Below are 57,671 nucleotides of genomic sequence, written 5' to 3' on the forward strand. Positions count from 1 at the left end.
ACGCTTGACTCCACAAGACTTTGCAGTTTCTTTGCCATAGCTTCATTGCTTATATTCTCACTTCCGGCTGCAATCCTGTATTCTCTGGGCATTACACTGTCCCCAAGCTTTATATAGTTTGAGTATATCGCTATCGTAGTAGACAGACTGATAATAACTCCGGCACTTAGAATAGAGATACTTGCAAGAGATATTGCATTCCCTTTCATTCTGTATAAAAGACCGCTTACACTCAAAAACCTCTTCGGTGTATAAAAGCTCTTATTATTTCTTTGCGCTTTCAATATAAATACCGTAAAAGTCGCATATAAAAGGTAAGTTGCCAATATGGTGGCAAGCACTGCTACAAAGAAATAGTTAATAGATGAAAGCAATCCGCCTACAAACAGTGCAATACCATAACCAACTACCAGCAGCAAAAACCCTACAACCATTATTATAATTCTTGACTTCGGTTCACCCTCACCTTTGTGAGTTCTTTGTAAAAGCTCCATGGGTGTGGACATATATATTCTAAGTCCGCTTCCGATAATAATAATCAGATAGAGGATTACCACCAAAACTGTAGTATCTATAAGTGCCGAAATACTGAAATGATAGTCCATCAGTCTTCCCGATACATCCTTCATCAAAAAGTTTAGGAATAAAAAGCAAAGCTGCCCGAATATATATCCTCCTACTATACCGACAAACCATATGATTGCAAACAGTATAAGAAATTCAATACTGATAATCTTACCTACATGTTTCTTCTCAAGACCTAAGATGCCGTACAGTGCAAACTCCTTACTTCTCCTTTTTAACCAAAAGGCGGCGGCGTACTGTACAAATATAAATGTAAATATCGCCAGAATAACTATTCCGAACTTTATAAGCGTCGGCAAAGCCTGATGCCTTGTTCTGACATAATTGTTGTTTACCAAACTTGCTGTTATATTAAAAAGTATCAGCATTACACCTGATGACAGTACAAACGGAATCTCAAGTAATCTATTTGCTTTAAGGTTTTGAAGAGCAAATTTTTTTGCCATTGAAAAACTCATAACTTCTTACCTCTGCTTAACATAAACTCCGCCTGACTTATTCTTTCCATAAAATTATTTCGACTCTCATCCTCCCCTCTGTAAATTTCATGGAAAACAACTCCGTCACGAATAAATAATACTCTCTTTGCACAGGCTGCCGCACGGAGAGAATGTGTTACAAGTAAAACAGTCTGTCCTTCTTCATTTATTTTTTGAAATAAATTCAAAATCATCTCTGAAGATGTTGAATCGAGTGCCCCTGTCGGTTCATCTGCCAAAAGCAGTGTAGGTCTTGTAATAATCGCTCTGGCAATGGCCACTCTCTGTTTTTGTCCACCCGATATTTCATAAGGGTATTTATCCAAAATTTCCCTTATACCGAGTCTATCCTGTATCTCATCCAGTCTCTCTTTCATCAAATCTCTGTTTTCATCAGACAATACCAATGGCAGGTAAATATTTTCTCTGTTATTAAACTGATCCAAAAGATTAAAGTCCTGAAATACAAAACCCAATTCCTTTCTTCTAAACATCGATATATCACTTGTCTTTAATTTTCCGATATCATTACCGTTCAGCATTAAAGTACCTGAAGTCGCTTTATCCAATGTTGCAATAATATTCAAAAGCGTAGTTTTGCCTGCCCCCGACTCACCCATTATAGAAATAAATTCGCCCTCTTCCACAGAGAAGTTAACCCCCTTTAATGCCTCAGTCGTGACATTCTTTGTCTTGTACAGCTTTTTTATATTCTTACATTCTAATATTGTCATTTCTTTCCTCCTTTATATTGCCCATTCTACATCAGCAAAAAATTTTCTGCATTTATCTAATATGACAATATAGGCTGTAATCTTACATATTTGTAAGATTGGATTTTGACTTGAATATAAAAGAGAACTCACTACCTACATTAAGCTCGGATTTTACTTCTATTTCAATATTCAAAATTTCAGCTGCCTTTCCTACCATATACAGTCCAAGACCGCTTGATTTTTCATTCATTCTACCGTTAAATCCCGAATACCCTCTGTCAAAGATTTTTCTGATATCCTTTGAAGGAATTCCTATTCCGGTATCTTTTATACTTAACTTTGCAAGTTCCTTATCATAGACTATACTTATACTGCCATGCTTTGTGTATTTAAGTGCATTAGATATAATCTGCTCCAATATTATGGAAAGCCATTTTGCATCACTTACTACTCTTTCACCTGTTTTTATATATTCAAGTTTTATTTTCTTTTCAATAAAGATAAGTGAATACTTCTTTATAACACTGTTTAATACCTCATCCAGATCCACTTCATATATATCCATATCCGTGCTTCTGTCTTTCAGTTTTAAATAGTTCATAGCCATATTTGTGTATTCCTCGATATAAAACATCTGCTCTTTAAGCCTTTTGTCGGCTACAGCTTTATCCAAAATAAGATTGCAGACTGTAATAGGCGTTTTGATTTGATGTATCCATAGTAAAAAATACTCTTCCAAATCCTTTCTTTCATCAATTATCTTATTTCTGAGAGTATTATTTTCAATTTTAAGCCTTTCAATTTCCTCAGACATTTTTTCTCTCTTTACATAAGATATCCACTCTATGATAAGAAAAACCAACATGCAAAATAATATAAGCTCAAGACTTAAGATAAAATATTGCATATCAAAATTTGCAAATAAAAATACCCCTCCAAATATTAAACATACATATAGAAGGGTAATAAAAATACGATATTCACTTTTTAAAAAAGACCATAATCTGTTCATATCTACCTCACAAGATAATATCCCATACCTTTTTTAGTCTGTATAAATTCTTTATATCCGACATTATCAAGCTTCTTTCTAAGCCTTGTAATATTCACCGCCAAAGTATTGTCATCTATAAAATCATCGCCCTGCCAGCAGTGATTCATAATATCCTCTCTTCTCACTATCTGTCCTTTTGCATTAAACAGTGCCTCAAGTATAAGAAGCTCAGTCTTTGTAAGGTCTATATCAAAATTTTCACACAAGAGCTTTGCTCTTGAAGTATCCAGACTTATTCCTTCAAATGTCAATTTATCGACCTGCATTGTATATTCATAAGTCCGTCTTAAGATTGCCTGTATTTTTACTCTGGTCAAATTGATATCAATAGGCTTTGTAATATAGTCATCGGCTCCAAATTGCATTGCGGATACCATATCCATCGAATTATTGTGAGAAGAGATGAAAATTATAGGTACATTTGAACTTTCTCTGATTTTCTGAGTCCAGTAAAATCCGTTGTAGTATGGCAGAGTGATATCCATAAGTACAAGATCCGACTTAAACTCTTCAACCTCTTTTGCCACATTATTAAAGTCTTTTACAGACATTGTTTCATATCCCCACGCTCTGAGTTCATCTCCCAAAAGCTCCACTATATTTTCATCATCTTCCACAATAAATATCTTCATTAAATTAAACCGATTCTTCCTCTGCCAAAAGATTTTCTATAAATTCATACACTTCTTCTCTGCCCTGCTTAGTCTGTGATGAAAAAGGTATAAGCACGCTGTTCTTAGGTAATCCAAGTCCTTCTCTCACCGTCTTAACGCATTTAGCCACCTGACTTCTTTTTAACTTATCAAGCTTCGTAGCTATAATTACAGGCTGATATCCGTTATATACAATCCAGTCATACATCTGCTTATCATTTTTACCCGGCTCATGCCTTATATCGATCAGCAAAAATATACATCTGATTTGCTTTGAAGTATGTAGGTACTTTTCTATCATCTTGCCCCATTTTTCCTTTGTGGCAAGATTTGCATTGGCATAACCGTACCCCGGCAGGTCAACAAAATATAAATCATCATTTACTTTATAATAATTTATGGTCTGTGTCTTTCCGGGCTGACTTGATGTCCTTGCCAAAGATTTCCTGTTCATAAGAGAATTTATCAATGATGATTTTCCTACATTTGACTTGCCTGCAAAGACTATTTCCGGATCTGTATTTTCAGGAAATGTACTGGTAATACCGCATACCGTCTCCAGCTCCGCTTTTTTTATTATCATAAGTACCTCATTTATATTCTTTTATTATTACATCAAAATTTTAATCTGTCAGCGCCACCTTTAGGACTTCTTTTATATCCTTGACATATACGATTTCCAAACCTTCTGTGATTTCTGCCGACAATTCTGATACATCCACTTCGTTTTCCTTTGGAACACATACTGTCTTTACTCCCGCAAGCTTGGCAGCCAGGAGCTTTTCTTTTAAACCGCCTATAGGAAGCACCTTGCCCCTTAGAGTTATCTCTCCTGTCATTGCCACATCGGCTCTCACTCTTTTTCCTGTGATGGCTGAAATGATTGCGGTGGTCATTGTCACACCTGCACTTGGACCGTCCTTAGGTACGGCACCCTCAGGTATATGTAAATGTATATCGTTCCTTTCAAAGAATCCGTCTTCTATATCATATTCCTTCGCCATGCTTCTTACAAGGCTCTTTGAGATTCCGGCACTCTCCTTCATTACATCGCCCATATTTCCTGTAAGTGTAAGTACTCCTTTTCCGGGCATTATATTTACCTCAATACTTAAAGTATCTCCGCCTACACTTGTCCACGCAAGTCCTGTAACCATTCCGACCTGTGGCTCTTTTTCAACCTCATCATGTCTTACCTTTTCTTTTCCGAGGTATTTACCGATGTTTTTTTCTGTTATCTTAAAACTCTTTTTACCCTCAAGTGATTCTCTGGCACATTTTCTGCAGATATCCCCAATCCTTCTTGAAAGGTTTCTGACTCCGGCCTCTCTGGTATAGTTGTGGATTATCTTCTTTATAGCCTTATCACTGAAATGAATTCCCTTATCCTTCATACCGTTTGCTTCCACTTCCTTCGGAACAAGGTAACTTTTGGCAATATGATATTTTTCATTTTCAGTATATGAGCTGATCTCAATTATATCCATTCTATCAAGAAGCGGTCTCGGAATTGTATCCAGAGTATTTGCCGTAGCTATAAACAAAACCTTAGACAAATCCAGAGGTATTTCAAGATACCTGTCTCTAAAGGTCTTATTTTGTTCTCCGTCAAGCACCTCCAAAAGTGCTGCAGAGACATCGCCCTTATAATCTCTTGAGCTCTTATCTATCTCATCCAACAAAAGCAATGGATTTGCAACTTTGGCATGCTTTATAGCTTCTACAATTCTTCCCGGCATAGCACCTACATAGGTTCTTCTATGTCCTCTGATCTCGGCCTCATCTCCAACTCCGCCAAGACTTATTCTTACATATTTTCTTCCAAGTGCCTTTGCAACACTCTTTGCAATTGAAGTTTTACCTGTTCCCGGTGGGCCTACAAGACAGAGTATTGGTGAATTTCCTGTAGGATTTAATATTCTTACAGAGAGATATTCAAGTATTCTGTCCTTTACTTTTTCAAGTCCGTAGTGATCCTCATCCAGAATCTTTTTTGCACGTATTATGTCATTGAAATCTTCACTGTATACACCGAAAGGCATTTCAAAAACAGTGTCCAGATATGTCCTGATTACATTTCCCTCGGCACCATTACCGCCGGCCGTATTCAGTCTGAAAATATCCTTTTTTATCTTCTCTTTATATTCATCAGCAAGCGCCAAGTTTTTAAGTTTCTCTTCGTACTCGTCAGAAACAGTCTCATAGCCGCTGTTTTTGGCCATTTCATTTTGTATAACCTTCAAATGTTCTCTGAGAATATAGTCTCTTTGATTCTTTGAAATGTCCTTATCTACTTCCGATTTTATTTTTTCCGCAATTTCTTTCCTGTCTATAGCTTCACTCATAATCTCCATAAGCAACATAGACTCTTCAACCGGTGTCTTTGCGGCATTTATAATCTTTTTCTTCTCATAATCAAGGTTTAGAGCAAGCCTCAATCTGTCCAAAAGTTCAGGAAGGTTATCTATGGCAAGTAATTCATTTAAGATATGTTTTTTAAATCTCTCATTTACATCGCTATAGCCTCTCATTGTAAGCTGCAGACTGTTTAACATTCTGTCAAAGCCTTCATCGGACTGTATGTACTCTTCTACTTCCGCCTCATATTCATTTTCGGCATAATTATTTAGAGAAATCAGCTTACCTCGTCTTAAAGCTCTTACTACAACTTCTATTACACCGTTATCTTTATTTTTTACACTCTCAACCTTGGCAATTACACCGTTAGTCTCGGTATATGCACTGTCTTTTCTCTCCTCTTCATTGTCCGCTTTGTATCTTAAAATGAAAAGTTCTTCATCATTCTCATAAGCATCCAGCTGTGCCTTTATTATATTGCTGTCTGCAGATGAAAACCCTATCACCTCTCCCGGAAAGATGATTTGATTCCTTATCAATATTGTTTTTAATTTATTCATTTACTCCCTAATATAATACCCCCGGTTGTTATCCGAGGGTAAAATTAAATTTAAGCACTTTCGCTGTTTTCATTTGTTTCTTTTCTCTTTTTTGCTCTTACAGATTTATCTCTGTACACAATATCAGGTTCTCCACCGTCAATTGTTTCTTTTGTAATAGTACAAATACCTATATTCGGATCTGAAGGTATTTCATACATCATATCCGTCATCACACCCTCAAGTATGGATCTTAGACCTCTGGCACCGATTTTTCTCTCAAGTGCAAGATTAGCCACTTCTTCAACCGCAGATTGATCAAACTCAAGCTTAACGTCATCAAGCTCAAAAAGTTTTTGATACTGCTTAGTAATAGCGTTCTTAGGCTTTGTCATTATCTGTACAAGAGCATCCTTATCAAGCATATCAAGTGATACCGTTACAGGTACACGACCTATAAACTCAGGTATAAGACCGAATTTGGTCAAGTCTCCCGGAAGTACCATCTTGAAAAGCTCGTCTATAGACTTTGAGTTCTTTTCCACAACATCTGAATTAAATCCTATGCTGCCCTTTGAAAGTCTGTTCTCAACTATTTTCTCAAGTCCGTCAAATGCACCGCCACATATAAACAGTATATTTGTGGTATCTATCTGGATAAGTTCCTGTTGAGGATGCTTTCTTCCTCCCTGTGGCGGTACCGAAGCCACACTGCCTTCCAGAATTTTCAGTAAAGCCTGCTGCACACCCTCACCCGATACATCTCTGGTGATAGACACATTCTCAGACTTCTTTGTTATTTTATCTATCTCATCTATATAAATGATTCCATATTCAGCTCTCTTGACATCACCGTCAGCCGCCTGAATAAGTTTAAGAAGAATATTCTCAACGTCTTCTCCGACATATCCCGCTTCTGTAAGTGTAGTAGCGTCTGCTATAGCAAAAGGTACATTTAAAATCTTTGCAAGAGTCTGTGCCAAATATGTTTTACCTGAACCTGTAGGTCCAAGCATAAGTATATTACTCTTTTGAATCTCAACTTCCGAGCTTTTCTTTGATTTAATTCTCTTATAATGATTGTATACCGCTACAGACAATACCTTCTTTGCATCATCCTGTCCGATCACATAATCATCAAGGAAATTTTTGATTTCCTTAGGTTTTAAAAGATTTATTTCATTTGAAGCATCATAGTAGTCAGATACTCCGTCAAGCTCCTCTTCAAGTATTTCAGAACATAATTCTATACATTCATCACAAATATATACTCCGTTCGGACCTGAAAGAAGCCTTCTAACCTGATCGGATGTTTTTCCACAAAATGAGCAACATATTTTGTCCTTATTGGCCATGATACCTCCTTAGTGGTGTTCTATAACCTTATCTATGATTCCATAAGAAAGGGATTCCTCGGCAGACATATAATTGTCTCTTTCGGTGTCTCTTTCTATGACCTCTATCGGCTGATTTGTATTCTCCGCCAATATTTTATTTAATTTCTGTTTTGTCTTTAATATCTGTTCTGCAACAATCTTTATATCGCTGGCCTGTCCCTGTGCACCGCCTGAAGGCTGATGAATCATTATCTCGGCATTAGGAAGCGCATATCTTTTACCTTTTGTACCGCCTGCCAAAAGGAATGCACCCATACTTGCAGCCATACCCATACATATGGTTGATACATCACATTTTACATATTGCATTGTATCATATATAGCCATACCTGCCACAACACTTCCGCCCGGGCTGTTTATATAAAGATTGATATCCTTTGTAGGATCTTCCGACTCAAGGAAAAGTATCTGTGCAACTACAAGACTTGCAGTAACATCATTCACCTCTTCTCCCAAGAAAATTATTCTATCCTTTAAAAGTCTTGAGTATATATCAAAGGCTCTCTCGCCCCTGCTTGTAGACTCAATGACTGTAGGTACTAAACTCATAACTCTCCTATCTTTAAGAATTTTTTAAATCCTTTAATACTCCAATAAGCCAGCCTTATGGCTGACTTATTTTTAAACTGATTTATACTAATTTAGCATTTTCTACTAAAAAGTCAATAGCTTTTTGAACTGCAAGATCATCAGTCATCTGCTTTCTCTCATTCTCGCCAAAGAATCCCTTAATCTTTTCCAAGTCCATCTTGTAAGAATCTGCTATCTTCTGAAGCTCTTCATCTATCTCAGCCTCGCTTACAGTAATCTTCTCAGCCTTAGCTACTTCCTCAAGTACAAGTCTTGTCTTGATCTGCTTTAATGCCTGAGGCTTGAACTGATTGTTTAAATCAGCCTTTGTCATACCTGTAATCTGAAGGTACTGGTCAAGTGTAATACCCTGGCTCTCCATTCTTCTGCCATAGTCTGCCACAAGTCCTTCAACCTGTGCCTCAACCATAGGCTCAGGAATATCCATAGTAGAAGTCTCAATCAACTTATCCACAACAGCATTCTCGTTCTCTGTAGCCGCTCTCTTTGCCTTAGCCTCTGAAAGCTGCTTCTTTAAATCTTCCTTATACTCGGCCATTGTGTCAAACTCACTGATCTCGCTTGCGAAATCATCATCAAGCTCAGGAAGCTCTTTCTTCTTTATTTCCTTTACTGTACAAGCAAATACGGCAGCCTTGCCTGCAAGGTCCTTCATCTGATAGTTCTCAGGGAAAGTGATATTTACATCAAAAGCCTCTCCTACATTGTGACCGATAATCTGATCTTCAAATCCCGGAATAAATGCACCTGAACCGATAACAAGAGGATAATCCTCACCCTTACCGCCGTCAAAAGGAACTCCGTCAATGCTTCCCTCAAAATCAAGTGAAATATTGTCTCCGCTTTCTACAGCTCTTCCCTCAACAGTGATAAGTCTTGCGTTCTTCTCCTGCTCGCTCTTTAATGCACTTGCTATATCATCATCATTAACAACTTCGTCAGCCTTCTTTACTTCGATGCCCTTGTACTCACCGAGAGTTACTGCAGGCTTAACTGCAACCAATGCTTCGTATACGAAATCCTCGCCTTTTTTAGCATTCTTAATCTCTATCTGTGGTCTTGAAACAATTTCAAGCTCGCTGTCTCTTACTGCACTTGGATATGTTGCATCAAGCATAAAGTCTATAGCATCAGGAATCAGATTGTCTGAACCATACATCTTCTCAAAAACTTCCTGTGTAACATGTCCTTTTCTAAATCCCGGAACATTGAATTTATTTTTATTTTTCTTAAAGGAATCAGCTATAGCCTTATCAAATTCTTTAGCTTCTACTGTGACTGTAAGCTTTGCCATATTTTTTTCTAATTTTTGTACTTCTACGCTCATTAAAGTTTCTCCTTGTTTCATAAATGCCTCAAGAGGCATATCTAATTAACCATTATAGCATAAAGATAAATCTCATACAACAGTGATTAAAAAGTTTCAAATTTATTTCATGATAATTTAAATCTAAAATTACTTATTGCGACTGACTACCAGACAGCAACTTGCATGTTCACTCTCTTTGCAAAGGCTTAGAGGCATTACCAAAATATCCTCTCCCATATTGCCATATTCTTTTATATAGCGCTCTCTATCCTCAGGTGAATAATCATATATTCCTACCACATAGCTATTTCCGCTTTGTAACTCAACTTCAAACTGCAATTTTTCTGTCTTTATACTTATATTTTTTCCTGTAGCACCTAATGTTGTAGTCTCAAAAACACCCTCAATGCTATGCTTTCCACCTTCAACAGCCACAACTTTTTCAAGATTTTCACCTATGATTACATTAAACTGTGAAATATCATTTCCATCAATTTTTAAATTATTTCCATATAGATGGACAATAGCTTTATTGACATTTTCATTCTTAAATTCATTGGCTTTAACCTGTCTTTTCTTATTCATTGTCATCATAACTGCAAAAAGTACTGCCCAAACTACCACTACAACTGCAACAATTAAAAATGTGTTATTCATAATCCCTCCAAAAACCTTTTTTACACTTTATATATTAAAGGCACGAATATTATAACAAATATAGCTTAAGTCTACAATGTTTCTATGTCGGTTATATTTAAATATTTTCTTTAATTAGTGCAAAAAACCATGTATACTAATTATGAACCGGAACAGGCTTATACTTTAGTCATAAGATATTTTTCAAAACAGAATCAGTTTTTGATATAAAGGAGTAGTGTGGAAAATATAGAAATAGAGAGAAAGTTTCTTGTCAAAGAAATACCGAGCAATCTTGATAAATATGAGAGAATAGATATGACTCAAGGGTATTTAAATACAAATCCCGTAGTTAGAATAAGAAAAGAAAATGATGATTATGTTCTTACTTATAAAGGAAGCGGATTGCTGTCACGAAGCGAATATAATCTTCCGCTTAATGAAGAATCTTTTAATCATCTGCTTAAAAAATGCGACGGAATCATTATCTCAAAAAGCAGATATAAAATTCCGCTTGAAAACGGCTTGGTTGCAGAACTTGATGTTTTCAAGGGTAATCTTCATAGCTTGTTTCTTGTTGAAGTTGAATTTAAATCAGTTGAAGACGCAAACGCCTTCATCCCTCCTGTATGGTTTGGAGCAGATGTTACAACAGACAGCAGATACCACAACTCATATATATCCAAGTACGGATTACTTAAGTGGAGATACTGAAAATGAAAAGAAGGCTTTATACAACTCCTAAAGCCTTCTTTTTACATTATCTTGCCGCCATATAGATATTGTACATATCATTATAGTCAAGTGATTTAAAACTTCCTATACTTCTTGTTTTATTGTATGAACAGTTTATTGCCAAGTCCTCACAGTCTTTTTCGCTTACCTCTCTGTTAAGAAGCTCGTGTAAACTTCCAGGCATACCTACAGATTTGAAAAATTCTACAGTTCTTTCAATTCCTATATCAGCAGCCTTTTTATCATCAGCCTCAACTACTCCATATACCTTTCTTGCAAAATTTGCAAATCTCTCTATGTTTTCTTCCTTTACATAGTTTGCCCAAGAAGCCCAAATCGCACTGAGGGTTGCACCATGTGTAGAGTTAAAAAGCGATGAAAGAGCCATTCCAAGCTGATGGCATGACCAGTCACCATCTCTTGGAGTATCACCTTTTGATCCAAGACCTGTAAGTCCTATATGTGATACGCTTCCGCACCACATAACTTCACTCATAGCTTCATAGTCTGTCGGATTTTTGACAGCCTTCGGTCCAAATTTGATAATATCTCTAAAGAGTCCCTCAGCCATCTCATCAGTCAAATGATTCCCAAGAATATTTGTAAAATATCTCTCAGATGTATGCATAAAGATATCTGCCGCACCGGCACCTATCTGATACTTAGGTAAAGAATATGTAAGCTCCGGATCCATTATCGCAAACCTGCATCTGTTAAAGTCTGTGTTAATCCCTTTCTTTATATGGCTTCCGGTTACATCATCTGTAAGAACTGCAGAGTCGCTTGTTTCAGATCCTGCCGCAGCAATAGTCAAAATCGAACCTATAGGAATAGAGCTTTCCACCTTCTTTCTTTGAAAGAAAAACTCTTCTATATCGGTATCCGGATTTGCCACACCTATTGCCACAAACTTTGCGGTATCTATTACACTTCCTCCGCCTACAGCCAGAATAAAGTCTGCTCCGAATTCATGAGCTTTTTTAACCATTTCCTTTGCCTTACTTAAAAGCGGATTTGGCACCACTCCTCCAAGTAATAATACCTCTATGTTCTCTGCCTGCAATCTTTCTTCTACCAGGTCAAGCAGACCGCTTTTCTTTGCACTGCTTCCACCAAAGATAACTGCAACCTTCTTTACTCCGAACTCTTTAATTAAACTTCCTGTATCATTACTTGTTCCTGCTCCGAAAACAATTCTTGTAGGTGAATAATAATTAAACTTTTGCATACACTACCTCACTTTTCATTTATTTTATTTATTAAATCCATATAGCCCTTGCAATATTTTTCATAAAGGGGCTCCAATATTTTCTTGAAATTTGCTCTCTCCTCAATTGATAGAGTATTTATCTCTATACCTTTATCGACAAGCTCCTTCTCATATATCTTTTCCTGTTTTGCCCAGATTTCTCTCTCATAAATGCTGCTCTCTACTGCAGCCTCTTTTATAATTGCTCTGTCTTTTTCTGAAAGTTTATTCCATGTCACATCAGAGCAAAGTTGCATTTCAGGAACTCGGGTATGCTCATCCTTTGTGTAATATTTTGCATATTGATAGTGCATAGCTGATATATAAGACGGAATATTATTCTCCGCACCGTCTATCACACCCCTTTCAAGAGATCCGTAAACCAGACTGTACTCTTGAGCTACAGGTTCAGCTCCCAAAGTTCTTATCATATCCTTCATAAGGTCCGATTGCTGTACTCTGATTTTTAATCCCGAAAGATCCGATATATCTTCTATAGGTCTTACATTGTTATAAAAGTTTCTTGCACCTGCAGTATAAAATGACAGCGGCTCAATACCTGAACCGTCAAACTGTGCAAGGATCTCATCGCCTATCTCGCTGTAAAGTACATTCCACATATGCTCCTCATCCCTGTATAAATAAGGCATCTGCAAAACATTCAAAATCGCAATATCATTTGAAAGCGGTGAAATAGAGGCCCTGGTAAAATCAATTCCTCCGAATTTCAGCTGTTTTATAACACTTAGCTCATCTCCCAGTTTACCGTCATATACTACCTCTATTACTATTCTCCCCTTGCTCTTTTCCTCTACAAGTCTTGCAAACTCAAATGCTCCGAGAGTAGTAGGATAATCTTTCGGGTGATTTTCCGCATATGTAAAAACATACTCGGTAACCGGCTTTTTTCTCACACATGAAGTAGCAATAATCATAACGGAAATGATTAAAAGCCATATCAGTTTTCTCTTCATCCTTTTATTTTTCCCAAAATATCATCAAATATCTTTTTGTAGTCTTTACCTACAATTCTCTTTGTCAAAATATATCCGTTTGTATTGTCGGTAAAAATTATAAGCATTCCCGAAAATCTCTTTCCGGCTTTGACTCTTCTCCAGTCAATATAATCGTGCTTTCCTTCCGCCTCTACCGTTATTCCTTTTTCACCAAGTTCAAGTGTCAATTCCTTAAGAGTATTCACATTCCCTCTTGCTCTGTTATACATCATAAAAGGTTGAAAGAGCACAAAGAACAGTACGGCAAATACAAGTATTGCTCTAAGAAAATTGTTTACTTCATGCCACCTTGAACTTATAAGTGCAAGCATTGCAAAAGTAAAAATAATATTCACAATTCCCGCAAGTGAAGAATATAAAAAGAAGAAAGACAGCTTAAACAACTCAAAAGCTGTATTCTTATATTTGAATCTGTAATTCATAGAGCCTCCATGTTCCAATGTTGTAGGATTATTTTATATCAAAACGTCCGGGTTGGCAAACAGCATTTCCTACGTAAAAAAGACGGGTTGATTTCAACCCGTCCCTGATGTCAAAGCCTTTTCCATTACTTTTTTATTACTTAGCAGCCTTATTCTGGTTTACCAAGATATTTGTTGTTCCTGCATCCTTGCCTGCGTTGAACTGATCCCAAAGAAGATCCATTGAAAGCTGAACTCCCTTACCCTGGCTTAACTTATCATCTTTATCTGTTCTGTTCTCTGTTGTACCTGTTGTGTAAACGCCCTTTGCATCAGGGTCCATAGCTACACCTACAAAGATATCAAGTCTTTGATCTGTAGCAGGTGCACACTTAATAATATTGTTCTGTAAAGCCTGCTTTAAGTCTACATCATCAAGTGCCGACAATCTAACGAAGTCAACACCGCCAACTGTGAAGAATCTGTCATCACTCGGTACTTCGCTTGCTACTGCCTTAGCAAGTTTGAATGTATCTTCATTTCCTGTATTCTTAGGATTGTACTGCTCTCTGTGAATATATACGGCAACACCGATCATATCCTCAAGATTTCCCATGTCCTTCTTATCAAGTGCCTTTGCCTCAAACTTAATGTTGCTAAGCTTTGCTGCGATATCACCTACGTTTACGATATCTGAACGGAATACCTGTGCATATCCCGGATACATATTGTCAACTGTTATCTGAATCTTACCGCTTGCATCTGTAACAGCCTTATTGTATGGCCCAACTTTCTTTGATAATCCCTCTTTGTCTACAAGCTCTGCATTGAAATCAACACTGTTGTATCCCTTTGCTCTATCTTTGTAAGCATCAACTGTTCCAGGTGCCGCAATGCTGTTATAATCCTTAGGACCTCTTAAGAAGAACTGATCTCCAACAAATCCTGACTCATCTATACCGTCTACGATTGACCATCCTGCACCCTTCATTGTCTCATCTGAGTACTGTCCGTATAATCCGAGGTCAACAAATCTTACACCAAAATCTCCGGTTGTTGCCTTAGTTGTTACGTTTAATGAATCTGTCCAATAAGCATAACCTGTTCCTGCCAATACCAATCCTAATGCTACTATTCCACCAACTAATGTGTTTCTTCTTGATTTTCTCATCTTTCCCTCCTAAAAATTGGATATTAAATTGTGAATCATGATCCTCAACTTTTGAAAAACTGATATTCTCTCGTTTTTCATTTATGTTCTAATTGTATAGCATTTATTATATTTGTAAAATGTACTCAAGTCATAATTTGGACTACCACTAAAGTAGTATATGAATAATCAAATCTAAACATTACTCTCAAAGAAGTATATATAATCCTTTGAAAGGATATATATCTTACCGTCCTTAGGCAGCTCTTTTTCACCTTCAATATAAAGTACAGGCTCTCTGATTTCATCTGCAAGCTCTATTAAATCTATAATACTTTTTACTCTTATTTCAGACTTTTGCGAAATATCGGGTAGATTTTCAATACAAACCATTCTGCTGCCGTACTTTCTCATTAACTCCGAAAGTTTCTTTTGTTCAAGTTCCTTTCCCTCCATATTTGAAGTAAAGAATCTTACAAATACAAGAATACCTGCAGATACAAAAATTAATAATATAAATATCGCATAAGAACTGAAAGTCGGTATAACATTAACAAGATTTGACTCTTTAATATCACCGCTGTCCGTACCGGGCTCAGCCTTTCTTATTTCATAGAACTTATCATTGTTTATAGGTATATCAATTCTGTATGAAAACGTCTTTTCCTCTCCGTCCACAATATATTTTCCGCTAAGCTCAACGTAGAAATCCTTTCCGGTTTCTCCGCCAAGTGCATTTTCTATCTCCTGTGCATAATTTCTGTATTCCGCTCTGTCTATACTGAGACTTTCATTTATTGAAGCGCTGCTTGTAACACTCTCCATCACCCTACCCTCAACAATAGGATATATTTTTTCATACACAGGGACTTTTTCTTCATCTTTCCCTGTTTGATACCCTTCAAGTACAGCCTGTATAATGTAATCTCCGGATATGCTTAGAGCATTTGTCACAGCAAGTTCCGATTTGAAATCAATATTTATAAAATCCGTAATTGCACTTGGATATACTCTTCCTTCTTCCAGAAACTCTTCTTCAAAAACATTGTTTTCTTTCAGATGTACCCTATAAGAAGCACCTGTTGTTATATTATAGGAGTTTACCACCACTTCCTCTGTCTCGGTATGCGGTCTTATATTTATAAATAAAAGTATCAAACTTATCAGACACAATATAACGCCTAAAGTATAAAGAAAAATTCTTGTATTTTTTGTCAGTTTAATATCTTCTTTTGTCTTTTTACTGTTCTCTTTTATGATTTTCTTCATCAGTTGTCTATAACTCCCTCCGGAATTTTATCCTGCCCTTTCAGTATCAATGTCAGTAACCCGATCTTAGGTACAACTTTTATCACTGTACCTCTTATATCATTTGGTTGTACCTTATCTTCATCAACCGCATTATTGTTATCGCCCTTAGTCTCAAAACTTACATTCCCCGCTTCATCTTTAAATACTTCTTTAATTCTATGAGTTATTATTATATTCCCGCGCTTAAAGTTTATAATATCACCTTTCGAAAGTTCATATATTTCATCTTCATTTGATATTTTATGTACCAGTACCACATCTCCCGGCATTATTAGAGGCTCCATGCTTCCTGTAAGTATTACCGAAGGATATACCGGAAAAACTCCCACACAAAACCAGGCAAAGGCTGTTGCAACTAAAAGTGAAATCAGATACATCACATCGCTTTTTTTATCTTCACTTCTCTTTCTTGCAGTTGCAAAAACATGATCCGATATAAACATGGCATAGACTATCGGAAAAACAATTCCTATGGCACCATCAAGAAGCCACGATAATTCAGGCAATACCGGAAAGCATTTTTCAAAAAGCTGTATTATCCCGATATACACTACGCTTGGCAGCACACCTCCATAAAATACAAATACCGACATAAGTATATTCTTTGCCGCTATCGGCAATAAAATCTGTGTACTGTATATAAACAACTCTTTAAACTCTTTTATTGACAAAAGATTTCCAAAATTGATTTCAACAAGACACATTATTATTGTTATTAAAAATATAGCTGTTCTCTTATGTTTTAAGGTTTTACATGCCGATGCAAAAGAGTAATACCTTATCATTTCCTTTGCTGTTATTGCCGGTATTATCGTCAATGCATTTACAAGTATTCCTGAAATTGATGTATCATAGGGACTGGCTCCCAGTTTTTTCATAAAGACCCCGGGCACAAATTTCAGTGCTATAAATATTATTCCCCCGGATAAACCATATCCGACCAGATATCTGCTTACAGGATTTTTTACCGGTATATAAAGCCATGGTAAAATAAAAAACATAATACCTATCAGTATGCACCAGTATAAAGATGCAATAAAAGGCATCTCCAATATCTTTACCTTAATATATGGTAAGGCCGGAATTATCACACAAAGCAAAAGTATACTTGCATAAATAATATATTTTTTTTCAAGGCTTATCTTTTTCATATCATTCGGATTCTTTGATATTTTCAGGCTTATCTTCATTTATAGGTTTATGATTTTCCTGTACTGTTTCTGCAGACTTTTTCGGCCTTATAACAAGATCTCTTTGATCAGGTTTGACAGTATCTCTTTGTTCAGATTTTTCAACTGTATCTTCCTGCTCACCTTTTGAAATTGAACCGTCATCAACCTTACTTTCTTTTTGCACCGCTTCTTCTTTTACTTCTATTTGTGCATCATAAGTAAAGGCAACATTGGCTTTTACTTTTAACTCATCCTTCCAATATGCCCATGCATTTACACAAAGCATTGTCGCTATTATTGATGCAGCTATACATAAACAAATTCTCTTTTTCATTTCCGTCTCCTATTTATCTCCATCCTGCGCTTTAGATCCTCCCTGGAATACATCAAAAGGTATCTCACAGGAATATGTCACCACTACACCGTTTCCGACGGCAGCCACAAGATTTCCCTCATTAAAATCGAGATCTATACTTTCCTGCATTTTCTCACTGTCCATACTGAAACTTACAGGCAGTTCAAGTATTTTTTTCAAACTTTCCGCCTTGAGTTTTAGATAAATCTGTCCGCCAAACTCATCTTTTCCGTCTTCGCTCAAAGTCTTATATACTTCAAACTGCAAGGGTTCCATAAAAGCAGCCTCACCTTCTCCAAGAGAATATGCCGCTCCTTCATATACAAGCAAAGCCTTATCCGCTTTCAACTCCAAGTCCTCTCCTGTCTTTGTCATATCAAGCTTTGTATAATTTAATTTATTTACGGTACTGTCCTGTGATGTTGTAAGAGGGAAATCCAATCTCAAGAGCTTTCCCTCAAGTAATGAATTTATAGGTAAACCCTCAGTAAATGTAACCTCAACTTCCTTATCTGTTGTAATGAATTCGGCATCTATCAAAGTTTCATTATTTCCGCTTTCATCTGTAAGGTACACCGAATACTTCTCATCGGAATTTCCGGCAAATAATATGTCCATAACTCCGCTCGTCATCTTCATTTCTGCCGATAAAGCAAAATGCCAGCTTGAATAAGCTCCGCCTATTGCCGCCAACCCAAAAAATAAAATCAAAAAAACAAACGGTTTCTTTAAAAACTTTCTATTACTGTACATAACTCTCCTATCCTATATATGATTTTTATAAATTACGGCTTGTGTCAGCCGAATTGAATGCCAGTTCAAATTTTTCAATATTTCTTTCAACAAATACCAATACTTCCGTTCTGCTGTACATATCAAGCTTACCGAATATATTTGATATATGTTTTTTTACGGTACCTTCAGATACAAACAAATCTTCTGCAATTTTTGCATTTGTATAGCCCTCTCTTAAAAGCAGAGCGACTTCCAATTCTCTTTTTGTCAGAGCTTCTATCTTTTTTTCTTCTTCCGTAAAACTTCCCATATTGTCAACCAGATCTGAAGAGTAGAACTTTCCTCCCCTATCGACAACTTTAAGACTATACATAATATCGTCTATAAACGCATCTTTTAATACATACGCATCTATTCCTAGATTTTTTGCCTTTACAAAGTCACTTTCACTTGAAGATGAAGTTATTACAAATGTCTTTATAGCTTTATCATGTCTTTGTACCCACTCCAAAAACTCAAATCCGCTCTCATTATGTAAATGTAGATCTACAAATGCCATATCTACCGGCTTATGCTCTACCAAATCGATGGCTTCACCGACAGTGCCCGCCTGTAGAGTTTCCTCCTCAGGCTTATGAAGCTTAATAATTGATTCAAGACCCTGTCTCGCAATAGGGTGATCGTCTAAAACAAGTACCATATTCCGTCCTCCTGTTATCTCGGCAAACTAAGTTTAACTCTAACGCCTTTTTTATCGTCATATACAACACTCAAGTATCCCTTTAATAAAACTGCTATATTTCGCATATTTCTCAATCCGTTACCTTCGGAGAAGTTTTTATCCTCTCTTGAAAAACCCGTTCCGTCATCTTCTATCAAAAGCTCTACAGTATCTGATTGCATTTTCAATTCGATATTTATATTTTTTGACTTACCATGTTTTATAGCATTATTCACAGCCTCACATGCAACTCTGTATAGAGCTATCTTTTGTGCTATCGTTATATAATCCGCTTCTTCGTCCAAATTTAAATTTATCCTTACATCATTAAGCCTTTCCAGTTCCTCCATATATGCGTATACTGCATGTATAAATGTATTTATATTATCCTTAAATCTTTTTCCGTAGATACTTTCTCTAAGCTCCGCCATAGTACTCTCTGCAGATTTTTTCAGTATATGTATGGACTCTATAATATCTTTTTTTTCTATATCCGCCTTTACCTTACTTTCCAATACCGCAAGATTACAGGTAATGCCGAAAAGTTTCTGTATTACTGTATCATGTATTTCATTTGCAATACGATTTTGTTCCTCTACAGCTACATACCTTTCTATTTGGGCATATGTATCCAGATTATTGAATACCGTCTTTATCAGCTGTAAATAAAAATCTTTTCCGTCATCATGCAACTCCGATGAACGCCTTATCAAAATACCGCTTAGATAATCAGACTCTCCTATTTTTATTAATTCATAAATATTACCGGACGACTCTATTTTTAATATTTCGGAATTCTCACTATTGTCGGAATCTTCATCTTGAAACTTTATCTTTTCCGATATGTCATCATATATATCTTTTTCAATACCACAGCTCTCTACAATCTCAGGAAAATCATCACGTTCAAATTTTACAAGCACAAATTCCCGATACAAATTGTTATTTCTAAGCAACATTGACAACTTTTCCATGATTTTTTTCGGATCTGTCATTGCAAAAAGTCCAAAGCTCTCACTCAGCTCCGTCAACATTACAAAGGCATAGTTACTGAGTTCCTTTTCTTTATTCAACTCCGTATTCAAGCTTTCAAGTTCTTCATTTTGCTTTCCTATGTATGCTACATAATAACGAATTATATAAAACTCACACATAAGCATACCCATGCCCAAAATAATATTGATATCCTGATAAGACGAATTTTCTATACTCTTTCCGGCTATGGCACAAAATAAACACCAGATACAGGCAATAAATGTCACAGTTATATTTTTATCTAAAGCAACCATCAATAAAATACAGTTGACTTCATACCACAAATACGGGCTGTAGCATCCTCCGCTAAGAAATATAAATATCCCATAGGCAAATACTTCCAAACTGAACATAATTCTAAAGTGCATTCTATTCTCACATGCCTTTTTATACAACCAGCAACTTAATGCACAGGATATCGACATTCCCAAAAAAATAATCAGGTTTATATTCTCTTTGTTATATACCGAAACCAAAATATAAAATACTGTTGATATTACAAAAGCTACTATTCTCCACAATACATTTATATTTATATATGTGGAGCATTCTCTTCCACCCATCTAAACCGTTCCCCTGCACAGCCCCTAACGCCGTCTATTAAAATTTATTTAATTTATTATTTAAACTTTCTATTACTTTCTTATTATATATCACTATAACGCATATATCTACCAAAACTTTTTTTAGTAATAGTCACATATCTAATAGTTTGTATAATAAAAAAGAGCTCTGAGATTTTTTAAAAATCTTGGAACTCTTTTTTATATTTTATCTGTTCATATCATATGAAACAAATGCATCCACCTTCTCTTTAGAAGGGCTTCCTTCATCAAATTCATTTGTAAGAAATGCATATATCAACTCTTCTCTAAGTTTATCACCAATTGTAAACGCTCCAACACAGGCTATATTTGCATTATTACTCAATACAGCTCTTTTAGCAGAATAAATATCCGAAATCAACGCAGCATATGCTCCCTTTACTTTATTGGCAGCAATGGACATTCCAAGTCCCGTACCACATAGCAGTATACCTCTGTCAAAATTCTTATCAGAAACCTGCTTTGCCACCTCTATCGCAACATTTGCATATATTGCATCATCACTTCCAAAATCTGTAACTTCACCCAAATAGCTCTTTTTTATAAATTCTATTAATCTATATTTCTCTTCAACTGCATTTGGATCTGAACCTATCGCTATTTTCATCATCTATGCCTCCTTCAAAGTCAATTATAAAAACCGCCCAAACCCTTTAATTTGAGCGATTTTTATACCCCCTTAGCTTTTTACCGCCCCTGCTGTGATTCCTTTTACCAACTGTTCCTGAAAGAAAATGTAAATTACAATCACCGGAATCATCATAATCATCAGCCCGGCAGTAATAAGTCCGTAGTGCTGTACATACAACCCTCGAAGATTAAAACATGCCAAATTCAAAGTGCTTAGCTTAGGACCGGATGTAATCACCAAAGCCAATAAAAGATCATTCCATGAGTTAATGAAGGCAAAAGTTCCAATGGTGGCAAGCCCCGGCTTTGAGATAGGCAATATGATTTGGAAAAAGGTACGTAGTCTTGAACTCCCATCAATTTGAGCCGCTTCCTCAATTTCTCTTGGTATAGTTTTCATAAAAGCCACCAAAATGAAAATACTGAAAGAAAGCTCTGCCACAGTATATGCAAGAATAATTCCAAGTCTGGTATTTACCAACCCAAGTCTTCTAAGAATCATCAGCATCGGAATGATTACTGCATGGATAGGAATCATAATGCCCAAAGCAAAAAAGTTATATAGGATTTTGCTCGTCCACACCCTGGCAAGAATATAGGATGCCATAGCAGCCACTAAAATCAAAAGAGCTACAGATGTAAAGGAATAAAAAATACTGTTTAAAAAACTGGTAGCCACCTGTGCACCTTTCCATGCATCTTTATAATTGCTCCAAACCCATACCTTAGGCAAACCAAATGAATTGCTATATATTTCCCTATCCGGTTTTACAGAGCTAAGTGCTACCCAAACAAAGGGTAGAATACAACTAAACCCTACTAAGGTTAAAGCCAGATATTTTAAAGCTGTAACAGGATGAAAAGCTACTCTTTTTTTATACTGTTCTACTGTTTTCATATTGTTCTCCTAATATTCAAGACCTTCACTTCTATTGATTTTATTAAAAACAATGGTAAACAAAAGAGAAAATACCAACATTGTAATAGCGATGGCTGTACCCTCACCCAGCTTATTGTCGGTAAAGGCTCTCTCATACATGCGTATAGCAAGATAAGAGGATTTTACCCCGGGACCTCCTCCTGTCATAACATAAGCTTGGTCAAATGCCTTAACACTTCCTGTAAAGCACAAAACAACACACACTCCAATGAGACTTTTCAGCATTGGAATTACAATTTTTAAAAAAATCTGGAAAGAATTGGCTCCATCCATTCTGGCACTTTCCAAAATATCTTCGGGGATAGACTGTATCCCCGCTAAAAATATAATGATATAGTGGCCGATATACTGCCAAATCATGGGAAACATCACTGCATAAAGCACAGTACCGGAATCCGAGAGCCAGTTTCTTGTAAGACCATGTAGCCCCAGATTTTTTAACATCAGATTAAAAGGCCCGAAATCCCCATTTAAAAATATCAAAAACATTGTGCCGATGGCAGTAGGTGAAATTACTGCCGGTAGGAAGTAAATAGAGCGAAAAAATCTGTAAAACATCTTGGTACGACTTAATAAATAGGCAAAAACCAGTCCTAAAGGCAATTGCAATGCCAAGGAAAACAGAATGCACTGCACAGTATTCCCAAAGCAGATCCAGTAATCTTTATTTTTAAAAATCCTTTGAAAATTTCTCAGTCCGATAAATTCCGGCATTCCTGCCCCTGACCATTTAGTTAGGGAATAGTATATTGACATGGCAATGGGCAAAATTACAAAACCCAAGTATAATACCATTGCAGGGGAAAGAAAGGCGGCAGATATCAATGTATTTCTTTTTTTTGTCTGTTTAGCATACATAATCGGCCCATCTCCCCTTACCTGTCTTCTTTTGCCTCATCTAATGCTTTTTGACAGCCTTCACTAAACTCTTCCGGTGACATGGAGCCTGCAAACAGCTCATCCAGCTTTTCCATGAAATAACTAAAAGGCTCTCCATCTGGATATGCCAACCAGTGGCAGGACATTTTCTCCTTTCCCTTGGCATTTTCAATCACTGAAAATAAAATAGGCATTTGTACTTTATTTGGATCAATTGTAATATCCTTGGCATTTAATGTGCCGGTTTCATAAAACATAGTTTCCACCCATTCATTGGATGTAAACATATCTCCCAGCTCAATGAGGGCTTTTCTCTTCGCTGGATCTGCAAAAGATTTAGCATTAAATACCAAACCATAGGTACTGTTGCTGCTGACAAAGCTTGCAGGATCCACTGTACTGCCCGGCATCTTCGGGGCATTGATTTGCACCGTTTTTGCCTCAGTTTCCGGGCTTAAGGCTTTAAGCTGCCAGGTCATAGTGTATACCATAGCGGCCTTTCCCTCATCATACAGAGCAAAGCTTGGTCCCCAGTCTCCGTTTGCCACCGTATCTGCAGGAAATACATTGTTCTTTTTCATATCTACAATCAGCTCTGCCACCTTGCGGAAGTTTTCATTGTCTACTTTCCAGTCATTGGTCAACTCCGAAAATTTTTCTTCTGCCCCGGCATATTGACAGAACAGTTCGCTAAAGAAAAAGTGGGCTGGATTTCCGGCCTTTGAGCCCATAGCCAAAGGTACAATTCCGTTTTCATTAAACACCTTGGAAACTTCCAACAGTTCCTCATAGGTAGTGGGATACTCCAAATTGTACTTTTCAAATAATTCCTTATTACAGAACCAAAATCCTACATAGGACTCAGTCGGAATTCCGTAAATCTTTCCGTTAAACCTGAATGAATCAAACATTGCGTCAGGATAATCACTTTGGTTTACTTTTTCCGACTCTTTAAAGTACTCTCCCACATCTGCCAAAAGTCCCGACTTGATTAAATTTCCGCTGTCTGCCATAGAGCCCCAGTACATCCAGGCATCCGGCAAATTATCTCCTGCAATATCTACCTTTATTTTTGTGAGCATCTCATCACCTGCCACAACCTCTTCTACCAGATTTATACTGTCCTTATGAGACTGAGCAAAATCTGTCACAAACTTTGCGCCCACCGCAGTATCACCTGATGGAGACCAACCATGTGCGAAACGAATAGTTACAGGCTGACTGCTCCCGGCTGCTCCCTCGCCACCGGCTCCTGTCACAGAACTTCCATTTGTTTTAGCACCGCAAGCCGTTCCAAGCATTGCAAAGCATAATGTAAAGGTTAAAAAGATATTTCTTTTTTTTATCTGTAAAGCCATAAATTTCCTCCTTTAGGGAATTAACAAAACACGCAATCCCTCTTGATTTTTTGTAACTTCAAATCCCTTTTCCCACTCCTCTAAAGGAAAAGTATGTGAAATAATTTCCTGTACATGCACTTGTTTTCTATCTAAAAGATCAATACATCGCCTCCATGTTTCTCTGTCAAAGGCAATGCTTCCAATAATTTTCTGACTGTGATATACCACCCTCCCCAAATCTATCTGAGGATGCTTTCCAAACACTCCCACTTGTGTGAGCTGTCCCGCAGTCTTTAAAAGTGCCAATCCTGTATCCAGTCCGGCTTGACTGCCTGTACATTCAATCACAGTATCTACCCCACGTCCCTGCGTCAAATTCATAACAAGTTCCTGAAGATTTTCTCTTTGTACATCCAAAGTATAGTCACAGCCCAACTCCTTTGCGAGTTGCATCCTGCCTCCATCCTTTGTAATTCCTGTCAGAATCGTTATAGCTCCGGAAAGCTTTGCTATCTGCATTGCAAACAGACCTATAGCTCCCGGGCCTTCGATTAAAACTACATCTCCGGGCAAAATTCGGGATTTATTTACAACACTGTTGGCTGCAGAACATAGTGGCTCCAAAAGAGCCGCCTCCTCAAATGAGATGGAATCAGGAATGTGAAATATCCAGTCATCAAAAGCTTTTACGCAATATTTTCCGAATCCCCCTTCCATACAGGAGGCCACCCTGTCACCCGGCTTAAAGCCCGTCACCTCTGCTCCTACCTCACGGATTATCCCAGAAAATTCATGCCCCAGAACTTTTCCCACATCCCAGGGATAACTTCCCTCCAGAATGTGCAAATCTGTAGCACAAATGGCACAGGCTTTAACCTCAATCTTTACCTCTTTTTTCCCACAAACAGGCTCAGGGATTTCCCTAAGTGCCACCTCTCCGGCTGCCTGTCCGTATTTTACAATCGCCTTCATACTCCTCCTTTTACTTGCGCAGCACAGCCTCAAATGAAGCCTCAAGCATATCCATGGCGGTATTTGCTTCCTCTAAGGTAATCACAATAGGCGGCTTTAATTTAATTACATTTTCAGCCAACTGATAAAACAGTCCCTGCTTGATGGCTGCCTGAAAAAGTTCTTGCATAGTTTCATTGGAAAGAGGCTCCTTACTCTCAGGGTTCTTTACCATCTCCACACCGATAGCCAGTCCCGGACCACGAATATCTCCAATTTCCGGGTACCTTTCCTGCATAATTTTCAGTCTGTCTTTAATAGCAGCACCCACCGTCTCCACATTTTCTAAAAGATGATCACGCTCAATTATCTCAATGGTTTTTAAGGCAGCCGCATAGGCAATGTGGTTGTTTTGGAAAGTCTGCATATCCTCCATAAGGTTTTCAAATCCTCGCAGTCTTTTGTGGATCAAAATACCGGCTGCAGGGATGCCTCCCCCAAGTCCCTTGGCAAAGGTGATAATATCCGGCTCCACATCATAGTACTGAGCTGCAAAGAAACGATTTGTGCGACAATATGTTTGAAATTCATCAAAAATCAGTAATGTTCCCATCTCGTCACAGATCTTACGTAGCTTTTGCAGATATAATTTAGAAAATTCAATCTGTCCTCCTGCAGACTGTACCGGCTCCACAATCACTCCTGCGGTTGGTCCCGGCACTCCATTGAGAATAGTGTCTCTTACCATATTTGCATAGTACTCTGCCATTTCTTCTTCGCTACCTGAAAATGGAGAGCGATATGGATAGGGACGAGGCACACGAATGCAATTATTGGAAAGTACACCTGCAAAATGAAACAATTCCGGATTGGCTTCCCCCCACTCATGCAACCTGCTTGTTAGGAATGTGGCATTGGCTGCACCAAAAGTGGTACCATGATATCCTCCCTGAAGACTGACAAAATTTCTGGAACCGGGTACATTTTTTAAAGCGATCTTCATAGCAGATTCAATGGCAGGACCTCCCCCTACGGTAAACGACATGCGATCCATATTCTCAGGAGCAATCTGAGCGATTTTATGACACAGACTGTAACGAAGATCTGTTTGATGCAAAGGAGCTACAATGGTAAGCCCCTTTGCCTGCTCATAAATTACCTCGGCGATTTCCTCATTTCCAAATCCCAAAATACAGGCAAACATTTCCGAGGTAAAGTCCATGTACCTCCTGCCGTCCTGAGCTTCCAAATAAATCCCCTTAGCTCCCTTTAAAGGAAAGCCCCCTTGCTTACGGTAAGCCGGCATCAAATACTTAGCATATTCTTCCCTTTGTGCAGGCGTCAAATTCCATGCTCTTTCTAAAGTTTTATCCATACATCCTCCTGTTAATATCAATTTTCTATAAAAAACATTACGAACTGCGTCGTATTTTTCTAAAAGTCAATTTCCTGCCTCAAAGCCTCCATGGCCTTTTCCCATTTTTCTAATACTTTATCCTCAAACTGCTCCTCAAGCGGCTTATCAAAGGTACCGATTTTATCCTGATGTTCAATAAAAGCTCTTGCAGCATCCTCCATGGAATACTCCCATACAAAATCCGGAAATTCCTGTTTAAATTTGTCCACAGAGAAGTAAATATTATGGATGGACAAATCCTTTAAAATACTGTCTTCCACCTCTTTTCTTTCCAGACTGTACATAAAATCCGTTGGAATGTGCACGATTTTTACAGGCATTCCCAAAACATTTGCAAAGGCCTTAATATATTCATCTTGGGTATTCAAACGATCATGTCCGCATGTATAATCCTGATCTTTACAATTATCATTTTCTGCAATGCGGGCAATCATCAGCCCTGTATTATAGGCTGATCCGGTTTGCAAAAGGGCATTTCCGTCTCCCGGAACATACACCGGCTTACCCTCTCGGATTCTTGCCACAATATGTTTACCCCTGTTTCTCTCAAAAGCAGACAGTGCAAAGGTTTTTCCCATTGAATAGGCAGGTCTGGCAATTGTTAAGGAGATGGATGTATCGGCAAATCCCTCCTTAAAAATCTGTTCACATTCTTTTTTGTTCTTTGCATACAGACAGTTCGGTTCTCCCCAAGGATCCGATTCTCGCATCGGAAGACGATTTAGAGGATATCCGTACACATCCACCGTACTCACAAAGATATATCTGGCACAGTGCATCTGCTTCACCGCCTCCACAGCCACTTTAGCTTGAAATGGCTCAAAGCAACAAAAATCAATGATAACCTCAGGATCAAATTCCCTGTATACCCTCATCAAATCCTCTATATCATTTCGGTCTCCCCTAAAAACGGAAATCTTTCCATCCAACCCTAAAAGGTCGGTGGTAGCATGGGTCAATACACCCACAGGTACTTTTTTTTCTAAAAAATAACGAATGGTAGATTCGGAGATATTCCCCGGTCCCCCTAAAATTAATACATTTTTCATATTCTCCTCTACTTATGCCTTTCCGGCACTTTTACAAATCTCCATAATATTTAGAATTTCTTTTTTAAAATAGGCAATGGTAGCACCACAGATTTCATGATACACCGGCTGACCGTTTCTTTTTTTTGCAAGTTCTTCCAAACTCCTCCACAATCCTAAAGTAATATTAGTATAAAAGTGTATATTACTGATTCCTGCCTCAATACTTTTTTTATACTGTTCTTTTGTAAGACCTGATCCTCCATGCATAGTCAGGGGAACTTCCGTCATCCCCGCTATTTTTTCCACCAATGCATAGTTTAGTTTTGCTTCTCCCCTATACCTTCCATGAACATTACCAAAGGAAATAGCAAGGGAATCCACCTCACTTTGTTGAATAAACTCAAGCACAATTTCAGGATCTGTTTCCCGACTTTCTTCGCTCTCAATATCACAAAGAGCGGAACCTCCCACATAACCCAGCTCAGCCTCCACATCGCAACCAAAAGCATGTGCCATTTTTACAATTTCCTTGGTTTTTTGTATATTTTCCTCCACAGGCAAATGGGATCCGTCAAACATCACGGACTGTATTCCCAAAGAAATGGCTCTTGCCAATATTTCATACCCTTTTCCATGCTCCAGCTGAATGGACACGGGCACAGTGGCTCTATCTGCAGCTTCCCGTAACATAGGCACTGCATACTCAAGTGGAATCATGGCAAATACCTCCGGAGCAAATCCCAAAGCCAAGGGTGATCCACACTCTTTAGCAGCCTCTATGGCAGCCAGTGTCATTTCAAAATTTGCCCCAAGAAAATGTGGCACCGCATATCCTTTTTTCCTAGCCTCCTTTTGCATTGCTGCAAGTGGCACTATCATAGTTTTCCTCCTTTCACAATCCTTGCTAAAATAGAAAAATCATCCTTAACATCACCGTAGAGCTTTTCAAACAACCTGTAATACTCCATATAAATTTGGTGATTCTTTTCATTCGGTTCAATGGGATCAATGTAGTTTGCCTTATCTTTAGCAATCTGATAATCCGGAAATACACCTGCTGCCACTCCCGCAAGAATTGCATCACCGTAAGGAGCTCCCACCCGGTTTTCCACCATGGCGGTTGGAACTGCAAACACATCAGTGATTATTTTTCTCCATAGTCTGCTGGATGCTCCTCCCTCATTAAAAATAATGCAATTTCCCATAGTTTTTCCCGATTCCTTCATTAAAAGAAAAGATGAGTACAAAGCATATGCCACACCCTCCATCATAGCCCTTATCATATGCCCCTTGGTATGGTGAAAAGACATACCGAATACTACCCCTCTGGCCTCGCTGTTCCATAGCGGGGTTCGTTCTCCCATAAGATATGGAAGTATGAGTAGCCCCTCGCTACCCGGTGAAATTCTTTCTCCTTCCATATCCATCATTGTGTAAGCACTCATTCCTGTGAGCTTTTCCAATGATTTTTCTGCATCCCCGAAGAAATCTCTCAAATAGCGAATGGCTCCTCCACCTGTGGTAGTGGTTGGAATGGTAATATATGTATTATTGGAATTTGCTGTAAAGGCACAGGCCAGCATTGTGTCCAGAAAGTTGCTGTCCTTGTGAATAACTCCAAAATTACCGCAAGTTCCCAAATTCATATTTATATCTCCCTCTCTGAAAAGTCCCGCTCCAATACAGCCCGCATTAAAATCGCATTGTCCGGCACTAACCAAAGTTCCCGGTGATAAACCCGTGTCCTTGGCTGCTGTTTTATTCACCTCTCCCACAATATCCTCACAGCCATAGATTTCCGGCATCCAATCCGGATTAATACCCAGATTTAACAGAAGTGTCCTATCAAAACTGTTTTTTCTAATATTATATCCCCCTAAAAATACTCCACAGGAATGATTTGTTGTATGACTTCCACACAACTTATAACGGATGTATCCGTCAATAGTATTTACTTTTTTAATTCGGGCGAAATCCTCAGGACGGTTTTTCTTTTCCCACAGAAGGTTTACAATAGAAGGATGATCCTCCAGTCGATTACCCGAAAGGGCAAATATCTGCTCTTTTCCGGGATTTTCCATCAATTCCTTTGCTTCCATCCACGCCCTTTTATCCATAAGATTATAAGCTTTTTGAATAGGTGCTCCCTTTTCATCAAGCATCACCAAACAGGGTAGGGCGGAGGAGACAGCAATTGCCACAATCTCCTTTGGAACTACTTTTGCCTTTTGAATACATTCTTTTAAAAGTTCACAAGCCGCTTCCCAATAAACTAAGGGGTCATGCTCTGACCAACCGGGATGCTCCACTATTATTGGATACTCACGATAGGCATAGGAGAGAACCCTTGCCTCCTCATCAATGATACAAGCCTTGGCACCTCCGGTGCCATAATCAAGTCCCGCCAGATATTTTGCCATACTTCCTCCTTATATTGCCGTAAGTTTCACCGCCTTCCACTTGGCAGGAACAAACGCTGTTTGTTTATGAATTTCATACTCCTGTATTTTTTTACAATTCCAGACATCAAACACTTCCACACGATAATTATAAAAGCCGGTTTTGGCATTCCCCGGATAGATTCTTTTACGGGGCATATCTGTACCGAAAAACAAAAGGTACTCCATATCTTCTTTTGAAATCGAAAAGTAATTTATACCGTCGGTGTTTCTCCAATCCGGCTTCATCTCCTGAAAAGAGCATCCCAAAGCAATCTCTTTTAAAAATCGAATTCTCTTTGCACTTTCCCCTGTAATCTCCCCCCCATAGGTCCAGAAAATATCACGATTATTCTTTATTTTAATAGCCTCTCCATGAGTAGCATATCCCCCCGCCATAAAAGACAGCCAGTGTGAAAAAACCACTTCCTCCGGGGTACTGTTACCCCACTCATACTTCACATTCCCCTCATATTGGTATTCATCATTCACCACAGGCTTTTGATAACGCCTTTTCAAATCAATCAAAAGTTGGTAGGTATTCGGATGCTGATAAGATACATGTGTCATCCAGCTACGATTTGGATAAATCTCTCCCGAAGGATAATTGTGAATTGAGCGCGGGTGCTGATAAGGATCATTAGCCTTAATGTATTCCCCTATTACATCCCAATTTCTTCGATTTACTCTGGTGCGTACCATACTTCCCCCGTCACTGTCTGCTTCCACAGATACATCATACTCATTTGCCAAGGACCACCACACATTCCTAAAGGCACTAAAGCGACGAACCACATACTGCAAATAGAAAAGAGCCTGTTCTTCGTCCATTCGGTCAATACCAAAATGTCCGAAATCATAAAAATGAAACAAAATCACATCCGCTTCTATTCCACGTTTTTTAAGATCCGAAAGGCAGCGTTCATAGTTTTGAAAATAGGCGGGAATAAAGCGCTCAAAATCAAAATTCCCCGGTTTTCCTTCAAAAGGGTAACATTCAGGCTCATAAGAAATGTCCACATCTCCATCCTCTCCCTGATAATATTTCGGAGTTAACAACATTCGGATTTTATTGAATTTATACTTCTCAAAAGATTCCAAGGTTTTTGTCCTTATTTCATAAGGTCTGTAGGTCCAACCGTAAGCTGTGGTTCCAAGTACAAAAAATGGTGTACCGTCAGCATATGAAAAATGTAGGATTTTATTAGGATATACCGGTCCATGATTATTTTCACCTGCCGGCAAAGAGATGAAGCTTCCGCTATGTTCATTCATATTCGGATCATTGGAAAAAATGTAAAATGCATATTCGCCTGTTTCCTGTGGCATAAATCGAATCTTCCATCTTCCTTCCCCATCATAAAATCCCCACACCCTTTCACATGTTTCCTTACTTTTAAACTCTCCCCAAAGAGATACCTGACGGAAAGGATTTTCGTATTTAATGTGAGAATACAATGTGATTTCAAAAATATCCCATTTTTCTACACTTTTCGGATACTCTATAACCTGTGTTTTTTCTGATATTTCTTTCGCTTTCCACATTTTATTCATGGTGATACACCTCCCATCCCATATATTTTTCAAGAGCCTCTTTTAAAATTCCTGCTGTGTGGGAGCGATTCATAGCCACATGATGTTCAAATCCATTTTGACAAATATACTTCATAAGCTTTTGCATACCCTTTATTTCCACTACTCCCGGACCTCCCGGAGTGGAAATATCTTCATGTACAAATTCTCCCTCTCCTACATAGGCTTTAATTCTTCCCTCAAAATCATCTGTACTGATTTTTGCAAAGGTAAATGGCCCCGGAACAATAACCCCCTTACATGCTCCAAAGCAATTTTCCTCACCCAAAGCCAATGAAAGTATGTCCAAGTTACCGATTTCAGGTTCCATACCCAAAAAACTTTTTGGATAGTTGGCACAGTGAATCATCATACACCGATCTCTATTGTCTGCAAATCCGTTGTTCCAGTCCAGATATCCTGAAGGCTTCCCTGAAGCCAGATTGAGAGCCGCCATACTAACCGCCCCCATAACATCCATTTCACAGGCACTCGGCATTCCCATCTCTCCCATCATGCTCATGGCAAGGCAGGATGCAATCCCATAATTTTTTTCCAAAGAGTCCCAGCACTGAATGGCACTGGCCTGACAATCATTCTCTTCCAGCCAATCCTTCACTGCCAAAAAAAAGCCCGCCTGTTTTCGTAACTTTTCCTCACTGACTTCAAAAGCCATATTTCCATAGAGGCGGATACTCTCCATTACATCCCTAACTCGGGAATCCTTCATTTTTTCCCCGGCTAAAGCCAAAATAACCGATAAATCTGTGGTTTCCACAGTAATACCCGCTTCCTGCAAAAGCTTTTCCGAATATCTAACTGTACGAAAGGCTGACGGTCTGGCTCCGATAGCTCCAACCCTCAGATTTTTTAACCCCCGCACCACTTTACAGACTCCGGCAAAATTCTCCACATCCAGCGTAAATTCCCGACTGTCAATGCTGCATGTATGGTAAGTTGTATCTGTAAATGGAATTCGGTTCTGGTAAAGATTATTGCATACGGATAATTTGCCACAAAAAGAGTCCCTGCGATGTGAAAGATCCAACTTATCTTTCTCATCGTCACAGGCCTGTACCAGTACAGGTACCCTAAGCCCTGAGCGAACTATGGCCTCCGTCACCGCCGCCTCATCCCCGAAATTAGGTAAAACAATTATAATACCGTCAATTTCCTCCCGATGTTTTGCAAAAAGTTCTGCACATTTTTTTGCATCTTGGTAGGTTTCAACCACACCCAAGGGAGTTTCTGTCGGAGATAAAATAATGCATCCAAAGCCCTTTTCCCTCATTTTTTCCAAAATGGCATCTCTTCCATTTTTTGCGAGTTCCTTAGGAAAAAAATTCCTGCTACTTACAATAATACCAAATTGAATCCTTGATCTTTCCTTTTCCATATTTCCTCCTATAAATGAGCACGTCCAAAATGAAAAACTAGGCAAATTTATCTCAATACTTATGCCTTATTTCTATATTATTTACTTTAATTTTTTTCTATCTTATTTACAATAGAATATTCTTTAGATTATTTGTACTTTTTTATGCTGTTAATCTCATTTTAATTTAACATCTTTCAAGTTAATATTTTGATAGCGTATAGATTCGTATTACTATTTGCATAATTTTATAAATAGGCGCCAATATTCATATTTTTAAGAATATTGACGCCCTAAACTTAATTACTCTTATCTTTCCTTTTTCTCCCCCTCTTTATATTCAAGTGGAGATTTACCAAAATATTTTTTAAATACCCGATTAAAATAGCTCACATCTTTGAAACCAAGCATATGAGAAACTTCTACTGCCCTTAATCCCCCTTCACATAGAAGTCTTCCCGCTTTCTCCATCCTAAGACCATTGGTATATACCACAAAACTTTGCCCCATCTCCTTTTTAAATAATGCTGAAAAATAAGTAGGATGCATGAAAACCACCCCCGCTACCTCCTCCAAAGTGATATCCCTATAGTAATTCTCTCGGATGTATTCAATTGCCCTTTGAATGGGTTCCTTCTGTTTCCCTGTATCCCTTGGAGTCTCCAAATAACTTTGAAGCTTTTTTAACTCTGCATTTATTCTCTTTTGATGCAGAAGTTCTTTTTGTTTAGTCTCCAAAATCCTCTGTACCTTTTTAAGAGCTTCCTCCAACAAATCCTCCTCCAAAGGTTTTAATAAATACGCAGCAACTCCTCTGTGCAATGCCTCCTGTGCATATGAAAAATAGCTATAGCCACTGATAATAATATACTGCATATCAGGCAAACTTTGCTTAATCCTCCCTATCATCTCCAGCCCTTCCATCCCGGGCATACGTATGTCTACAAAAAGGATCTCCGGCTTTAGTTTTTCACAAAGAGCAATGCCGCTCATGGCATCATTAGCCTCCCCCACAATTTCTACCTTGTGCTTACTTTTTTCCACCAAATATCGAATCAAATAACGTATATCTTCCTCATCATCCACAATAACAGCTTTAAACATCTTCCCTCCTTTCTGCAAATATACTGCCGCTATGCATTTCCTTCCGCCTGTTTTCTTCACTGTACATTACAAATGGAATATCAAAGGAAACCCTGGTTCCCTGTTCGTATACACTTTCTATTTGCAATCCTCTTTCTCTGCCATAGTAAAGCTTCAGCCTTGAATCCACATTTTTCAGTCCTATGCTATCTCCCAAATGCTCACCCTGACACTTATGCAACTGTTTTTGTAAACTGTGTAACACCTCCGGTTTCATTCCCATGCCATTATCTTCAACAGCAATTTCTACACCTTCAGGCGATTTGTGACAAAATATGGAAATTTTACCGCCTTCTCTTTTTTGATCAATACCATGATAAATAGCATTTTCCACCAGAGGTTGCACTAAAATCTTAATGATGCAGTTATCCAACAGTTCTTCATCCACATAAAAAGATACCTGCAATCGGTTTTTATAACGTATTTTTTGAATATTAATATAGCTTTTCACATGTGCAAGCTCCTCTCTTAAAGTAACCACCTCATCTCGGCTGTTGATACAATAACGAAAAATCAAAGCCATAGACTTGGCTATATCGGCAATACTTTCCACACCGTTTCGAAGAGCCAAACTGCGAATAGTTTCCAGCGTATTATAAAGAAAGTGAGGATTAATCTGGGCCTGTAGTTCCCTTAGCCTTGCATTAGCACTTTCATGTTCCTTAATCCTTAAGTCTTCCATTAAGTGCCTGATACGCCGGGACATCTTGTTAAACCCTTTGGATAAAGCCAAAATATCCCTATTCCCCTCCTCTTTTGCTCGAACATGGAAATCTCCTTTCGAAAACTCCTCCATATGGGTCAAGAGCCTTTGCATGGGGCGGGTTATTCTTCTGGCCAACAAATAGGAAAGTGCAGCTGAAAAAATCAATGTTAAAAGGGTAATCCCCACAAAGGTTCCCCCTGCTATTAAAAACCGACTCCTAAAATTTTCCTTAGAAACCACAGCCTCAAGCTTCCAATCATAACTTTCCACTCCATATCGGTACAAAGAAAATTCTTTCAAAAATCCGCCTTGCTCTACACCTGTTTCACTATCCAGACATTTTACAACTTTTTTTATATCCTCCTGCGTATAGTTTCCTTCTCCACAGACACTTTCCAAAACTTCTCCTTCACTGTTTCGCAAAAGTATCAAATGATCATCATCAAATGTATGACTTCCAAGAGTCTCCTCCAATAAACGAACATCCAAATCCACCATGATTACACCAATTATGGTCTTAGCGTCATTGGGACTTATAATCTTTTTGACCAAGGAAATAACCTCAGGACCCTCACCAAAAAACACTTGATAGTCTGCCTTATGTCGCTGTACCGTAACCGTATTTTCCCCGGATAAAAACACCTCCTGATACCATGGCTTTTGTATTAGAGTCTCCTTGGAAAAAAAACTGCCAGATGTATAGTATCCTCCCTCATACACCATGAAAATATTGCTGATAATTGGACTTGTTCTACGTATATTCCTTAATACATTTTCAATATTCTGGGAATACAGTGCATTCTTTTGCCCTCTGGTACCTGTACCCTTTTGAAATAATTCCTGTTCTATTACCATTCCTGTAAGAATACGTTGAGTCGTTTGAATATTCTCACCATAGCTGTCCAGGGTTTTTCCGATTTGCTTTAGATTTTGCTCTTGGTAAAAATCAATTTGTTGGCTAATATATTGACCCAAGGTATTAAAGCAATACACCCCAAGGACTAGGCTGGAAAAGGTGATAACCAAAAGAAAAGAACATGTAATCTCAAATAATGTAGTTTTATTTTTATGCATTTTTATCTACTACCCTCCTTAGTCAATATTTTATAATTTAAAAATATCATATTTCTTATAAAATTTATACTAAAATTAGAGTTATTCATGTCAAAATATTTAAATAATATAAGAACACATATCCATCGTGGCATCCTTCCTACTCTTTGTCAGCACTTTATCCAGAGATATCGTGGTAACGAAAATTCCTGTTCCAATACTTACTGCTATAATAGTTGCTCATGCATTTTTATAATTACTTAAAAGTTCAGGAACCGTTAATACTTATTTTAAGTAAGCCTAGAATTAATTTTGACTTTATAAATCAATTTATAATATTAAAAATAACAGGAAAATTTGCTGATAAATGCATACTGTTATAGAAGTATAAAACCGGTATATTTGAAAATATTAAAGATGTGATTAATATGGGAAATATTGAGAAAACTTTCAAAGTTCATGTTGAATTTATGATATTTACCTCGATCGCATGCTTATCTTCAAATACTAACAATAATTCAACTTCCACTTCATCAGAACGCGAAGCTGAAACAGTATCTACAATTCGATACCTAATTCTGTAAGGAGTGTGGGTAGCATAACATATTATTAAAATAATGTGGCTGTAACAAAATTTGCTACAACCATCAGTTCATCTAAGTATTTACTTTTTCCACTATTTGAGCTTTGCATTTTTATTATTCAGCGAATTTTTCCACGCTCAACTTTTCAATATCTACAGCATTCAGATATCTCTGTGTAAAGGTCTTAAATCCTTCCACATCCTTTTCATCAGCCATAATTTCACTTCCGGTGTTTTTGTCAAAAATCTTTTCGGACAAAAACTCATCCAGTTTGTACTTATCGGCATGAATTAAATATAGTGCCAGCAATGCAATTCCCCAAGCTCCGCCTTCACTTGCAGTATCAAGCACTTCTACAGGTGCATTGATAGCGGCAGAGAGATATCTTTGTCCAACTTCTTTTGTTTTGAACAGTCCTCCATGTCCCATCATTTTCTTTATCTTTACATTCTCTTTCTCTGTTAAGATATCAAGCCCCACTTTAACTGCTGTAAGTGAACTGTATAAATGTGCTCTCATAAAGTTTGCCAGATTGAACTCACTTTTAGGGCTTCTTAAAAACAGTGGTCTTCCTTCATTTAGCTTCGTAATACCCTCTCCTGAAAAATATCCGAATGACATCAGATTTCCACAGTCGGGACTACCGTTTAATGAATTTGTATAGAGTTTTTCAAACAATTCTCCATCTGAAATATTTATACAGAAAAGCTTTGAAAATTCTCTAAATAGGCCAACCCAGGCATTCAGATCACTTGTACCGTTATTTGCATGTGACATAGCAACCGGATATCCGTCCGGTGTAGTAACCATATCTATTTCATCATAGTAATCATTAAGTTTCTTATCAAGTACAAGCATTGCAAACATACTTGTACCTGCAGACATATTTCCGGTACCTTTTTTAATAGAGTTGGTTGCTACCATTCCTGTACCTGCATCGCCCTCAGGTGGGCAAAGTATACTTCCCTCTTGTAAGTCTCCGTCTTTATCTAAAAGGGCTGCTCCTTCTTTTGTGAGTACACCTGCCTTCTCTCCTGCTACCATTACTTTAGGCAATATATCTCTTATTTTCCAAGGGAATTTATTATCCGCTATTTTTTCTTCAAATATACTAAGCATTGATGCATCATAATCCATAGCAAATGAATCTATTGGGAATATACCTGAAGCATCGCCTATACCTATATTCTTTTCACCTGTAAGCATGTAGTGAATATATGATGACAATGTTGTAACAAAATTAAGCTTCTCTACATGCTCTTCTTTATCAAGTATTCTCTGATACAGATGTGCTATTGTCCATCTGAGCGGAATATTGAACTTAAAGCTTTCACTTAAATCCTTTGCAGCTTCTTCGGTATTTGAATTTCTCCAAGTTTGAAAAGGAGCAAGCAGATTCATATCCTTATCAAATGCCATATATCCATGCATCATGGCACTTATACCCATATATTTTATCTGCTTTATAGTCACTCCATACTTTTCTTTTATATCCGACTTTATGCTTGCATAACAGCTTGAAAGTCCTGAAAGTATCTCCTCAAGCGGATATGTCCAAATACCGTCTATGAAACTGTTTTCCCAGTCATGTATACCTGTACCCAGTACTTCTCCGTTTTCATCAGTCAATACAGCTTTTATTCTTGTAGATCCAAACTCAATTCCTAAGAATATATCTCCGGTTTCTATTATCTTTTTTACTTCCATATTCCCCCTAGTTGCCATAATAGGCATTCTTACCATGTTTTCTCAAAAAATGCTTATCCTGTAAATATTTCGGTGCTTTCTTCGCATCCGGATTTATACTTAGTGCAAACAAATTCATCTTTGCAACTTCTTCCATTACCACTGCATTATGTACTGCCGTATATGCATCCTTTCCCCATGCAAAAGGACCGTGGCTATGGCATATACATCCCGGTATATATACAGGATCGATATTTCTTTCTTTAAAAGTTTCTACTATTACTCTACCTGTATTCAGCTCATAATCCTCATAAAGCTCTTCTTTTGTGAGATGCCTTATACATGGAATATCTCCATAGAAATAATCACATTGTGTAGTACCCATACAGGCAATATCCACTCCTGCCTGTGCAAATCCCGTTGCATATGGGGAATGAGTATGTACAACTCCACCTATATCCTTAAAGTTTTGATACAGTATAAGATGTGTCTTTGTATCGGATGAAGGATTATATCTTCCTTCCACACTGTTGCCGTCAAGGTCCATTACCACCATATCCTCAGGTGTAAGTTTGTCATACTCTATTCCACTGGGCTTTATTACAAAGTATTTTCCGCTTTCATCAATACCCGATACATTTCCCCATGTAAATGTCACCAGACTGTATTTTGGCAAAAGCATATTTGCCTCATATACCTCTTTTTTCAGTTTTTCCAGCATATTCCTCCTAATATAAATACATAGATTTTACGAATTCTTATACTAAATATTTTAGCTTTTAATGTATTTATTAGCAATATATTAATACTTTAATTTTGAGGTATTCATCACCTTTTCTTCATTCTTTATCTATTATCTCCAATTTTCCAAATATAATTCCTACATTTTGCCGATTGATTTATCTTAAGAATTCTGTCATAATACTTACATAAATTCTAATATTTTAGGATTGTTACTGAGACGCAGGCAAGACCGAATTTACCATAGTGCTATGGTTTATTTGGTTTTTTTTATTGCTTTATGGTGGTGTGATGATCATTGAAAAAATTATTAATAATAATATAGTATTGACCCATGACCATAAAAACAAGGAAATTATTGCCATGGGTAAAGGTATAGGATTCGGCAGAAAAAAAGGAGATTCTCTATCGGAGTCTGAAATAGAGAAGGTATTTCGTATCAAGGAAAATGAAATGCTTCTTAAATTTCAGGATATGATTGCTGATATCCCTATTGAAAGAATAACTCTTACAGATGATGTCATTTCATATGCAATCAATGTGGAAAAGCTGAAGCTTAGCCAAAGTATTTATCTTACTCTGGTTGACCATGTGAATTTTGCCATTGAAAGATTTAAAGAAGGTATGACTCCCGAAAATGCACTGATGTGGGAAATCAAAAGATTTTATCCTCAGGAATATGCGCTTGGACTCTATACTCTCAGACTCATAAATGATAGAATAGGACTTTCCCTTCCGGATTCGGAGGCAGGCTTTATTGCACTTCATTTTGTAAATGCGCAGTACAGCACTCATATGAAGGAGACCTTAAGTCTTCCGCATCTTATGAGAGATATAATGGATATTGTAAAAAGTGAATTGAATGTAGAGCTTAATGAAAATTCTATTCATTATGAAAGATTTGTAACTCATGTAAAGTTTCTTATTCAAAGGCTTTACAGAAATGAAATGCTCCATGATGATGATACGATTTTTGAGGATATGATGAAGGAAAAATATCCCGAAGAATTTGAATGCGGAAAAAGAATTGCAGAATATATAGAGGTTGAAACCCGTTCAAAAATAACAAGAATGGAAATGACCTATTTGGCAATTCATATAAAAAGAGTAACTATGGCAGAGGAGTAAAATATGTTCGGTTTATTTAAGAAGAAAAAAAATACATTTTTCAGTCCTATGAGCGGAAAAAGTGTTTCTATAAAAGAGGTTCCTGATGAGACATTTTCATCAGAGATGCTTGGAAAGGGAGTTGCAATCGTTCCAAACGACGGTCTTGTAACCTCTCCTGCTGACGGTAAGGTGACCATGGTTTTTGAAACCTTGCATGCTGTCAGTATATTAGCCGATACCGGTGAGGAAATTCTCATTCATATCGGTCTTGATACCGTAAAGATGAACGGTGAAGGATTCTCTTCCTTTGTAAAAGCAGGGGATAGAGTTAAAGCAAAAGATCCGCTTATACAGGCTGATCTTGAAAAAATAAAGTCAGCAGGATTTAGAACTATTACCATAATGCTTGTTTGCAATACTATGGATTTTAAATCTGTTGAAAGTATCACAGATATACCTGTGACTAAGGATAGTGAAATATTGGTAGTAATACCAAAATAATAAATTTTCTCTTTGACCGGCCGGCAAAGGGATGAGCTTAAATAATAAGGAGAAATTTTTTATGAAGTATTTACAACGACTTGGGAAGTCATTGATGCTTCCTGTAGCCTGCCTTCCTGTGGCGGCGATTTTGATGGGTATCGGTTATTGGATTGATCCTACCGGTTGGGGCGGAAATAACATAATAGCAGCTTTCCTTTTAAAGGCAGGCGGTGCTATCATCGACAATATGGCTATCTTGTTTGCCATAGGTGTCGCTGTCGGTATGAGTGATGACGGTGACGGTGCCGCCGCACTTGCAGGTCTTGTTTCATGGCTTGTTATCACAACTCTTTTATCAAAGGGTTCTGTAGCTATGTTTACAGGTGTTGAAGCTGATGCGGTTCCTGCAGCTTTCGGTAAGACACAGACACAGTTTATCGGAATTGTTTGCGGTCTTATAGGTGCAGCTTGTTATAATAAATTTAAAACAACAAAGCTTCCTGATGCACTCTCTTTCTTTAGCGGTAAGAGAAGTGTGGCTATTGTTACTGCCGGCTTTTCACTTATAGCAGCAATCGTATTGTTCTTTATCTGGCCTCTAATTTACGGAGCATTGGTAAGCTTCGGTGAGGCAATTCTTAGCACAGGTGCTGTAGGTGCAGGTATCTACGGTTTCCTCAACAGACTTTTGATTCCGTTCGGACTTCACCATGCGCTTAACTCAGTGTTCTGGTTTGATGTTGCAGGTATCAATGATATCGGTAAATTCTGGGGAAGCGCAGAAGGCGGTGTTCTCGGACAGACCGGTATGTATATGTCAGGTTTCTTCCCTGTAATGATGTTCGGTCTTCCGGGCGCTGCTCTTGCTATGTATCACACAGCTAAGGATTCAAGAAAGAAAGCCGCTTACGGTCTTTTACTTGCAGCAGCTCTTTCATCATTCTTTACAGGTGTTACAGAGCCGCTTGAGTTTGCATTTATGTTCCTTGCACCTGTACTTTACCTTATCCATGCTGTTTTAACAGGTATTTCACTTGCTGTCGTTTCACTCCTTCCTATAAGAGCAGGATTTAACTTCAGCGCCGGTCTTGTTGACTGGGTACTCAGCTTTAAAGCTCCGTTTGCACAAAATCCGCTCCTCTTAATTCCAATCGGCGTTGTTTACGGTGCTATCTACTATGCTATCTTCCGCTTTGTTATCACAAAGTTTGACTTAAAGACTCCGGGTAGAGAGGACGATGAGGAAGAAGAGAAAAAAGCAGTTTTAGCTAATGATGACTTTACATCAGTTGCAGCTATTATCTTAGAGGGTGTAGGCGGTCCTGAGAACCTTACATCTATTGATAACTGTATCACAAGACTTCGTCTTGAGATTAAAGACTATACAAAGGTTGACGAAAAGAAGATTAAATCCGCAGGTGTTGCAGGTGTTATCAGACCTTCAAAGACTGCCGTACAGGTTATTATCGGTACAAAAGTTCAGTTCGTAGCAGACGAGTTCAAAAAACTTGCTAAAAATAAATAATAATTAACACACTTCATAAAAAGGGAGCATTTCAAATATGCTCCCTTTTAATTTACCATAATTTTATTTTGCTGATAATGCAGCCATTGTAATGTAGTTGTATGGCTGATTGAAATGTGGAAGGAAGAATATATCAAGCAATTTAAGCTTATCTATAGTTACTTTCTCCTGTATTGCAAGTGAGAACATATGGATACCCATTGACATATCATATGTAGATGCCATCTGTGCTCCAAGTATAACTCTTGTCTTTGCATCATATACTATCTTTATCTTTACCTTAGGATTTGTTGTTTCAATGAATGTTGCCTTTTGTAAATCTTCAAATGAAGTTGAAAGCACATCCATACCAAGCTGCTTTGCCTTCTGTTCGCTAAGTCCTGTAGATACAAGCTTCAAATCATAAATTGAAATAGCATTTGATCCCTGTACACCGATAGTCTCAAGTTTCTTTCCGCAAGCATTATATGCGGCTATAATTCCCGAACGTACGGCATTTGTTGCAAGTGCAATATATGACTTCTCTCCTGTAGAGTTGAAAAGCACTGTCGCACAGTCACCGATAGCATATACATCCTTCTTGCTTGTCTGCTGAGTTTCATCAACTATATATGCACCGTTTGACATTGTTTCAAGATAATCTTTTCCAAGCTCGGTATTTGGTCTGAATCCGATAGCAAGAATAACCATATCACACTGATATTCATTCTTATCTGTTACTATGGCCTCTACCTTGCCGTTACCCTTAATCTCCTTTACAGTCTCACCGAAAGCAAGTTTAATTCCGTGATCTGAAAGGTTCTTGTCCATAAGTGCACTGAACTCAGGATCATAGTAGCTTGAAAGTGAAGTCTTTGCTATATCAACGACTATTACCTTCTTATTATGTCTCTCAAACGCCTCTGCAAGCTCTACTCCGATGTATCCCGCACCGACTACCGCAATTGTCTTTATCTCAGGATTTTCAAGTTTCTTAATTACCTCTTCGGCATTCTGGAAGAGCTTTACAAGCTGAACATTCTCCAAATCTTTGCCCGGTATCTGTGGTACTATAGGAAGTGAACCTGTAGCCAGTATCAACTTGTCATAGCTTTCTTCTACTTTTTGACCGTTCTCCAAAGTTGCATATACAAACTTTTTATCAAAGTCTATTCTCTCAACCTTACTGTTCATATTTACTTTTGCACCCTGAGACTCAAGCTTTTCTTTATTTGAATAGAAAAGTCCGTCCGGCTTTGATATCTGACCACCTATCCAAAGTGCCATACCACAACCCAAAAAGCTTATATTTGAGTTCTGATCGAATACTACTACCTCATCTCCCTCATTGAACCCTGTGATTGTATTGATTGCACAAGTACCTGCATGATTTGCTCCAACAACTACTACCTTGCTCATATTTTCCTCCAAAATATATTTTAATATTTATTTTTGACTTAATGACTCTGTCTTTTTAAAACACAGCTATTTAATTAATTGTCATCTCTTTAACAAATTGTACTATGTTTTATAACTTTTAACAAGCATTTTTAAGCTTGTACAGTTAAATTTTTTAAAATATATTTTGTTATTTATAAACTTCCCAAAAGCATTGGAAGTCCCAAACTTATAACAGGTATAAATGTTATAAGTAAAAGTGTAATTATCATACACAGATAGAATGGCAATGTTGCCTTTACCACCTTTTCCATAGGCAATTTTGCTACGGCCGAGCCGATAAAGAGTACGCCTCCAACCGGTGGTGTAAGAAGACCTATACCGCAGTTTAAGATAACCATGATACCGAACTGTATCGGTCCGATTCCTATAGAGTTTGCTATCGGAAGAAGTATCGGTGTGGCGATAAGTATAATAGGTGCCATATCCATGATACATCCGAGTATAAGTAAAATAAGGTTAAGAAGTAATGCAAGTATTATAGGATTGTTTGTAAATCCTGTAATTGCACTTGCAGCCATATCCGGAACATGAAGTGTTGTAAGGCAATATCCGAAAATACTTGAGGTTGAGATAAGGATAAGAACTATCGACAATGTATTTACACATTCGTCAAGAGTCTTCCATACACCCTTCCAGTCAAGACCTTTATATATAAATACGCTGACAATAAGGCTGTAGATAACCGCTATAGCAGCAGACTCTGTAGCTGTGAACACACCGCCTACTACACCTACCACTACGATAAGCACTGCCGCCAGTGCCCAGAATGATACGCTAAGCTGCTTTAAAAGTACCTTCACTGAGAACTTTTCACCCTTTGGATATTTTCTTCTCACTGAAATTATATATGAACCAATCATAAGTGATACTGCAAGCAATGCACCCGGAATATACCCTGCAAGGAATAAGCTTCCTACCGATACACCACCTGCTGTAGTAGCATATATAACCATGTTATGTGAAGGCGGTACCAAAAGTCCCTCACATGATGAAGTAATTGTAACCGCTGTGGAAAAATCCGCATCATATCCCTGATCCACCATCATAGGTATAAGAATTGAACCAAGTGATGCCGTATCCGCCGCCGCTGAACCTGAAATTCCTCCAAAGAAGTATGAAGCCACGATATTAACCATTGCCATACCTCCACGCATCCAGCCTACACAGGCATTTGCCAGGGCAATAAGTTTTTCGGATATACCTCCGCTTCCCATAAGGCAACCCATTGTTATAAAGAAAGGAACTGCCATAAGTGAGAATGAAGAAATACCCTTAACCATCTGCTGACATATTGTTGAAAGCGGTTGTCCCTGTGCCAAAAGGCAGAGCAAAGATGAAAGTGCTACCGCATATGCAATAGGGAAACGCAAAAATATCATTACAAAAAAGCTTATAAGTAATATAGTAATTGCTACTCCTGTACTCATGCCTGCACCTCCTTTGGATCTTCTTTTAAGCATATAGCCTTTATATGATTATAAAGTGCCTCAAGCTCAAATATTAACATCGCAACACCTGCTAAAGGTATAGGGAAGTACTGCCAGAATTTTGAAAGTCCGGGCATACTTACATAAGTACCCTTTGCACCAATTTTCATAGCATATTTCCAGCCTACAACTATCATTACCACTGCAAGTATCAAAACTGCAATATCTGAAAGTACATCCAAAAATCTTACCACTCCCTTTGGAAGATACGGATCAAATGCCGTCATCCTGATATGTGCGCCTCTTCTTATTGCAAGTGCTGCTGAAAGCACTGCCATATATGCCATAAATGTAAGAACTATCTCCTCACTCCATGCAGGATCCGGTATAAACGATATATATCTTCCGGCAACCGCCATTGTTGTTATGGCAATATCTCCTATCAATAAAAGTTTACATATAAGCAGAACAAATTTGTATGTAGCATCATATGCAGGTTTTATTTTGTCTACCGCTTTAAAAAAATCTGACATAATTACCTCTTATTCTATAACAAACCTCTTGGAGAAATCTCCAAGAGGCAATAATATTATTTATCCAAGTCAACTATCTGCTGATATAATTCTTTTTGATCAGTTGTGTTCTTTTCGATAACATTCTTTGTAGCTTCTTTCCAAGGTGTTTTGTCTGTAACTTCAACAACATTTACACCTGATGACTTAAGCTCCTCTAAAACCTTGTCCTCCGCCTTTTGAGCGATTTCTCTGTCTACCTCACCTACATACTTTCCTGCCTCAACAAGGACATCCTGCTGCTCAGGTGTAAGCTTGTCCCAAGCTTCATCAGTAATTACTACCTGGAATGCTCCCAGTGTATGACCGTCAAGGATGATGTTCGGTGCCACCTCAGGGAAAGCGTTTGACTTATAGTTTGTTATAGGCTGCTCCGCACCGTCTACAACACCTGTCTGAAGTGCTGAGTAAAGCTCGTTAAATGCAACTACTGTAGGAGATGCACCAAGTCCCTCAACCAATCCGTTCATTACAGGGTCGTTTGAAACTCTCATCTTCATTCCCTTTAAATCCTCAACAGAATTTACAGGATTCTTTGTAAAGAAATGTCTGAAACCTTCCTCACCATAGTACAAGCTCTTGATACCGAGGTTAAGATCTGATGTTTCCTCTAAGAACTCCTTTGACAAATCGCTGTCTACGAACTTCCAGAAATGCTCTCTTGAGTTAAATGTGTATGGTAATGAAAGAAGTGAAGCCTTCTTTGCGCCATAGCTTGTAAGAGCGAAAGCTGAGATTCTTGACATATCTACTGTACCTGTTCCTCCAAGCATTCCGTCAAGTACATCGTTCTCTGAACCGAGTACACCGCTTGCCTGAACATCGATATGAATCTTTCCTCCTGAAAGCTCTTCCACCTTCTCCTTGAATGCTGTACCGCACTGTCCTACGATTGTATCAAGCGGGTTTACCTCCGCATAAACCAAGGTTACCTCTGCACCCTCGCTAGTGCTGTCCGCCTTTGCAGCAGTTGTCTCTCCACTGTTTGCGGCAGTTGTTGTTGTCTCAGGACTTTTAAGTCCGCAAGCTGATAATGCTAATGTAGCGATTGCTAATGCAAAAAATCTCTTTTTCATTGTTCCTCCAAAAAATAAATACTTAAGACTAAAAGTCTTACATCTCTTTTATATATTCTATATTTAAGAAAAACTTATGTGAATGGTAATATTTTAATATAATGAGTAAATTTTTAATCTTTAAATTAAATGTTACCTCTGTACTCTGAAGGACTCATTCCCACCGCTCTTTTGAATACCTTTGTAAAGTAGTTTGAATCAGTATACCCCACACTTGCACCGACCTCTTTTATATTAAAACCGACATCCTTTAAAAGCACTTTTGCCTTATCTATTCTTACCTTTGTCAGATAGTTTATAAAAGTATCATCAAAGAGCTGTTTAAAAATCTTTGAAAAATATACATCGGAATATCCAAGTATACCAGCCACATCTCCGGCACTTATATCCCTCTTATAATTCTCTTTTATATATTTTTTAATTGCGCTTTTTTGTGACTCCTGTAAGTTCTCATTTACACTGTTTTCCAGACTTAATTCTTTTATATTTACTATGGCTTCACTGATAAGTCCTGTAAGTTTTTCATCCTTCCAGGGCTTTAAAAGATAATCAAACGCTTTTATATGCATAGCCTCTATAGCATAGTCAAATCTGTCATAGGCTGTTATAAAAATAATAATGCAATCGGGATTTTTCTCTCTGAGAAGCTTTGCCAACTCTATTCCGTTCATTCCCGGCATTTCAATATCCAAAAGTGCAATATTTATTTCTGTCTCATCGCTTATCTGTGCCGCCTGTTTTCCGTTACTTGCCATGAATATCTCAAGCTCATTTAAAAAAAACTTCTTAATTGTCTTTTCAAGTACCTTCAGCTCAAGATTTTCGTCATCCGCTATCAGTAAATTCACATTCTCTCCTTTCTCTAATCAGTTTGCGGTATCAGAAAATATACCACTGTCATTTTTCCTTCTTTTGAGTATATTCTCAAATCGCCTGTTTTATACATATTCTTTATACGTTTATAGATATTTCCGAAACCTATTCCGAGTTTTGCGGTAGGTCTCTCTCTCATAAAATCTTTCAACTGAGAGAGTCTTTCATCATTTATGCCGACACCTGTATCAGCCACGATGATATGAAGCATATCTTCCTTCTCCCATACTCTTATCACTACCTTGCCGCCTTCTTCTTTTTTGGAAATACCATGAACTATTGCATTTTCCACTATAGGCTGAAGTGAAAATGAAGGAATATAAACATTGCCGTTGTCAACTTTTGAAACTATATCGTATGAAACACGATCTCCGAAACGCATTTTCTGTATATACATATAGTCATTTACTATGCTCAGTTCTCTTTCAAGGCTTACCTGCTTTTCATCGGTCTTTAAGCTGTATCTGAATATATTTCCAAGCGCCCTTATCATATCCTCCGTTTCCTTGGCATCTTCCAGATTGGCTGATGCGGCTATGATATTTAGGGTGTTGAACAGAAAATGAGGGTTTATCTGATTTTTGAGCAGGTCAAATCTTGCCTCATTGAGCCTTTTTTCCATGTTCATCTTTTCCATGGCCTCTTTATGCAAAAGTTCCGAAAGCTCATATCTTTCCTCTAAACTTGAAATATATGCGGAGGTGGCATGCTTCATCTTGTTAAAGGCTTTTGTCAAATCTCCCATCTCATCCTTATTTCGTATTATGATATCCTTATCCGAAAAATCATTTTTGGTGATATTTTTTGATATCTCAACCATCCTGTTTATAGGTGAGATTATCAGAGCCTGTAACTTGAATGCCATATAAATTATCAATACTATGATAGGTATCAGTATTATCCCAAGTACAAGAGGCATTTTCTTAAAGAATTCGGCCCTCTTTTGATATATTGCATTGTTTTCACTGAGAGTAACATCCATCAGTCTTTCCCCATAGCTTATAAGATAATCCTGCATTTCATACACATTATATACTTTTTCTATAAAATCCTTAGCTTCATATTTATCATCTATTATTTCCTGTCTTTTGGCCGCATATACCGGATAACTGTTTTTTATACTCCATATTTTGGCATATCTTTCATTATCCATATGCATTATATCAAGTTCCAACTTATCAACTATTTCATCCGTTCTTTTGCAACTTGCCAACAATTCATCTATATTGTCCCTGTTTCTTATAAAGATGCTAAGGTTCGCCTTTTCCTTTGTCATCGCATCCTGTAACTCATAACAAAGTGATATCTCATTTATTATCTCACCGAAACCTGAAGAGGTGTATTCCACAACAAAAAAATCAAAACATAAATTCACTATCAATGCCGAAACTACGGCAATAATGAAAATACCGATTTTTACTTTTATCGATTGATTTAAAACTTTTTTTCTCATAAATGCCATCCTAAAAACATATAATAAAAGGATACTACAAAAAAAAATTTTCTTCCATAGTATCCCTCATTTATATATTATGTATTTCCAGTATATTTGATAATAAAAATCCCAAAAATGTTTTCTTTTTATATCTTATAAAATCACTGTATGCAAGCTTATACCCTCTCCCCCATGATGATATATAAAAAAATTCTTCTCCGTTTTCTTTTTTATAATCATAAATCAGCACATAATGCGCATATATCTTTGCTGTATTACCGGTTTGAATATCTGTAACCTCTATGCCCTTTTCCTTTTTTAAAAAAGATAAAAGGTCCGGTCCTACTCCGAGGATTACAGGCATCCCTGTCTTCAGACTTTTATTTACCTTTGAAAGTATATCGAAACCCAATCCCCATCTTGCTTTCAAAGAAAGTTTATTTTCTTTGAAATAAGAATTTATGCCTCTTGCAAGGGCAAATCCTGTAAGTCCCTTTATAATAGGTCTATCAAGGATATTTAAATACTTCCTGTAGACCATAAGTACAAAGGCTGTGAATGTATCTTTGCTGACTGTATTTTTGCTCTTGTATACAGACTTCCAAAAGCACATCAAAAAATTGCATATGGCAATTATTCCGCAACCGTATTCTTCTATATCCTTATACCCAAGGCTTAGAAACCAACCTTGATTTCCGCCTATATAAGATTTTTTATCATCTGTTATAAGAAGATCGTTTTCAATTGATCTACATGCTATGGTCGGCAAATGTGGCATCTCCCTCCCAAAGTACTGTCTTTCCTTCTTTAGCACTTTGTTTCACATCAATAATTCTCTGATTTGAACTTCCCCTAAATCTCAATGTAATATCGAAGAGCTCCTGTACAAACTCACCGTCCACAATCACATCACAAAGCGATAAGATTTTTTTTGTTTCATCAAAATAGGCTCTTCCGCCTGGAACAAGGTCCACATCATAAGTGTATCCGGAGTATATCCAAAGGCTTTTATAAGGATATCTTTTTTTAAACTCCTCTATAAACGGCAGTATTCCCTTCTGATTTGCCTTTTCCATAGGTTCTCCGCCAAGTATTGTAATTCCCGATATATACTCGGGCTCTACAGACTTTAATATATCTTCTATGGTTTCATCTGTAAATTCTTTACCGTATTTAAAATCCCATGCCGTCTCGTTAAAACAACCTTTACATGCATGTGTACAACCTGATACAAATAAAGAAGTCCTTACTCCCGGACCGTTTGCTATATCATCATATTTTATATTTGCATAATTCATTATAACATTTCAGCCATTTCCAAAAGGAGCTTCTTTGAATCTTCAAATCCCAGACATGGATCTGTAATAGATTTTCCGTATATATGCTCCTCAATTTTCTGGTTTCCCTCTTCTATATAACTCTCAATCATTACACCCTTTACAAAATTTCCTATCTCCTGTGAATATCTCATAGAGTGTAACACCTCTTTTACTATACGAACCTGCTCTTTATACTTCTTATTTGAATTTGAATGATTTGCATCCACAATAACGGCAGGATTTTTAATATCTCTTTCCATATAAAGATCTAAAAGAAGTCTAAGATCCTCATAGTGATAGTTTGGCAAACACTGACCGTGCTTATTTACCGCACCTCTCAGTATTGCATGTGATAAAGGATTTCCGTCAGTCTTTATCTCATAGTTTCTATAGATAAACTCATGTGACTGTTGTGCGGCATATATCGCATTGAGCATTACAGACATATCTCCGCTGGTAGGATTTTTCATACCTACAGGTACATCAACTCCTGATGATGTAAGTCTGTGCTGCTGATTTTCCACAGATCTTGCACCGACTGCAATATAGCTCATTAAATCGTCCAAGTATCCGAGATTATCAGGGTATAACATCTCATCTGCCGTAAATAATCCTGTTTCTTCTATAACTCTAAGATGCATCTTTCTGATTGCAATAATTCCCTCGTGTACATTGGGCTTTTTTTCAGGATTCGGCTGATGCAAAAGTCCCTTATATCCGTCTCCGTTGGTTCTCGGTTTATTTGTATAGACTCTTGGAATAACTATTATTTTATCCTTGACTTCCTCCGCCACTTTTGTAAGCCTGCTTGCATAATCAAGTACGGAATCCTCATTATCTGCAGAACAAGGACCTATTACAGCCAAAATTCTTTTGCTTTTTCCTGTGATTACATCCGCTATTTCTTTATCAAATTCTTTTTTCTTTGCCTCAAGTTCTTTACTTAAAGGATACTTATCTATGATTTCTTCCGGACTTGGTAGATTACTGATATATTTTATTCCCATAATTGCCTCTTTCATTATATATGTTTTGAACTTCAACAGCTCCAAACTTTATTATGTATTCTTTTCAGTTAAACGGTATCTCCATATAACATTTTAACAGTATAAATTAATCGTAAAAAATTATCAAGTCTTTATTACTTTAAAGTTCTAAACTTTAAATATTCAAAGTGCAAGCTTGATTCTTTTTAATTACTTTGTTATACTTCTTTTTATGAAATTTTATCAGCTGTAGCTGCAATAAATAAAGGATGGATATATATGAATTGTTATGATGAATTAAAGACAAGAGGACTTATTGCCCAGGTTACAAACGAAGAAGAAATCAGTAAAATGATAAATAACGGAGAAGCCACATTCTATATCGGTTTCGACCCTACAGCAGACAGCTTACATGTAGGACATTTTATGGCACTTTGCCTTATGAAGAGACTTCAAATGGCAGGCAACAAGCCTATCGCTTTGGTAGGCGGCGGTACCGGTATGATCGGTGACCCTTCAGGAAGAAGCGACCTTAGAAAAGTCCTTACAATAGAAGATATCGATCACAACTGTGAATGTTTCAAAAAGCAGATGAGCCGCTTTATCGAGTTCGGTGAGAATAAGGCCAGAATGGTAAACAATGCCGATTGGCTTAGAGATTTAAACTACATGGAGTTTATCCGTGATATAGGTCCGCATTTTTCAGTAAACAATATGCTCAGAGCAAAATGTTATGAAAACCGTATGGCAAACGGGCTCTCATTCCTTGAGTTTAACTATATGATACTTCAAAGTTTTGACTTCTATAAGCTTTTCCTTGACTACGGTTGCAATATGCAGTTCGGTGGTGACGATCAGTGGTCAAATATGCTTGGCGGTACTGAGCTTATCAGAAGAAAGCTTGGAAAAGATGCACATGCTATGACTATTACCCTTTTACTAAACTCAGAGGGCAAGAAAATGGGCAAAACCGTCGGCGGTGCTGTTTGGCTTGATCCAAATAAAACAACTCCTTTTGAGTTCTACCAGTACTGGAGAAATCTTCCTGATGCTGACGTTCTTACCTGCCTTAGAATGCTTACCTTCCTTCCTCTTGAGCAGATAGAGGAAATGTCTAAATGGGAAGGTGCCAAACTTAATGAAGCTAAGGAAATCCTTGCAATGCATCTTACAGAGCTTGTACATGGCAAGGAAGAGGCCGAAAAGGCAAATGCCGCAAGCAAGTCTCTATTTGTAGGCGGTGGCGATATGAGCAATGTTCCTACATATGTTTTGCAGGATGAGGATTACAGAGACGGTACTATAGATCTTTCAGGTGTGCTTGTAGTCAGCGGACTTTCAAAGACCAGATCCGAAGCCAGAAGAAATATCGAACAGGGCGGTGTTTCCATAGAAGGTGAAGTTATAAATGATGTAAAGAAAACTTTTACAAAAGAAGATTTTGCAGGCGAAGGACTTCTTGTTAAGAGAGGAAAGAAAAACTTCTGCAAGGTTAAATCAGAATAAAATTTTTTAAGGGGCTGTCGGGAAATGATAGTCATAAGAAAGGGTGGTGTAGCTCAAAATGAGTCACACCACCCTAAGTTTTTACATAAAAAAATAATATTTCAAAAAATCATCTTAAATGATCATTTGCTTCATATATATAAACAAATATATATAGAGCAAGTGTAAGAAAAAAACTTGATATTTCCAAAAATAAACTATCAACAATTATTCCTATTATACATACTGCCATTGAAGCAGCTATTCCAAAAAAGTAGATAGATAGTAGTTTAGAAATCTTATTATAATTATAATATCCTGCTTTCATATTTGCCAAGGCTCTGGATATATTATTATCTTTGCAAAATAAAAAATATAAGCCTAATACAAATGAAATTATTAAAATTATTATACATCTAAACATTTATGACCAACCCACAACATTCCAAATACTATAAGAAAACATTTCATTGTGAAACCATACTGCCAGTGCTTGAGTTTTCCATATTGTCATCTATCATATTCGACTTTTTGGCTGCAAACGAAAGCAGGCTCCCCTGTACTAAAATGGAGAGCAGCACTATAAAAAACACACTGTGAAAAATATCATATTCCGAAACGGTATTTAAGGTTGCCGTTATTGCGAAAACTATTGATAACGCTCCCCTAAATCCCGCCCAGGATATAAGAAATATCTGATTTAATCCGGCTTTAAACGGCAGCAGCAGTGACACCGTAAACGGTCTGGCAATAAGTGTGATAAAGACCGCCAAAATTAAGGCAGTCGGAGCTATCTGAGGAAGCCTTGAAGGATATGCAAGGAGTCCCAAAATGAAAAAAATAACTATCTGCATAAGTCCGGTGTTTGCCTGAAAGAATATTCAGCCACACACATAATAATATGACCAATGCCGTAATCAATAAAACTAAATTCATGCATCCTCCGTAAAAGGACTATGTTTTTGCAGATTTATCAAGCAGCCTGCTCTCCTCACTTGAAAATTCTCTGTCTGTAATAACTGCGGTGTAGTCGGAAAGCTCATTTATAATATGAAGTCCGTCTCTGTCAAACTTTGAATTGTCCACAGCCAGTATCGAAACCTTACACTGCTCTATCACAATTTTTTTTAAAAAAGCTTTTTCAATGGTGGGCGTCATTACCTGAAGCTTGTCATTAATACTTGCGGCTCCGAAAAAACCTATATCAAAAGAGAATTTTTTAATCATATCCATAGCATAGTAGCCGTATACGCTTTTTGTACTCTTTTGCACCGTGCCCCCGCATATTATGAGGTCACAGTCGGAATTTACAAGCAGGGAAGCTATTTCTATGTCATTTGTAACTATGGTAAGATTGTTTATATTCATTATATTTTTGGCAATCTCAAATGTTGTTGTGCCTGCGTCAAGGAATACCGCCATTCCGTCATGTACATACTTAGCCGCATTTGCGGCGATTTTTATCTTGCTTTCATGGTTTTTTATCCTTTTAGCTTCGTATGTGACTTCGGTTTTTCTCACCGCTCCGCCGTAGCATCTCTCAATAAGTCCGGACTCATCAAGCTTTTTCAAATCTCGGCGGATAGTCATTGTGCTTACCCCCAATGTTTTAGCAAGATATTCCACCTCTGCCACACCGCTTTCTCTGATAATATTTATAATTTCCAGCTGCCTTTCGCCACTTAGCATATATCCTTCCTCAATCCGGCAGGGGAGGTGAAACCAACCCTACTCGTCTGCGCTGGGGGCGTGCGCCTTTTGTCGCTAATGTCCTTTCGCCCCCGTGTGCATAAAAAACTCCACAGCATAGCAGTATCAAAAGCTCATACGGGCAGTGATTGCATATGTGTGGAGTTACCGCAAATTATTTTGTTGTTCACCATAACTGCCTGCTTATAGGGGCGAAAGCCACCGCTCCCGCCTGTATTGTAGTAACAGTATATCACAGGCTTTAATGGAAGAAAATACTTAATATCATTATTTCCGCAAAACCGACAGCCCAAGCTATCGTGGAGGTTATAGAGTAAGTCCTTATCTGATCTTTTGTGTCGCTGACACCCAAAGTCCTGTTGACCACCCAAAAATATGAATCATTAAAATAGCTGAAAAAAAGCGAGCCTACACAGCAGGCCAATGCCGCCATATACGGGTTTCCTCCCGACTCGGCAACTATGGCTGCCGTAATACTGGCCGCGGTAGTCATTGCCACGGTTCCCGAGCCTTGAATAAATCTTATCAAAGTAGCTATGACAAACGGAAGAATTACAATAGGAAGTCCTGAGCCTGCAAGGCCTTGCGCAATGTAGCTTCCGAGTCCGCTGTCCTTTATTATCTGTCCGAGTGCACCTCCGCCTCCGGTTACCAGCATAATAATACCTGCCGAAGCCATACCTTTTTCCATTTCCTTAAGTATCTGTTCTCTGGTAAGGCTCCTTCCCAATGTAAGTATTGCCAGCACAAGTCCTATACCGACGGCACATATAGGCGAACCTATAAACTGGAATATCTGCATATAACCCTCTTTCAGCTTCATAGCAGATGTAACGGTCGCGATCAGTATCAATACTATCGGAACAAGTATAGGGAAAAACGATTCCACGGTGCCGGGGATATTTTCAGCTTCAAGCTTAGCCTCTTGTGAGTAATCAGGCTTTTGATAAGGCATTCTCTTGTATCCGCTCTCTTCAGTTTCGTCAGGCAGCTGATAAATTTTTTTCCCGATATATCTCGCATATGCCGTACAGGCGAGCGTCATGGGAATTGCGAGGACAAAGCCTATAAGAATGAATTTACCCACATCTATTCCGTAAATACCCGCAACCCCGAGAGGCCCCGGTGTAGGCGGCACTAAGGAATGTGTTATAACCAGACCTGCCGCCAGTGCCGCTCCCAAGGAAATAACCGACTTTTTGGTAGCCCTTGATATAGCCTTGGCGATTGGCGCCAGAATAATAAATCCCGAATCACAGAATATAGGAATGGACACCATAAAGCCTGTTACAGCCAATGCCTCCTCTTCCCTGTTCTTACCGAACACCTTAAGGAAAGTAAGAGCCATTCTCTTAGCCGCTCCCGTCACTTCAAAAATCTGCCCCATAATAACACCGAAGCCTATAATTATACCTATAGAGCCCAGCGTATTACCGAAGCCTGTAGTAACGGAATTGATAATACCAAATGTTGCCCCGCTCTCCAGCTTCGTATTTTGCAAAGGCATGCCTCCTATGACACCGATAACGATTGCCGAGAGAATCAGAGCTATGAATGCATGTATCTTTGTTTTCAGTACAAGCACAATAAGAAGTATAATGCCTATAATAAGACCTATCAGCATTCTCTCACCGCTTAAACCACCAACCATAAAAACCTCCTTCTAATTATTGGAAACGAATTTATTCATTTCCTGATTTATGCACACGGGGGCGTAAGGACATCAGCGCCAAAAGGCGCCCGATCACCCGCAGCCGTCCTTTTACACAAAGGAAAGCCAATATTGCTTTCCTATATTTTCTTGAAATTCGGGGCATATTTTGCAGCCAATCTTATAGCCTCCACCATACTTACCGCATCCGCAATGCCTTTTCCTGCTATATCAAAAGCGGTGCCGTGGTCTACTGAGGTTCTAAGTATCGGCATACCGTTAGTAATAGCTATCGTTTTATTAAAATCAAGTGTTTTTGTTGCAATATGTCCCTGGTCATGATAAAGCGACAGCACACTGTTATATCTTCCCTGAGCAGCCTGATGAAATACCGAGTCTGCACCTATAGGACCCGTAACCGGATAACCTTTAGCCTGCATTTCTTCTACGGCAGGTGTTATTTCTTTCATTTCCTCATCGCCGAAAAGCCCATGTTCACCACAGTGAGGATTCAGTCCCGCCACAGCCATTTGCCTGTCATTTACTCCAAGGCGCTTTAGTGCCTCCAAACAGCGGACTATATAATCCTCTATTCTTTCCTTCTTTATCATATCCAGCATTTTTCTGAGTGAAACATGTCTGGTAAGAAAGAAAACCCTTAATCCGTTTGTTTCAAACATTGTCAGAGGATCTTTTGTATTTGTCAGAGCGGCAAATATTTCCGTGTGACCGATGAAAGGAACATTTCCGGCATGCAAAGACTCCTTGTTTATAGGGGTCGTAGCTACGGCGTCGGTCTCACCTGTGTTTGTAAGCTCTATAGCCCTTGCAATATATTCAAATGCAGCCTTGCCGCACATTCCACTTACTTTTCCGAATTCAAACCCGCTCATATCAACATTATTCAAATCTATGAGATTAAGAACCCCAAATTCATACTTTCCTTCAGCAGGCTTGGAAACGGTATTTATTTTCAACGGTACCTTTGTAATCTGTATAGCCTGCTCCATTATTTTTTTATCCCCGATAACTATGCAGTCGGCATAATCAAACGTCGCCTCATCCGCCAGTGCCTTGGCTGTAATCTCCGGTCCGATACCGGCAGGGTCTCCCATAGTAACTGCAATCAGTGCCTTTTTCATCTTTCCTCCTTTATTACATATATAGTTTTTCTTTCAGGTAGGTAATACAGCGGTTTGCCGCATCATCATCTCCTACCATTCCGCCCTTGGTGATTATCTTGATATCCGGAAAATCTCCCGACATCATCTCGGCATAAGCGGCAAGAGGC

54 protein-coding genes (2 of these 54 cut by a window edge) are annotated in these 57,671 nt (G+C 38.0%); 5 read left to right on the forward strand and 49 right to left on the reverse strand.

Features of this window, described 5'->3' with window-relative positions; genetic code table 11:
* The 10 genes from EHV10_RS04015 to EHV10_RS04060 all read right to left on the reverse strand — a co-directional run.
* Positions 1-1,043, reverse strand: the 5' portion of a protein-coding gene (locus EHV10_RS04015; RefSeq protein ID WP_128673513.1) for an ABC transporter permease. It extends 922 nt beyond the left edge of the window; only the first 1,043 of its 1,965 coding nucleotides appear in the window; the start codon lies at positions 1,041-1,043; the stop codon falls past the left edge of the window.
* Positions 1,040-1,798, reverse strand: coding sequence for an ABC transporter ATP-binding protein (locus EHV10_RS04020; protein ID WP_128673514.1), 759 nt, complete (start codon positions 1,796-1,798; stop codon positions 1,040-1,042). The genes EHV10_RS04015 and EHV10_RS04020 overlap by 4 nt, the downstream gene beginning before the upstream one ends.
* Positions 1,799-1,880: 82 nt before the next feature.
* Complete coding sequence (locus EHV10_RS04025; RefSeq protein WP_128673515.1) at positions 1,881-2,792, reverse strand: sensor histidine kinase; 912 nt, start codon at positions 2,790-2,792, stop codon at positions 1,881-1,883.
* A gap of 2 nt (positions 2,793-2,794) precedes the next feature.
* Positions 2,795-3,466: a response regulator transcription factor gene (locus EHV10_RS04030; RefSeq protein WP_128673516.1), complete on the reverse strand. Its 672-nt coding sequence runs from the start codon at positions 3,464-3,466 to the stop codon at positions 2,795-2,797.
* 4 nt (positions 3,467-3,470) lie between these two features.
* A complete protein-coding gene (yihA, locus tag EHV10_RS04035) occupies positions 3,471-4,070 on the reverse strand; it encodes a ribosome biogenesis GTP-binding protein YihA/YsxC (RefSeq protein ID WP_128673517.1) in 600 nt (199 codons plus the stop codon).
* A 40-nt stretch (positions 4,071-4,110) separates the two neighbouring features.
* Positions 4,111-6,405: an endopeptidase La gene (gene lon / locus EHV10_RS04040; RefSeq protein WP_128673518.1), complete on the reverse strand. Its 2,295-nt coding sequence runs from the start codon at positions 6,403-6,405 to the stop codon at positions 4,111-4,113.
* Positions 6,406-6,455: 50 nt separating this feature from the next.
* Entirely contained in the window at positions 6,456-7,739 is a 1,284-nt protein-coding gene (gene clpX, locus EHV10_RS04045) for an ATP-dependent Clp protease ATP-binding subunit ClpX (protein ID WP_034212840.1), read from the reverse strand.
* 9 nt (positions 7,740-7,748) lie between these two features.
* Positions 7,749-8,330, reverse strand: coding sequence for an ATP-dependent Clp endopeptidase proteolytic subunit ClpP (clpP, locus tag EHV10_RS04050; protein ID WP_128673519.1), 582 nt, complete (start codon positions 8,328-8,330; stop codon positions 7,749-7,751).
* Positions 8,331-8,412: 82 nt separating this feature from the next.
* Entirely contained in the window at positions 8,413-9,699 is a 1,287-nt protein-coding gene (tig, locus tag EHV10_RS04055; protein ID WP_128673597.1) for a trigger factor, read from the reverse strand.
* Between the two features lie 129 nt (positions 9,700-9,828).
* Positions 9,829-10,338 carry a hypothetical protein gene (locus EHV10_RS04060; RefSeq protein ID WP_128673520.1) on the reverse strand — a complete coding sequence of 170 codons (510 nt, stop codon included), beginning with the start codon at positions 10,336-10,338 and terminating at the stop codon, positions 9,829-9,831.
* Positions 10,339-10,557: 219 nt separating this feature from the next.
* On the opposite strand from EHV10_RS04060, the gene EHV10_RS04065 reads away from it, so the two are divergent.
* Positions 10,558-11,031 carry a CYTH domain-containing protein gene (locus EHV10_RS04065; RefSeq protein ID WP_128673521.1) on the forward strand — a complete coding sequence of 158 codons (474 nt, stop codon included), beginning with the start codon at positions 10,558-10,560 and terminating at the stop codon, positions 11,029-11,031.
* 46 nt (positions 11,032-11,077) lie between these two features.
* Here EHV10_RS04065 and EHV10_RS04070 read toward each other — a convergent pair whose 3' ends face one another.
* From EHV10_RS04070 to EHV10_RS04190, 25 genes are all read right to left on the reverse strand, one after another.
* A complete protein-coding gene (locus EHV10_RS04070) occupies positions 11,078-12,280 on the reverse strand; it encodes an iron-containing alcohol dehydrogenase (RefSeq protein WP_128673522.1) in 1,203 nt (400 codons plus the stop codon).
* An 8-nt stretch (positions 12,281-12,288) separates the two neighbouring features.
* A complete protein-coding gene (locus EHV10_RS04075) occupies positions 12,289-13,275 on the reverse strand; it encodes a TRAP transporter substrate-binding protein (protein WP_128673523.1) in 987 nt (328 codons plus the stop codon).
* Positions 13,272-13,739, reverse strand: a complete 468-nt coding sequence (locus EHV10_RS04080; protein ID WP_128673524.1) for a YcxB family protein — start codon at positions 13,737-13,739, stop codon at positions 13,272-13,274. The genes EHV10_RS04075 and EHV10_RS04080 overlap by 4 nt, the downstream gene beginning before the upstream one ends.
* Before the next feature lie 136 nt (positions 13,740-13,875).
* The gene (locus tag EHV10_RS04085; protein ID WP_128673525.1) at positions 13,876-14,889 is read right to left on the reverse strand and encodes a hypothetical protein; all 1,014 of its coding nucleotides are present in this window, start codon (positions 14,887-14,889) and stop codon (positions 13,876-13,878) included.
* Positions 14,890-15,063: 174 nt separating this feature from the next.
* Positions 15,064-16,137, reverse strand: coding sequence for a DUF5305 domain-containing protein (locus EHV10_RS04090; protein WP_128673526.1), 1,074 nt, complete (start codon positions 16,135-16,137; stop codon positions 15,064-15,066).
* Complete coding sequence (locus EHV10_RS04095) at positions 16,137-17,330, reverse strand: signal peptidase I (protein ID WP_128673527.1); 1,194 nt, start codon at positions 17,328-17,330, stop codon at positions 16,137-16,139. The genes EHV10_RS04090 and EHV10_RS04095 overlap by 1 nt, the downstream gene beginning before the upstream one ends.
* 1 nt (position 17,331) lies before the next feature.
* Positions 17,332-17,685 (reverse strand): hypothetical protein, encoded by a 354-nt coding sequence (locus EHV10_RS04100; protein WP_128673528.1) that lies wholly within the window; start codon positions 17,683-17,685, stop codon positions 17,332-17,334.
* Positions 17,686-17,694: 9 nt separating this feature from the next.
* A complete protein-coding gene (locus tag EHV10_RS04105; protein WP_128673529.1) occupies positions 17,695-18,459 on the reverse strand; it encodes a hypothetical protein in 765 nt (254 codons plus the stop codon).
* A 25-nt stretch (positions 18,460-18,484) separates the two neighbouring features.
* On the reverse strand, positions 18,485-19,141 hold the full coding sequence (locus tag EHV10_RS04110; protein ID WP_128673530.1) for a response regulator transcription factor: 657 nt from the start codon (positions 19,139-19,141) through the stop codon (positions 18,485-18,487).
* A gap of 14 nt (positions 19,142-19,155) precedes the next feature.
* Positions 19,156-20,760, reverse strand: coding sequence for a sensor histidine kinase (locus tag EHV10_RS04115; protein ID WP_128673531.1), 1,605 nt, complete (start codon positions 20,758-20,760; stop codon positions 19,156-19,158).
* Positions 20,761-20,968: 208 nt separating this feature from the next.
* On the reverse strand, positions 20,969-21,412 hold the full coding sequence (locus EHV10_RS04120) for an RpiB/LacA/LacB family sugar-phosphate isomerase (RefSeq protein WP_128673532.1): 444 nt from the start codon (positions 21,410-21,412) through the stop codon (positions 20,969-20,971).
* A 69-nt stretch (positions 21,413-21,481) separates the two neighbouring features.
* A complete protein-coding gene (locus EHV10_RS04125; protein ID WP_128673533.1) occupies positions 21,482-22,330 on the reverse strand; it encodes a carbohydrate ABC transporter permease in 849 nt (282 codons plus the stop codon).
* Positions 22,331-22,339: 9 nt separating this feature from the next.
* Positions 22,340-23,230, reverse strand: a complete 891-nt coding sequence (locus EHV10_RS04130; protein WP_128673534.1) for a carbohydrate ABC transporter permease — start codon at positions 23,228-23,230, stop codon at positions 22,340-22,342.
* Positions 23,231-23,247: 17 nt separating this feature from the next.
* The gene (locus EHV10_RS04135; RefSeq protein ID WP_128673535.1) at positions 23,248-24,609 is read right to left on the reverse strand and encodes an ABC transporter substrate-binding protein; all 1,362 of its coding nucleotides are present in this window, start codon (positions 24,607-24,609) and stop codon (positions 23,248-23,250) included.
* A 12-nt stretch (positions 24,610-24,621) separates the two neighbouring features.
* Entirely contained in the window at positions 24,622-25,563 is a 942-nt protein-coding gene (locus EHV10_RS04140; RefSeq protein ID WP_128673536.1) for a zinc-dependent alcohol dehydrogenase, read from the reverse strand.
* 10 nt (positions 25,564-25,573) lie between these two features.
* Entirely contained in the window at positions 25,574-26,917 is a 1,344-nt protein-coding gene (locus EHV10_RS04145) for an aspartate aminotransferase family protein (protein ID WP_128673537.1), read from the reverse strand.
* A gap of 59 nt (positions 26,918-26,976) precedes the next feature.
* Positions 26,977-28,008 (reverse strand): NAD-dependent epimerase/dehydratase family protein, encoded by a 1,032-nt coding sequence (locus EHV10_RS04150; protein WP_128673538.1) that lies wholly within the window; start codon positions 28,006-28,008, stop codon positions 26,977-26,979.
* Between the two features lie 12 nt (positions 28,009-28,020).
* Entirely contained in the window at positions 28,021-28,869 is an 849-nt protein-coding gene (locus EHV10_RS04155) for a class II fructose-bisphosphate aldolase (protein WP_128673539.1), read from the reverse strand.
* Positions 28,866-30,410 carry an FGGY-family carbohydrate kinase gene (locus EHV10_RS04160; protein WP_128673540.1) on the reverse strand — a complete coding sequence of 515 codons (1,545 nt, stop codon included), beginning with the start codon at positions 30,408-30,410 and terminating at the stop codon, positions 28,866-28,868. Before EHV10_RS04160 ends, EHV10_RS04155 begins: the two co-directional genes overlap by 4 nt.
* Positions 30,411-30,419: 9 nt before the next feature.
* Complete coding sequence (locus tag EHV10_RS04165) at positions 30,420-31,982, reverse strand: DUF5060 domain-containing protein (protein WP_128673541.1); 1,563 nt, start codon at positions 31,980-31,982, stop codon at positions 30,420-30,422.
* A complete protein-coding gene (locus EHV10_RS04170; protein WP_128673542.1) occupies positions 31,975-33,396 on the reverse strand; it encodes an L-fucose/L-arabinose isomerase family protein in 1,422 nt (473 codons plus the stop codon). The genes EHV10_RS04165 and EHV10_RS04170 overlap by 8 nt, the downstream gene beginning before the upstream one ends.
* A 288-nt stretch (positions 33,397-33,684) precedes the next feature.
* Positions 33,685-34,479 carry a response regulator transcription factor gene (locus EHV10_RS04175; protein WP_128673543.1) on the reverse strand — a complete coding sequence of 265 codons (795 nt, stop codon included), beginning with the start codon at positions 34,477-34,479 and terminating at the stop codon, positions 33,685-33,687.
* Positions 34,472-36,298, reverse strand: coding sequence for a cache domain-containing sensor histidine kinase (locus EHV10_RS04180; protein WP_128673544.1), 1,827 nt, complete (start codon positions 36,296-36,298; stop codon positions 34,472-34,474). Before EHV10_RS04180 ends, EHV10_RS04175 begins: the two co-directional genes overlap by 8 nt.
* A 677-nt stretch (positions 36,299-36,975) precedes the next feature.
* Positions 36,976-38,568, reverse strand: coding sequence for a xylulokinase (locus tag EHV10_RS04185; RefSeq protein ID WP_128673545.1), 1,593 nt, complete (start codon positions 38,566-38,568; stop codon positions 36,976-36,978).
* Between the two features lie 7 nt (positions 38,569-38,575).
* A complete protein-coding gene (locus tag EHV10_RS04190) occupies positions 38,576-39,268 on the reverse strand; it encodes an L-ribulose-5-phosphate 4-epimerase (RefSeq protein WP_128673546.1) in 693 nt (230 codons plus the stop codon).
* 311 nt (positions 39,269-39,579) lie between these two features.
* On the opposite strand from EHV10_RS04190, the gene licT reads away from it, so the two are divergent.
* The 3 genes from licT (at position 39,580) to nagE (ending at position 42,406) form a co-directional block, all read left to right on the forward strand.
* On the forward strand, positions 39,580-40,416 hold the full coding sequence (gene licT / locus EHV10_RS04195) for a BglG family transcription antiterminator LicT (protein WP_128673547.1): 837 nt from the start codon (positions 39,580-39,582) through the stop codon (positions 40,414-40,416).
* Positions 40,417-40,419: 3 nt separating this feature from the next.
* Positions 40,420-40,899: a PTS sugar transporter subunit IIA gene (locus EHV10_RS04200; RefSeq protein ID WP_128673548.1), complete on the forward strand. Its 480-nt coding sequence runs from the start codon at positions 40,420-40,422 to the stop codon at positions 40,897-40,899.
* A 61-nt stretch (positions 40,900-40,960) separates the two neighbouring features.
* Positions 40,961-42,406 carry an N-acetylglucosamine-specific PTS transporter subunit IIBC gene (nagE, locus tag EHV10_RS04205; RefSeq protein WP_128673549.1) on the forward strand — a complete coding sequence of 482 codons (1,446 nt, stop codon included), beginning with the start codon at positions 40,961-40,963 and terminating at the stop codon, positions 42,404-42,406.
* A gap of 63 nt (positions 42,407-42,469) precedes the next feature.
* Here nagE and nox read toward each other — a convergent pair whose 3' ends face one another.
* The 9 genes from nox to EHV10_RS04250 form a co-directional block, all read right to left on the reverse strand.
* Positions 42,470-43,804 carry a H2O-forming NADH oxidase gene (nox, locus tag EHV10_RS04210; RefSeq protein WP_128673550.1) on the reverse strand — a complete coding sequence of 445 codons (1,335 nt, stop codon included), beginning with the start codon at positions 43,802-43,804 and terminating at the stop codon, positions 42,470-42,472.
* A 173-nt stretch (positions 43,805-43,977) separates the two neighbouring features.
* A complete protein-coding gene (locus tag EHV10_RS04215) occupies positions 43,978-45,273 on the reverse strand; it encodes a TRAP transporter large permease (protein ID WP_128673551.1) in 1,296 nt (431 codons plus the stop codon).
* Positions 45,270-45,806: a TRAP transporter small permease gene (locus EHV10_RS04220; RefSeq protein WP_128673552.1), complete on the reverse strand. Its 537-nt coding sequence runs from the start codon at positions 45,804-45,806 to the stop codon at positions 45,270-45,272. The genes EHV10_RS04215 and EHV10_RS04220 overlap by 4 nt, the downstream gene beginning before the upstream one ends.
* A gap of 56 nt (positions 45,807-45,862) precedes the next feature.
* Positions 45,863-46,921, reverse strand: coding sequence for a TRAP transporter substrate-binding protein (gene dctP / locus EHV10_RS04225; RefSeq protein ID WP_128673553.1), 1,059 nt, complete (start codon positions 46,919-46,921; stop codon positions 45,863-45,865).
* Between the two features lie 125 nt (positions 46,922-47,046).
* On the reverse strand, positions 47,047-47,769 hold the full coding sequence (locus EHV10_RS04230; RefSeq protein WP_128673554.1) for a response regulator transcription factor: 723 nt from the start codon (positions 47,767-47,769) through the stop codon (positions 47,047-47,049).
* Between the two features lie 14 nt (positions 47,770-47,783).
* Positions 47,784-49,247 carry a sensor histidine kinase gene (locus EHV10_RS04235; RefSeq protein WP_128673555.1) on the reverse strand — a complete coding sequence of 488 codons (1,464 nt, stop codon included), beginning with the start codon at positions 49,245-49,247 and terminating at the stop codon, positions 47,784-47,786.
* A gap of 70 nt (positions 49,248-49,317) precedes the next feature.
* A complete protein-coding gene (locus tag EHV10_RS04240) occupies positions 49,318-50,007 on the reverse strand; it encodes a hypothetical protein (RefSeq protein WP_207667120.1) in 690 nt (229 codons plus the stop codon).
* Complete coding sequence (nrdG, locus tag EHV10_RS04245) at positions 49,979-50,527, reverse strand: anaerobic ribonucleoside-triphosphate reductase activating protein (protein ID WP_128673556.1); 549 nt, start codon at positions 50,525-50,527, stop codon at positions 49,979-49,981. Before nrdG ends, EHV10_RS04240 begins: the two co-directional genes overlap by 29 nt.
* On the reverse strand, positions 50,527-51,555 hold the full coding sequence (locus tag EHV10_RS04250) for a 3-deoxy-7-phosphoheptulonate synthase (RefSeq protein ID WP_128673557.1): 1,029 nt from the start codon (positions 51,553-51,555) through the stop codon (positions 50,527-50,529). Before EHV10_RS04250 ends, nrdG begins: the two co-directional genes overlap by 1 nt.
* A 258-nt stretch (positions 51,556-51,813) precedes the next feature.
* Here EHV10_RS04250 and tyrS point away from each other — a divergent pair, with 258 nt between their 5' ends.
* Positions 51,814-53,040 (forward strand): tyrosine--tRNA ligase, encoded by a 1,227-nt coding sequence (tyrS, locus tag EHV10_RS04255; RefSeq protein WP_128673558.1) that lies wholly within the window; start codon positions 51,814-51,816, stop codon positions 53,038-53,040.
* Between the two features lie 446 nt (positions 53,041-53,486).
* Here the strand turns inward: tyrS and EHV10_RS04260 are convergent, their stop codons facing one another.
* The 5 genes from EHV10_RS04260 to EHV10_RS04280 form a co-directional block, all read right to left on the reverse strand.
* Complete coding sequence (locus EHV10_RS04260; RefSeq protein ID WP_128673559.1) at positions 53,487-53,873, reverse strand: cation:proton antiporter domain-containing protein; 387 nt, start codon at positions 53,871-53,873, stop codon at positions 53,487-53,489.
* Between the two features lie 100 nt (positions 53,874-53,973).
* Positions 53,974-54,708, reverse strand: coding sequence for a DeoR/GlpR family DNA-binding transcription regulator (locus tag EHV10_RS04265; RefSeq protein WP_128673560.1), 735 nt, complete (start codon positions 54,706-54,708; stop codon positions 53,974-53,976).
* A gap of 262 nt (positions 54,709-54,970) precedes the next feature.
* A complete protein-coding gene (locus EHV10_RS04270) occupies positions 54,971-56,380 on the reverse strand; it encodes a GntP family permease (protein ID WP_128673561.1) in 1,410 nt (469 codons plus the stop codon).
* Between the two features lie 140 nt (positions 56,381-56,520).
* Positions 56,521-57,522 (reverse strand): 4-hydroxythreonine-4-phosphate dehydrogenase PdxA, encoded by a 1,002-nt coding sequence (gene pdxA / locus EHV10_RS04275; RefSeq protein WP_128673562.1) that lies wholly within the window; start codon positions 57,520-57,522, stop codon positions 56,521-56,523.
* Between the two features lie 13 nt (positions 57,523-57,535).
* Positions 57,536-57,671: the 3' end of a four-carbon acid sugar kinase family protein gene (locus tag EHV10_RS04280; protein WP_128673563.1), read on the reverse strand. It continues 1,169 nt past the right edge of the window; 136 of the gene's 1,305 nt are visible here — the last part of the coding sequence; the start codon falls outside the window, past its right edge; the stop codon is at positions 57,536-57,538.

It is taken from the genome of Lachnoanaerobaculum gingivalis, from assembly GCF_003862475.1.
GTDB lineage: Bacteria > Bacillota > Clostridia > Lachnospirales > Lachnospiraceae > Lachnoanaerobaculum > Lachnoanaerobaculum gingivalis.

Excerpts from the sequence above, each read along its gene's own strand:
- EHV10_RS04170 (WP_128673542.1), bottom strand. The coding sequence starts at position 33,396 with ATGGAAAAGGAAAGATCAAGGATTCAATTTGGTATTATTGTAAGTAGC.
- EHV10_RS04120 (WP_128673532.1), bottom strand. The coding sequence starts at position 21,412 with ATGATGAAAATAGCGATAGGTTCAGATCCAAATGCAGTTGAAGAGAAA.
- EHV10_RS04270 (WP_128673561.1), bottom strand. The coding sequence starts at position 56,380 with ATGGTTGGTGGTTTAAGCGGTGAGAGAATGCTGATAGGTCTTATTATA.
- EHV10_RS04110 (WP_128673530.1), bottom strand. The coding sequence starts at position 19,141 with ATGGTACTTGTTTTAGACGATCACCCTATTGCGAGACAGGGTCTTGAA.
- EHV10_RS04235 (WP_128673555.1), bottom strand. The coding sequence starts at position 49,247 with ATGAGAAAAAAAGTTTTAAATCAATCGATAAAAGTAAAAATCGGTATT.
- EHV10_RS04060 (WP_128673520.1), bottom strand. The coding sequence starts at position 10,338 with ATGAATAACACATTTTTAATTGTTGCAGTTGTAGTGGTAGTTTGGGCA.
- dctP (WP_128673553.1), bottom strand. The coding sequence starts at position 46,921 with ATGAAAAAGAGATTTTTTGCATTAGCAATCGCTACATTAGCATTATCA.
- EHV10_RS04215 (WP_128673551.1), bottom strand. The coding sequence starts at position 45,273 with ATGAGTACAGGAGTAGCAATTACTATATTACTTATAAGCTTTTTTGTA.
- EHV10_RS04160 (WP_128673540.1), bottom strand. The coding sequence starts at position 30,410 with ATGGCAAAATATCTGGCGGGACTTGATTATGGCACCGGAGGTGCCAAG.
- EHV10_RS04135 (WP_128673535.1), bottom strand. The coding sequence starts at position 24,609 with ATGGCTTTACAGATAAAAAAAAGAAATATCTTTTTAACCTTTACATTA.
- nagE (WP_128673549.1), top strand. The coding sequence starts at position 40,961 with ATGAAGTATTTACAACGACTTGGGAAGTCATTGATGCTTCCTGTAGCC.
- EHV10_RS04095 (WP_128673527.1), bottom strand. The coding sequence starts at position 17,330 with ATGAAAAAGATAAGCCTTGAAAAAAAATATATTATTTATGCAAGTATA.
- EHV10_RS04165 (WP_128673541.1), bottom strand. The coding sequence starts at position 31,982 with ATGAATAAAATGTGGAAAGCGAAAGAAATATCAGAAAAAACACAGGTT.
- EHV10_RS04140 (WP_128673536.1), bottom strand. The coding sequence starts at position 25,563 with ATGAAGGCGATTGTAAAATACGGACAGGCAGCCGGAGAGGTGGCACTT.
- nox (WP_128673550.1), bottom strand. The coding sequence starts at position 43,804 with ATGAGCAAGGTAGTAGTTGTTGGAGCAAATCATGCAGGTACTTGTGCA.
- EHV10_RS04180 (WP_128673544.1), bottom strand. The coding sequence starts at position 36,298 with ATGCATAAAAATAAAACTACATTATTTGAGATTACATGTTCTTTTCTT.
- EHV10_RS04250 (WP_128673557.1), bottom strand. The coding sequence starts at position 51,555 with ATGGGAATAAAATATATCAGTAATCTACCAAGTCCGGAAGAAATCATA.
- tyrS (WP_128673558.1), top strand. The coding sequence starts at position 51,814 with ATGAATTGTTATGATGAATTAAAGACAAGAGGACTTATTGCCCAGGTT.
- EHV10_RS04130 (WP_128673534.1), bottom strand. The coding sequence starts at position 23,230 with ATGTATGCTAAACAGACAAAAAAAAGAAATACATTGATATCTGCCGCC.
- EHV10_RS04030 (WP_128673516.1), bottom strand. The coding sequence starts at position 3,466 with ATGAAGATATTTATTGTGGAAGATGATGAAAATATAGTGGAGCTTTTG.
- EHV10_RS04150 (WP_128673538.1), bottom strand. The coding sequence starts at position 28,008 with ATGAAAAATGTATTAATTTTAGGGGGACCGGGGAATATCTCCGAATCT.
- EHV10_RS04075 (WP_128673523.1), bottom strand. The coding sequence starts at position 13,275 with ATGAAGAGAAAACTGATATGGCTTTTAATCATTTCCGTTATGATTATT.
- clpP (WP_128673519.1), bottom strand. The coding sequence starts at position 8,330 with ATGAGTTTAGTACCTACAGTCATTGAGTCTACAAGCAGGGGCGAGAGA.
- lon (WP_128673518.1), bottom strand. The coding sequence starts at position 6,405 with ATGAATAAATTAAAAACAATATTGATAAGGAATCAAATCATCTTTCCG.
- EHV10_RS04190 (WP_128673546.1), bottom strand. The coding sequence starts at position 39,268 with ATGCTGGAAAAACTGAAAAAAGAGGTATATGAGGCAAATATGCTTTTG.
- tig (WP_128673597.1), bottom strand. The coding sequence starts at position 9,699 with ATGAGCGTAGAAGTACAAAAATTAGAAAAAAATATGGCAAAGCTTACA.
- EHV10_RS04100 (WP_128673528.1), bottom strand. The coding sequence starts at position 17,685 with ATGAAAAAGAGAATTTGTTTATGTATAGCTGCATCAATAATAGCGACA.
- nrdG (WP_128673556.1), bottom strand. The coding sequence starts at position 50,527 with ATGAATTATGCAAATATAAAATATGATGATATAGCAAACGGTCCGGGA.
- EHV10_RS04260 (WP_128673559.1), bottom strand. The coding sequence starts at position 53,873 with ATGCAGATAGTTATTTTTTTCATTTTGGGACTCCTTGCATATCCTTCA.
- EHV10_RS04185 (WP_128673545.1), bottom strand. The coding sequence starts at position 38,568 with ATGGAAGTAAAAAAGATAATAGAAACCGGAGATATATTCTTAGGAATT.
- EHV10_RS04125 (WP_128673533.1), bottom strand. The coding sequence starts at position 22,330 with ATGAAAACAGTAGAACAGTATAAAAAAAGAGTAGCTTTTCATCCTGTT.
- EHV10_RS04020 (WP_128673514.1), bottom strand. The coding sequence starts at position 1,798 with ATGACAATATTAGAATGTAAGAATATAAAAAAGCTGTACAAGACAAAG.
- EHV10_RS04155 (WP_128673539.1), bottom strand. The coding sequence starts at position 28,869 with ATGATAGTGCCACTTGCAGCAATGCAAAAGGAGGCTAGGAAAAAAGGA.
- EHV10_RS04070 (WP_128673522.1), bottom strand. The coding sequence starts at position 12,280 with ATGCAAAAGTTTAATTATTATTCACCTACAAGAATTGTTTTCGGAGCA.
- EHV10_RS04240 (WP_207667120.1), bottom strand. The coding sequence starts at position 50,007 with ATGCCACATTTGCCGACCATAGCATGTAGATCAATTGAAAACGATCTT.
- EHV10_RS04085 (WP_128673525.1), bottom strand. The coding sequence starts at position 14,889 with ATGAGAAAATCAAGAAGAAACACATTAGTTGGTGGAATAGTAGCATTA.
- EHV10_RS04080 (WP_128673524.1), bottom strand. The coding sequence starts at position 13,739 with ATGAATTACAGATTCAAATATAAGAATACAGCTTTTGAGTTGTTTAAG.
- EHV10_RS04115 (WP_128673531.1), bottom strand. The coding sequence starts at position 20,760 with ATGGGTGGAAGAGAATGCTCCACATATATAAATATAAATGTATTGTGG.
- EHV10_RS04200 (WP_128673548.1), top strand. The coding sequence starts at position 40,420 with ATGTTCGGTTTATTTAAGAAGAAAAAAAATACATTTTTCAGTCCTATG.
- EHV10_RS04090 (WP_128673526.1), bottom strand. The coding sequence starts at position 16,137 with ATGAAGAAAATCATAAAAGAGAACAGTAAAAAGACAAAAGAAGATATT.
- clpX (WP_034212840.1), bottom strand. The coding sequence starts at position 7,739 with ATGGCCAATAAGGACAAAATATGTTGCTCATTTTGTGGAAAAACATCC.
- EHV10_RS04265 (WP_128673560.1), bottom strand. The coding sequence starts at position 54,708 with ATGCTAAGTGGCGAAAGGCAGCTGGAAATTATAAATATTATCAGAGAA.
- licT (WP_128673547.1), top strand. The coding sequence starts at position 39,580 with ATGATCATTGAAAAAATTATTAATAATAATATAGTATTGACCCATGAC.
- EHV10_RS04220 (WP_128673552.1), bottom strand. The coding sequence starts at position 45,806 with ATGTCAGATTTTTTTAAAGCGGTAGACAAAATAAAACCTGCATATGAT.
- EHV10_RS04145 (WP_128673537.1), bottom strand. The coding sequence starts at position 26,917 with ATGGATAAAACTTTAGAAAGAGCATGGAATTTGACGCCTGCACAAAGG.
- pdxA (WP_128673562.1), bottom strand. The coding sequence starts at position 57,522 with ATGAAAAAGGCACTGATTGCAGTTACTATGGGAGACCCTGCCGGTATC.
- yihA (WP_128673517.1), bottom strand. The coding sequence starts at position 4,070 with ATGATAATAAAAAAAGCGGAGCTGGAGACGGTATGCGGTATTACCAGT.
- EHV10_RS04175 (WP_128673543.1), bottom strand. The coding sequence starts at position 34,479 with ATGTTTAAAGCTGTTATTGTGGATGATGAGGAAGATATACGTTATTTG.
- EHV10_RS04025 (WP_128673515.1), bottom strand. The coding sequence starts at position 2,792 with ATGAACAGATTATGGTCTTTTTTAAAAAGTGAATATCGTATTTTTATT.
- EHV10_RS04105 (WP_128673529.1), bottom strand. The coding sequence starts at position 18,459 with ATGTACAGTAATAGAAAGTTTTTAAAGAAACCGTTTGTTTTTTTGATT.